Annotated in this window: 56 protein-coding genes and 1 pseudogene (1 of these 57 only partly in view); 36 read left to right on the plus strand and 21 right to left on the minus strand. The window is 55.6% G+C overall.

The genetic code is table 11. The features are described from left to right. The first annotated feature begins 21 nt into the window (after positions 1 to 21). Together E3E51_RS02415 and E3E51_RS02420 are read left to right on the plus strand one after the other, a co-directional pair. The gene (locus E3E51_RS02415; RefSeq protein ID WP_167911502.1) at positions 22 to 1,032 is read left to right on the plus strand and encodes a class I SAM-dependent methyltransferase family protein; all 1,011 of its coding nucleotides are present in this window, start codon (positions 22 to 24) and stop codon (positions 1,030 to 1,032) included. A 358-nt stretch (positions 1,033 to 1,390) separates the two neighbouring features. Continuing rightward, the gene (locus tag E3E51_RS02420; protein WP_167911503.1) at positions 1,391 to 2,026 is read left to right on the plus strand and encodes a hypothetical protein; all 636 of its coding nucleotides are present in this window, start codon (positions 1,391 to 1,393) and stop codon (positions 2,024 to 2,026) included. Between the two features lie 150 nt (positions 2,027 to 2,176). Here E3E51_RS02420 and E3E51_RS02425 read toward each other — a convergent pair whose 3' ends face one another. Next, positions 2,177 to 3,673, minus strand: a complete 1,497-nt coding sequence (locus E3E51_RS02425) for a replication factor C large subunit (protein ID WP_167911694.1) — start codon at positions 3,671 to 3,673, stop codon at positions 2,177 to 2,179. A gap of 5 nt (positions 3,674 to 3,678) precedes the next feature. Then, the gene (locus tag E3E51_RS02430; protein WP_167911695.1) at positions 3,679 to 5,967 is read right to left on the minus strand and encodes a replication factor C small subunit; all 2,289 of its coding nucleotides are present in this window, start codon (positions 5,965 to 5,967) and stop codon (positions 3,679 to 3,681) included. Between the two features lie 235 nt (positions 5,968 to 6,202). On the opposite strand from E3E51_RS02430, the gene E3E51_RS02435 reads away from it, so the two are divergent. Continuing rightward, the gene (locus E3E51_RS02435) at positions 6,203 to 7,390 is read left to right on the plus strand and encodes a glycine C-acetyltransferase (RefSeq protein ID WP_167911696.1); all 1,188 of its coding nucleotides are present in this window, start codon (positions 6,203 to 6,205) and stop codon (positions 7,388 to 7,390) included. A 67-nt stretch (positions 7,391 to 7,457) separates the two neighbouring features. Here the strand turns inward: E3E51_RS02435 and E3E51_RS02440 are convergent, their stop codons facing one another. The 3 genes from E3E51_RS02440 to rimI form a co-directional block, all read right to left on the minus strand. After that, complete coding sequence (locus tag E3E51_RS02440) at positions 7,458 to 7,742, minus strand: hypothetical protein (RefSeq protein ID WP_206204443.1); 285 nt, start codon at positions 7,740 to 7,742, stop codon at positions 7,458 to 7,460. A gap of 174 nt (positions 7,743 to 7,916) precedes the next feature. Further along, positions 7,917 to 8,432: a tRNA-intron lyase gene (endA, locus tag E3E51_RS02445; RefSeq protein WP_058938782.1), complete on the minus strand. Its 516-nt coding sequence runs from the start codon at positions 8,430 to 8,432 to the stop codon at positions 7,917 to 7,919. Further along, positions 8,429 to 8,932, minus strand: coding sequence for a ribosomal protein S18-alanine N-acetyltransferase (gene rimI / locus E3E51_RS02450; RefSeq protein ID WP_167911505.1), 504 nt, complete (start codon positions 8,930 to 8,932; stop codon positions 8,429 to 8,431). Before rimI ends, endA begins: the two co-directional genes overlap by 4 nt. Before the next feature lie 186 nt (positions 8,933 to 9,118). On the opposite strand from rimI, the gene herA reads away from it, so the two are divergent. The 12 genes from herA to thrC all read left to right on the plus strand — a co-directional run bounded on the left by herA (position 9,119) and on the right by thrC (position 23,302). Continuing rightward, positions 9,119 to 10,888, plus strand: a complete 1,770-nt coding sequence (herA, locus tag E3E51_RS02455; protein ID WP_167911697.1) for a DNA double-strand break repair helicase HerA — start codon at positions 9,119 to 9,121, stop codon at positions 10,886 to 10,888. Positions 10,889 to 10,906: 18 nt separating this feature from the next. Next, positions 10,907 to 11,110, plus strand: coding sequence for a DUF2281 domain-containing protein (locus E3E51_RS02460; RefSeq protein ID WP_167911506.1), 204 nt, complete (start codon positions 10,907 to 10,909; stop codon positions 11,108 to 11,110). Then, entirely contained in the window at positions 11,098 to 11,541 is a 444-nt protein-coding gene (locus E3E51_RS02465; RefSeq protein WP_240924217.1) for a PIN domain-containing protein, read from the plus strand. The genes E3E51_RS02460 and E3E51_RS02465 overlap by 13 nt, the downstream gene beginning before the upstream one ends. Before the next feature lie 4 nt (positions 11,542 to 11,545). Continuing rightward, a complete protein-coding gene (gene mre11 / locus E3E51_RS02470; protein ID WP_167911507.1) occupies positions 11,546 to 12,886 on the plus strand; it encodes a DNA double-strand break repair protein Mre11 in 1,341 nt (446 codons plus the stop codon). Beyond that, positions 12,876 to 15,533: a DNA double-strand break repair ATPase Rad50 gene (rad50, locus tag E3E51_RS02475; protein ID WP_167911508.1), complete on the plus strand. Its 2,658-nt coding sequence runs from the start codon at positions 12,876 to 12,878 to the stop codon at positions 15,531 to 15,533. Before mre11 ends, rad50 begins: the two co-directional genes overlap by 11 nt. Positions 15,534 to 15,535: 2 nt before the next feature. After that, positions 15,536 to 16,855 (plus strand): DNA double-strand break repair nuclease NurA, encoded by a 1,320-nt coding sequence (nurA, locus tag E3E51_RS02480; RefSeq protein ID WP_167911509.1) that lies wholly within the window; start codon positions 15,536 to 15,538, stop codon positions 16,853 to 16,855. Between the two features lie 38 nt (positions 16,856 to 16,893). Next, complete coding sequence (locus tag E3E51_RS02485) at positions 16,894 to 17,910, plus strand: iron ABC transporter permease (protein ID WP_167911510.1); 1,017 nt, start codon at positions 16,894 to 16,896, stop codon at positions 17,908 to 17,910. Beyond that, on the plus strand, positions 17,907 to 18,629 hold the full coding sequence (locus tag E3E51_RS02490) for an ABC transporter ATP-binding protein (RefSeq protein WP_167911511.1): 723 nt from the start codon (positions 17,907 to 17,909) through the stop codon (positions 18,627 to 18,629). Before E3E51_RS02485 ends, E3E51_RS02490 begins: the two co-directional genes overlap by 4 nt. Before the next feature lie 140 nt (positions 18,630 to 18,769). Next, a complete protein-coding gene (locus E3E51_RS02495; RefSeq protein ID WP_346765930.1) occupies positions 18,770 to 20,218 on the plus strand; it encodes a hypothetical protein in 1,449 nt (482 codons plus the stop codon). 194 nt (positions 20,219 to 20,412) lie between these two features. Next, positions 20,413 to 21,015: an archaeal proteasome endopeptidase complex subunit beta gene (gene psmB / locus E3E51_RS02500; RefSeq protein ID WP_167911512.1), complete on the plus strand. Its 603-nt coding sequence runs from the start codon at positions 20,413 to 20,415 to the stop codon at positions 21,013 to 21,015. 54 nt (positions 21,016 to 21,069) lie between these two features. Then, positions 21,070 to 22,161, plus strand: a complete 1,092-nt coding sequence (locus E3E51_RS02505) for a DUF4157 domain-containing protein (RefSeq protein ID WP_167911513.1) — start codon at positions 21,070 to 21,072, stop codon at positions 22,159 to 22,161. 1 nt (position 22,162) lies between these two features. Further along, a complete protein-coding gene (thrC, locus tag E3E51_RS02510) occupies positions 22,163 to 23,302 on the plus strand; it encodes a threonine synthase (protein WP_167911514.1) in 1,140 nt (379 codons plus the stop codon). On the opposite strand, the gene E3E51_RS02515 is transcribed toward thrC, so the two are convergent. After that, the gene (locus E3E51_RS02515; protein WP_167911515.1) at positions 23,286 to 23,567 is read right to left on the minus strand and encodes a hypothetical protein; all 282 of its coding nucleotides are present in this window, start codon (positions 23,565 to 23,567) and stop codon (positions 23,286 to 23,288) included. The two genes, thrC and E3E51_RS02515, sit on opposite strands and share 17 nt — an antisense overlap. Positions 23,568 to 23,692: 125 nt before the next feature. Here E3E51_RS02515 and E3E51_RS02520 point away from each other — a divergent pair, with 125 nt between their 5' ends. Beyond that, on the plus strand, positions 23,693 to 24,484 hold the full coding sequence (locus E3E51_RS02520) for an extradiol dioxygenase (RefSeq protein WP_167911516.1): 792 nt from the start codon (positions 23,693 to 23,695) through the stop codon (positions 24,482 to 24,484). Between the two features lie 70 nt (positions 24,485 to 24,554). Next, on the plus strand, positions 24,555 to 25,832 hold the full coding sequence (locus E3E51_RS02525) for an ATP-binding protein (protein ID WP_167911517.1): 1,278 nt from the start codon (positions 24,555 to 24,557) through the stop codon (positions 25,830 to 25,832). Here the strand turns inward: E3E51_RS02525 and E3E51_RS02530 are convergent. Beyond that, positions 25,786 to 26,241, minus strand: a complete 456-nt coding sequence (locus E3E51_RS02530; protein WP_167911700.1) for an alanyl-tRNA editing protein — start codon at positions 26,239 to 26,241, stop codon at positions 25,786 to 25,788. The genes E3E51_RS02525 and E3E51_RS02530 overlap by 47 nt on opposite strands. A 244-nt stretch (positions 26,242 to 26,485) precedes the next feature. On the opposite strand from E3E51_RS02530, the gene E3E51_RS02535 reads away from it, so the two are divergent. Then, positions 26,486 to 27,829 carry a cyclic 2,3-diphosphoglycerate synthase gene (locus E3E51_RS02535; RefSeq protein ID WP_167911518.1) on the plus strand — a complete coding sequence of 448 codons (1,344 nt, stop codon included), beginning with the start codon at positions 26,486 to 26,488 and terminating at the stop codon, positions 27,827 to 27,829. A gap of 10 nt (positions 27,830 to 27,839) precedes the next feature. Here E3E51_RS02535 and E3E51_RS02540 read toward each other — a convergent pair whose 3' ends face one another. Further along, positions 27,840 to 28,598 carry a GNAT family N-acetyltransferase gene (locus E3E51_RS02540; RefSeq protein ID WP_167911519.1) on the minus strand — a complete coding sequence of 253 codons (759 nt, stop codon included), beginning with the start codon at positions 28,596 to 28,598 and terminating at the stop codon, positions 27,840 to 27,842. Between the two features lie 83 nt (positions 28,599 to 28,681). Here E3E51_RS02540 and E3E51_RS02545 point away from each other — a divergent pair, with 83 nt between their 5' ends. From E3E51_RS02545 to E3E51_RS02555, 3 genes are all read left to right on the plus strand, one after another. Next, positions 28,682 to 28,930, plus strand: coding sequence for a PLDc N-terminal domain-containing protein (locus tag E3E51_RS02545; RefSeq protein WP_167911520.1), 249 nt, complete (start codon positions 28,682 to 28,684; stop codon positions 28,928 to 28,930). A 49-nt stretch (positions 28,931 to 28,979) separates the two neighbouring features. Next, positions 28,980 to 29,507 carry a hypothetical protein gene (locus E3E51_RS02550; RefSeq protein WP_167911521.1) on the plus strand — a complete coding sequence of 176 codons (528 nt, stop codon included), beginning with the start codon at positions 28,980 to 28,982 and terminating at the stop codon, positions 29,505 to 29,507. Between the two features lie 697 nt (positions 29,508 to 30,204). Beyond that, positions 30,205 to 31,383, plus strand: a complete 1,179-nt coding sequence (locus tag E3E51_RS02555; RefSeq protein WP_167911522.1) for an ATP-binding protein — start codon at positions 30,205 to 30,207, stop codon at positions 31,381 to 31,383. Here E3E51_RS02555 and E3E51_RS02560 read toward each other — a convergent pair. Genes E3E51_RS02560 through E3E51_RS02570 form a run of 3 tightly spaced genes read right to left on the minus strand, consistent with a single transcriptional unit; the run spans position 31,370 to position 32,950 of the window. Then, entirely contained in the window at positions 31,370 to 31,783 is a 414-nt protein-coding gene (locus E3E51_RS02560) for a secondary thiamine-phosphate synthase enzyme YjbQ (protein WP_167911523.1), read from the minus strand. The genes E3E51_RS02555 and E3E51_RS02560 overlap by 14 nt on opposite strands. Continuing rightward, positions 31,734 to 32,063 carry a VanZ family protein gene (locus tag E3E51_RS02565; RefSeq protein ID WP_167911524.1) on the minus strand — a complete coding sequence of 110 codons (330 nt, stop codon included), beginning with the start codon at positions 32,061 to 32,063 and terminating at the stop codon, positions 31,734 to 31,736. The genes E3E51_RS02560 and E3E51_RS02565 overlap by 50 nt, the downstream gene beginning before the upstream one ends. Next, positions 32,060 to 32,950 (minus strand): thiamine-phosphate synthase family protein, encoded by an 891-nt coding sequence (locus E3E51_RS02570; protein ID WP_167911525.1) that lies wholly within the window; start codon positions 32,948 to 32,950, stop codon positions 32,060 to 32,062. The genes E3E51_RS02565 and E3E51_RS02570 overlap by 4 nt, the downstream gene beginning before the upstream one ends. A 119-nt stretch (positions 32,951 to 33,069) precedes the next feature. Between E3E51_RS02570 and pyrB the strand changes: the two genes are divergently transcribed. Next, the gene (gene pyrB / locus E3E51_RS02575) at positions 33,070 to 34,005 is read left to right on the plus strand and encodes an aspartate carbamoyltransferase (RefSeq protein ID WP_167911526.1); all 936 of its coding nucleotides are present in this window, start codon (positions 33,070 to 33,072) and stop codon (positions 34,003 to 34,005) included. Continuing rightward, positions 34,006 to 34,461, plus strand: coding sequence for an aspartate carbamoyltransferase regulatory subunit (gene pyrI, locus E3E51_RS02580; RefSeq protein WP_167911527.1), 456 nt, complete (start codon positions 34,006 to 34,008; stop codon positions 34,459 to 34,461). Between the two features lie 19 nt (positions 34,462 to 34,480). Here the strand turns inward: pyrI and E3E51_RS02585 are convergent, their stop codons facing one another. Further along, on the minus strand, positions 34,481 to 35,077 hold the full coding sequence (locus tag E3E51_RS02585) for a hypothetical protein (protein WP_240924218.1): 597 nt from the start codon (positions 35,075 to 35,077) through the stop codon (positions 34,481 to 34,483). A 108-nt stretch (positions 35,078 to 35,185) separates the two neighbouring features. Between E3E51_RS02585 and E3E51_RS02590 the strand changes: the two genes are divergently transcribed. From E3E51_RS02590 to E3E51_RS02615, 6 genes are read left to right on the plus strand one after another with little or no spacing between them, the layout of a single operon-like run. Further along, on the plus strand, positions 35,186 to 35,983 hold the full coding sequence (locus E3E51_RS02590; protein ID WP_167911528.1) for a hypothetical protein: 798 nt from the start codon (positions 35,186 to 35,188) through the stop codon (positions 35,981 to 35,983). Beyond that, positions 35,980 to 36,558: an AAA family ATPase gene (locus tag E3E51_RS02595; protein ID WP_167911702.1), complete on the plus strand. Its 579-nt coding sequence runs from the start codon at positions 35,980 to 35,982 to the stop codon at positions 36,556 to 36,558. The genes E3E51_RS02590 and E3E51_RS02595 overlap by 4 nt, the downstream gene beginning before the upstream one ends. A gap of 34 nt (positions 36,559 to 36,592) precedes the next feature. Further along, positions 36,593 to 36,790: an antitoxin family protein gene (locus E3E51_RS02600; protein ID WP_167911529.1), complete on the plus strand. Its 198-nt coding sequence runs from the start codon at positions 36,593 to 36,595 to the stop codon at positions 36,788 to 36,790. Then, positions 36,777 to 37,238 (plus strand): type II toxin-antitoxin system VapC family toxin, encoded by a 462-nt coding sequence (locus E3E51_RS02605; RefSeq protein ID WP_167911530.1) that lies wholly within the window; start codon positions 36,777 to 36,779, stop codon positions 37,236 to 37,238. The genes E3E51_RS02600 and E3E51_RS02605 overlap by 14 nt, the downstream gene beginning before the upstream one ends. A 2-nt stretch (positions 37,239 to 37,240) precedes the next feature. Beyond that, the gene (locus tag E3E51_RS02610) at positions 37,241 to 37,828 is read left to right on the plus strand and encodes a hypothetical protein (protein WP_167911531.1); all 588 of its coding nucleotides are present in this window, start codon (positions 37,241 to 37,243) and stop codon (positions 37,826 to 37,828) included. Positions 37,829 to 37,834: 6 nt separating this feature from the next. Next, on the plus strand, positions 37,835 to 38,401 hold the full coding sequence (locus E3E51_RS02615) for a metal-dependent hydrolase (protein WP_167911532.1): 567 nt from the start codon (positions 37,835 to 37,837) through the stop codon (positions 38,399 to 38,401). A 27-nt stretch (positions 38,402 to 38,428) separates the two neighbouring features. Here E3E51_RS02615 and E3E51_RS02620 read toward each other — a convergent pair whose 3' ends face one another. Further along, positions 38,429 to 39,478, minus strand: coding sequence for a hypothetical protein (locus E3E51_RS02620; protein WP_167911533.1), 1,050 nt, complete (start codon positions 39,476 to 39,478; stop codon positions 38,429 to 38,431). Positions 39,479 to 39,532: 54 nt separating this feature from the next. Further along, positions 39,533 to 40,882 (minus strand): phosphoglucosamine mutase, encoded by a 1,350-nt coding sequence (gene glmM, locus E3E51_RS02625; RefSeq protein WP_167911534.1) that lies wholly within the window; start codon positions 40,880 to 40,882, stop codon positions 39,533 to 39,535. A gap of 55 nt (positions 40,883 to 40,937) precedes the next feature. On the opposite strand from glmM, the gene E3E51_RS02630 reads away from it, so the two are divergent. Further along, positions 40,938 to 41,354, plus strand: coding sequence for a hypothetical protein (locus E3E51_RS02630; protein ID WP_167911535.1), 417 nt, complete (start codon positions 40,938 to 40,940; stop codon positions 41,352 to 41,354). Positions 41,355 to 41,443: 89 nt separating this feature from the next. Here E3E51_RS02630 and E3E51_RS02635 read toward each other — a convergent pair. From E3E51_RS02635 to E3E51_RS02650, 4 genes and pseudogenes are all read right to left on the minus strand, one after another. Beyond that, positions 41,444 to 41,824 (minus strand): annotated as a pseudogene (locus E3E51_RS02635) (hypothetical protein); the annotation flags it as partial. 4 nt (positions 41,825 to 41,828) lie between these two features. Continuing rightward, positions 41,829 to 42,533, minus strand: coding sequence for a hypothetical protein (locus E3E51_RS02640; RefSeq protein ID WP_167911536.1), 705 nt, complete (start codon positions 42,531 to 42,533; stop codon positions 41,829 to 41,831). After that, positions 42,530 to 44,065 (minus strand): hypothetical protein, encoded by a 1,536-nt coding sequence (locus E3E51_RS02645; protein WP_167911537.1) that lies wholly within the window; start codon positions 44,063 to 44,065, stop codon positions 42,530 to 42,532. The genes E3E51_RS02640 and E3E51_RS02645 overlap by 4 nt, the downstream gene beginning before the upstream one ends. A 180-nt stretch (positions 44,066 to 44,245) precedes the next feature. Then, a complete protein-coding gene (locus E3E51_RS02650) occupies positions 44,246 to 45,022 on the minus strand; it encodes a BtpA/SgcQ family protein (protein WP_167911538.1) in 777 nt (258 codons plus the stop codon). A gap of 114 nt (positions 45,023 to 45,136) precedes the next feature. Here E3E51_RS02650 and E3E51_RS02655 point away from each other — a divergent pair, with 114 nt between their 5' ends. Genes E3E51_RS02655 through E3E51_RS02680 form a run of 6 tightly spaced genes read left to right on the plus strand, consistent with a single transcriptional unit; the run spans position 45,137 to position 53,017 of the window. Next, positions 45,137 to 48,364, plus strand: coding sequence for a transglutaminase domain-containing protein (locus tag E3E51_RS02655; RefSeq protein ID WP_167911539.1), 3,228 nt, complete (start codon positions 45,137 to 45,139; stop codon positions 48,362 to 48,364). Further along, the gene (locus tag E3E51_RS02660; RefSeq protein ID WP_206204444.1) at positions 48,348 to 49,346 is read left to right on the plus strand and encodes a hypothetical protein; all 999 of its coding nucleotides are present in this window, start codon (positions 48,348 to 48,350) and stop codon (positions 49,344 to 49,346) included. Before E3E51_RS02655 ends, E3E51_RS02660 begins: the two co-directional genes overlap by 17 nt. After that, complete coding sequence (locus E3E51_RS02665; protein ID WP_167911540.1) at positions 49,343 to 50,317, plus strand: MoxR family ATPase; 975 nt, start codon at positions 49,343 to 49,345, stop codon at positions 50,315 to 50,317. Before E3E51_RS02660 ends, E3E51_RS02665 begins: the two co-directional genes overlap by 4 nt. Beyond that, the gene (locus tag E3E51_RS02670) at positions 50,314 to 51,567 is read left to right on the plus strand and encodes a DUF58 domain-containing protein (protein WP_167911541.1); all 1,254 of its coding nucleotides are present in this window, start codon (positions 50,314 to 50,316) and stop codon (positions 51,565 to 51,567) included. Before E3E51_RS02665 ends, E3E51_RS02670 begins: the two co-directional genes overlap by 4 nt. Then, the gene (locus tag E3E51_RS02675; RefSeq protein WP_167911542.1) at positions 51,564 to 52,391 is read left to right on the plus strand and encodes a hypothetical protein; all 828 of its coding nucleotides are present in this window, start codon (positions 51,564 to 51,566) and stop codon (positions 52,389 to 52,391) included. Before E3E51_RS02670 ends, E3E51_RS02675 begins: the two co-directional genes overlap by 4 nt. 47 nt (positions 52,392 to 52,438) lie before the next feature. Then, entirely contained in the window at positions 52,439 to 53,017 is a 579-nt protein-coding gene (locus tag E3E51_RS02680; protein WP_346765934.1) for a PH domain-containing protein, read from the plus strand. 8 nt (positions 53,018 to 53,025) lie between these two features. Here E3E51_RS02680 and E3E51_RS02685 read toward each other — a convergent pair whose 3' ends face one another. The 3 genes in view from E3E51_RS02685 to E3E51_RS02695 are tightly spaced (at most 51 nt apart) and all read right to left on the minus strand, a layout consistent with a single transcriptional unit that may run on beyond the window. Next, a complete protein-coding gene (locus E3E51_RS02685) occupies positions 53,026 to 53,640 on the minus strand; it encodes a DUF257 family protein (RefSeq protein WP_240924237.1) in 615 nt (204 codons plus the stop codon). A gap of 51 nt (positions 53,641 to 53,691) precedes the next feature. Beyond that, positions 53,692 to 54,981, minus strand: a complete 1,290-nt coding sequence (locus tag E3E51_RS02690) for a TldD/PmbA family protein (RefSeq protein WP_167911545.1) — start codon at positions 54,979 to 54,981, stop codon at positions 53,692 to 53,694. Continuing rightward, positions 54,978 to 56,027: the 3' portion of a TldD/PmbA family protein gene (locus tag E3E51_RS02695; RefSeq protein ID WP_167911546.1), read on the minus strand. The gene runs 312 nt beyond the window's last position; 1,050 of the gene's 1,362 nt are visible here — the last part of the coding sequence; the start codon falls outside the window, past its right edge; its stop codon occupies positions 54,978 to 54,980. The genes E3E51_RS02690 and E3E51_RS02695 overlap by 4 nt, the downstream gene beginning before the upstream one ends.

Genomic DNA, 56,027 nt, shown 5'->3' on the forward strand with positions numbered 1-56,027 from the left:
CCAACTTTCTCCGGTGAGAGCTTGCCGGCGGTGAAGGTTCCAAGGCGGGAGGCCGAACCCGTCAAGAGAAGGCTGAAAAAGCTAAACCTCTACGACGGCAAAAGGAGGCCGAGGAGGGAAGACGAGTACGTTCTCCTGCCGGTAATTGAGGACGGGAGGGTTTACTCCCTCGGCTACGAGGTTCTTCCGGTTGAGCTTCCGCTCAGGCCGGAGAGGCAGATATACAAGAACCTTGAGAGCGTTCTGGCGGAGAGGCTGAGCAGAGAAGAGCTGAAGTATCTGAGGCGCTACGACGTGATGGGGGACATAGCGGTCATCCAGATACCGCCGGAGCTTGAGCACAGGATTGAGGATATAGTTTGGGGCCTGAGGAAGGTCCATCCGTTTCTGAAGGTCATCGCCAGGAAGGGGTTCCACGAGGGTGCCTTCAGGATAAGGGACTACTCGATAATCTGGGGGGAGGAGAGGCTCGAAACGGTCCACAGGGAGAACGGCGTTCAGATAAAGGTCGACCTCTCGAAGGCCTTCTTCAACCCGCGCATGAAGGGTGAGCGGTACCGCCTTGCCCAGCTCGTCCGCGACGGCGAGAGGGTTTTAATCCCCTTCGCCGGCGTTCTGCCGTATGCGCTCGTGGTAGCACGCTACAGGAGGGTTAAGATAACAGCCGTCGAGCTGAACAAGGAAGCTTACGAACTCGGGCTGGAGAACGTAGAGCGCAACAGGAAGAGGCTGAAAGGCGAGATAGAATTCCTTCACGGCGACGCTTTCAAGGTCCTGCCCGAGCTTCCGAGCTACGACAGGGTGGTAAGTCCGACGCCGAGGGGCGTTGACGCGTTGGCTTTGACGCTCTCAAAGGCCGAGCGCTGGCTTCACTACTACGACTTCGTCCACGAGGGGGAGATTGAGAGGTTCAGGGCGAGAATCCTTGAGGAGTGCCTGAAGCTCGGAAGGGACTGCGCCGTCAGGGTCAAAAAGGTGAGCGACTTCAAGCCGCACGTTTTCAAGGTCTGTGCGGATGTTGAAGTAAGGTGAGACCCTTAAACTTGATGTTGCATCACAATACAACTCTTTTACTCAGGCTTCTTCTGGTTAAAAATGGCGGTGAAACTAAACTCTGAAAAAATTTATCCCCCCTAAAAAAGGAAGGACACTTAATTATAATAGGCAGTAAAACCTATAAGGGCAAAGTGTGTATTGACTATTGCAGAACTATAATAGGAGTGGAACTACCATGCGATGGAAGTCTCTACTCGCAGTCCTGTTGGGACTGCTAATAGTAGGAGTAACGGCAGGAAGCGCGGCGGCAGTGGGAATCAACAATGATTCGAAGCACTTAAGCGAAACTCAAAATAACCGCTGAGCATCTAGACAGTAAAACTGCTCGAAGGTGATGAACATGCCAAGCAGGTGTTCGCTGGCAATTTTCCTCCTTCTTATTTTTTCCATCGGTGCCAGCGCCCAAATGTGCGAACACTACAAAGATGCCGCTGAGGAGGCCCAGAAAAATGGCGACATACGCACGGCCACCCTGCTCACAGGCACGTACCTCCATGAGATTCGCTTCCACTCAAAGGCCGCCCTTAACGCCCTTTCACATGGGGACTTTGACATCTTCAACTTCACGATGGGTGAGCTCTACAGCGACCTTGTGAACCTTGGGTTTGCGTTAGACCTAATCGCGGAACTTGTGTTTCCAGAAGAATATGGGAATAATATGACCGTAACCAGCATGACCGAAACGGGGTCGTGTGCTGACTTTGTGAATAAAGCGCGGGATGCTGTCTTATCCGGCCAAGGGAACCTCTCTGCCGTTAGAGAAGGCCTTATACTAATCCACGATTTTGCCAACCAATGGATAACCGGTGATGCTAATTCCCCAGCTCTCAAAAATAACTCCACGTATGTTCATCATTTCGCCAACAGGTGGGTCTTTTCTGGATCCCTTGTCAGCAGGGCATTCCTTCAGGCGAACGGGAGACTTGAAGAGGAATGTGAACTTCTCGCCCACAGAATTGATGGAGGCTAAGATTATGCAAATCATTCCAGATATGCACTCAAGAGGGCCAAAGCCCTCAATAGCGAGACGCACTTCACCGTTTTCTCACCGAATCTTATATATTCCGCAGAATACAAAAACACCAAAAATTTGTATTGCAAAGAATATAAAATCTGGCCATCACTTCTTCCCCAAAAAGTCGAACAGCGTCGCCTGCTTGCCCTTCTTCTTGGGCTTGTCTATCTTTCCGGACTCCTTCGGCTCTTCCACACTCTCCATCTCTTTCTCGGCCTTCTCAAGTTCCTCCTCGCTTATCTCTTCCTCCGCCTCTTCTCCGACCTCTTCCTCTTCCGCGGGCTCAACCTCTTCCCCGGGCTCCTTCCCAGCGGCAACCCTCACGTGCTCCTCCAGCTCCCCGCGCTCCTTGAGCCTCTTCTCGATGTTCATGCTCTTGCCCCATATCGTCCTGGCCTTCTCCTTGTCCCCGACTATGAACTCGACCTCCTTGAGGTCAAGGTCGAGGTAAACGACGAAGTGCGCCGCCATGTCCGGGTTGTACTCGAATATCGCCTTCAGGACGTTGAGTGTCTCCAGAGCCTCCAGCTTCGCCATGTGCATCTCGCTCATTATCTTCTTGAGTACCGAATCCCTCAGTCCCCTCTCAGCTTTGCTCTCCGTGAGGAGCTTTATGGTCTTGGGCGGGTAAATCCTCACGAAGCCCTTCTTTTTGACGCCCGCAACGGCAACCCCCGCGGTCATCATGTCGGTGGCGTACTTCCAGAGGCCGTAGTTTCCGGTTCTCTGCGCCCGACCTAGGTATATGTCGGCCCTGCTGAGCGCCTCATAGGCCCTCGCTATGTCCTCGGGCTTGTAGTAGACGTAGGGGAGGTTCTCGTCTATCCACTGGAGGAGTTCATGGGGGAACATGTCAACGCCGAGCGTTGCCATCCTGGCTTTCTTCGCGTTGTCCGTGGCAAAAATCTGCGCCAGAGCCTGGAAGACGCTCTTTTCCGTGTCGCGGTAGGCGAGAACGTCGGCGGCATCCTCTATCCCGCCGGACACGACCGTCTGGAGGTCGTTGATAGCGGCCCTCAGATCACCGTTGGCGCGCTTGGCTATCTCGTAGAGAACCTCTTTCGGAACCGTCAGACCCTCCGCGTGGAGGATTCTCACGAGCCCCTTTATGATGTCCCTCTGGGTCAGGCGCTTGTACTCGACTATCTGGGCCTTGTTCCTTACCTCCCTCGGAACCTCCCAGTAGCGGTTGGCGCTCATTATTATCGGATTTCTGGCCCGGCCTATCAGCTTCGCTATCTCCCTCGCCCCGCTCGGCTCCATGTTGTCTGCCTCATCGAGGAATATGAGCTTCCTCCGCTTTCCGAGGATGTCGAGGGTGTAGGCGGCCTGAACGTAGCGCTCTACCTTCTCGTATGTCCTCTCGTCGCTGGCGTTGAGTTCGATTATTTCGAAGCCGTACTCCCTGGCTATGGCGTAGACCGTCGCCGTCTTGCCTGTTCCCGGAGGACCGGCCAGAATCAGCGCCTTCTTCTTCGGTGGGCTGCCCTGGAGCCACGCCTCTATCCACGCCTTCACCTGCCCCAGGGCCTTTGTCTGGTTTATAAGCTCCCCGAGGCGTCTCGGCCGGTACTTCTCAACCCAAGGAACGTCCCGCGGCATGGTCATCACTTACCCATCAGGGTGAACTGGGCCAGCAGGGCCTCAAGCTGTATCATCTCGTTCGCCCCTTCCACGAGCCTGAAGTTGTACTCTCCAATCTTGTCAGCCAAGGCAACTTTCCTGTCCTCGGGTATCGTCAGGTTGAAGACCTCCTTGTGCATCTGGATGAGAACGTCCTCGCCGCTCAGTCCCTGCTTGAGGAGAATCTCCCTGAGCTTCTCCCTCGCCTTCAGGAAGTTGCCCTCCAGAGCCAGCTGCATCATCTGTCTGACATCCTCCGGCCTTGCCCTGCTGGCAACGAGGAAGACGTTCTCATCGGTTATCTTGGTGTCGAGGGCGGCAGCAGCCTGCAGGACGTTGATTGCCCTTCTCAAATCACCCTCCGCAACGTAGAGGAGCGCCTGAAGTCCATCCTCTGTGAGGTCAAGCCCTTCGTTCTCGGCGATGTAGAGGATGCGCTTCGCTATGTCCTCGTTGTTGAGGGGCCTGAAGCGGAAGATTGCACACCTCGACTGTATCGGCTCGATTATCTTGGAGGAGTAGTTACAGCTGAGGATAAACCTCACGTTGTTGGAGAACATCTCCATCGTTCTCCTCAAAGCCTGCTGGGCGTCCTGCGTTAGGGCGTCAGCCTCGTCGAGGAAGATTATCTTGAAGCTCGCCCCGCCTATCGGCTTCGTGCGAGCAAACTCCTTGACTTTCTCCCTAATCACGTTTATTCCGCGCTCGTCGGAGTTGTGAAGCAGAACCGGAATTTCACCGGCGAAGAACATCTCGTTGCCCGGAACGCTGACGTCGTAGACGAAGTCGTTGTATTCAACGAGCTCGACCTTCCTAACGGTTAGGGCGTGTAAATCCGTCTCGGCAAGCTTTCTAAGCGTTTCAAGTATTCTTCTGCCTTTCTCGTCGAGCTTGCCCTTGTTGACCATTCCGAGGACCTTTCTCAGTGTTGCCTTCCTAACGCGCTTCTTGCCCTCGTAGAGCTGGTGCCTGAACTCGTAACGCCAGTTGCCCTCGATGGCGTTCTCTATTGCCATAAGCATCCTAGCTATCGGCTCCGCAGGAAGGAGCTCAGCCTTGCTCCACTTCATTCCACCCTTCCAGATTAGCCTCGCCTCCCTCTCGAAGAGGCTCGCATCTATTCCAGAAACCCTCGCGAGCCAGACGGTGTCTATGAGCAAATCCTTTGAAACTGAGGAAACCCTGATTACACTACCCCATTCTCCTGTTCCGTCACCGTCGGCAATGCCTTTCAGGAAGGCTATTCTCTCCGGAACAGGAAACTCAAAGACAAATCCGGGGATTCTTTTGTTCACGGCCCTTCTGCCGTTCCCGTCGTAAAAGCTGTCTTCAAAGAACCTCGCCAGCTGGGTGTTGAGGAACCTGAGCTGGTGCGCGCTCTTCCTTGAGCGGTCGAAGGCGGAACCAACGTCGTTCTCATAGAGGCTTATCCCAAGGTTCTCGGCGAATGCCCTAACGCGGTTTATCAGCTCGTCTTCGTGATTTCCGAGGGTGTAGATGACCTGACCGGAGGTCTTACCCTTGAATCCCACCGCTCCTTCAGCGGCATAAAGGCCGAGCATGTAGGAGAGCTCCTCACCGACGGGAAGGTTCTCAAAGGCCCTCGTCCTCGCGCTCTCCTTAATCCTGTATTCGCTCAGGTCAAGAACGTCGAGGAAGCCCTCAAGGTTGGCCGTGAAGCTGAGGAGGATTGTACCTTCCGTAAGCTCACTCGCCTTCACAGTTTCGAGTCCGTTCTCGGTGAGCACCATAACGGAGTGGTTTCCGGTGAGTTCGAGCTTTCCACCGCCTTCGAGGTGAACACGGAGTATAACCGGAACGCGGTGGCGGATTATTTTGCTCACCCTGGCCCACTTGACGCGGTAGTTCTCGTCAACCGTAAGGACTTCAAGGTTTGGAGCATCTTTGTAGGCAACATCACCGTCGTTCCCGTCGAAGTAGATTTTGTCAAGCTCGGCAAACGTCGTCCTGATGATTCTTCCGTTGAGCCTCACGAGTATCGGGGTGTCCTTGGAAACGGAGGCATTCAGCTCAAGGAAATTGTGTTTCCAGTGCTCTCCAAAGAGTTCTCGCGCTAAGGCCAGCGCACTGGTCGTCTTTCCCGTACCAGGAGGCCCCGCGAATAAAAGATGGGGCATCGAACCGGTTTTAGCGTAGTGCTTGAGCCTTCTGACGATGTGAGCCTGACCAACGATGTCGTTGAGCCGTTGAGGCCTGTATTTCTCAACCCAGGGCTTCTCAAGGATTTTAACTTCCTTAACTTCCTCAGACATAGCCATCACCCTACCTAAAGGCTTATGAGCCTTATGAGGTATTAAGCCTTTTGCCATGATCCGCTTGAACACGCCTCGATACCCACGCTGGCATACCTCGCACTCTCGTCGAATCCCACGGGAGACAGCGTCGCCCTCGCCCTGCTCCTCCTGGCGGTAATGGTTCTTAGGCTGCACTAACTGGGGCACTGCAAAACTTTTATACCTCGATGTCCAAGAATCACCGGTGGTTCTCATGGCGAAGCTCGACTGGATTAGGGAAGAGCTCAAGGAGCTCAAGGAGAAAGGCCTTTACGTAACCATAAGAAAGCTTGAAAGCTCCCAGGGCCCCTGGGTCGTCGTTGACGGAAAGCGCGTTCTCAACATGTGTTCGAACAACTACCTCGGCCTGGCCGCACATCCCAAGATAAAGGAGGCCGCGATAAGGGCCATCCTCGACTACGGCGTCGGTGCCGGAGCGGTTAGGACCATCGCCGGCACCATGGAGCTCCACGTGGAGCTTGAGGAGAAGCTCGCCAAGTTCAAGAAGAGGGAGGCAGCCATACTCTTCCAGAGCGGCTACAACGCCAACCTCGGCGCTTTAAGTGCTCTGCTCACCAAGAAGGACAACGGTGTGTTCATCAGCGAGGAGCTCAACCACGCGAGCATCATAGACGGAATGCGCCTCAGCGGCGCCCCGAAGGTCATCTACAAGCACCTTGATATGGAGGACCTCAAGAAGCGCCTCGAAGAGAACAAGGACAAGGAGAAGAAGATAATCGTCAGCGACGGTGTCTTCTCGATGGACGGTGACCTCGCCCCGCTGCCGGAGATGGCGGAGCTGGCCGAGCAGTACGATGCCATGCTCTACATAGACGACGCCCACGGTGAGGGTGTCCTCGGAGACAGCGGAAGGGGTATAGTCGACCACTTCAAGCTCCACGACCGCGTTGACTTCGAGATGGGTACGCTGAGCAAGGCCTTCGGTGTCATCGGCGGCTACGTGGCCGGACCGGAGGAGGCCATCGACTACCTCCGCCAGCGCGGAAGGCCGTTCCTCTTCTCAAGCGCCCCGAACCCGCCCGACGTCGCCGCGGCCATAGCTTCCGTCGAGATACTCCAGCACAGCGACGAGTTAGTGAGAAAGCTCTGGGACAACACCCACTTCCTCCAGAACGGGCTGAGGGACCTCGGCTACGACCTCGGCAACACCAAGCACCCGATCACCCCGGTCATGCTCTATGACGAGAAGACCGCCCAGGAGTTCTCAAGGAGGCTCTACGACGAGTACAACATCTTCGCTCAGGCCATAGTCTACCCGACCGTCCCGCTCGGAACCGCAAGGATAAGGCTCGAACCTTCAGCGGCCCACAGCAAGGAGGACCTCCAGTACGTGCTGGATGCCTTCGAGGACCTCGGAAAGAAGACCGGGTTCCTGAAGTGATTTTTTTCTTTTCTCCTTCAGTCAATAAACACTAAAAAAACAGTAATCAAACCAAGATGGATACAATTTAAGTGAAATCAATCCCTTCTTTATGGTCAATCTCGATTTCCTCCAAGAATCCTGGTGGGTACTCCCAACTGTAAATTTCAAAATATAGATGATTGCCACACTTCGGACATTCACCGTCATACTCGATAATCCGTTGTACTTCCGGACCCATATCTTTAATTTCAGTAGTTTGTTCATCAGCAATCCACGCATCAACTTCAAAGGTGTTCCCACATTTTAAGCACTTAACAGGCACCTTAATGGATAATATCTTACACTCAACGAAACTACTACTCATTGTCACTGGAGAAGAGGAATCCTCTTTTTTGAATTTTATTATGTATCTCTATCATGCCGAGGACATTCCACTTCCAACTTTAACGTAATCATGCCACAATCACCCATATAACTAAAGTAAGTAGTCCTAATAAAGATTTCGAATTTCAGATATCAAGTGACTCCGCTCGGTTAAAACTGTTCAGAACTTCACCCACTCAACCTTGTAGTACACCACGTCGTTGTCCTCATCGACGACGGCCATCACCATGTTCTTCCTGACGCCGTGGGCAACCCTCACGCGGGCGGTGATGTCGTTCGGGGAAAAGCGGAGGTTCTCGGGAACCACCCATATCAGCCACTGGGAGTGTTCGTCCATTCCGCGCCTGTAAACGCGGAAGTGGGAGCCGAACTTGAGGGCGGACTTCACCGTGTACCCTCTGTCGCGCAGGTCGGTGTAGACGAGGAGCTTTATGTCGAACTGGTCGTCCCTCTTCCTCCCGAGTTCGACCAAATCCTGAAAAGAAAGTTCTTTTTCGCCGTTGAAAACCCGTATCTTGCCCTTCTCCATCAGATAAGCCGCCTCTATGAGCGAGAGGAAGAGCTTCCCGTTCACGACCTCGCCGAAATACCTCTTGTTGTAGAACTGGTTTATCGCCTTTTCGCGCTCGCTGAAGACCCTGTCCCCGCTGAGCTGGAAGATTATCGGCTCCTTCAATTCCTTCCACCCCACTCGTCGGCCGGCATCAGCATGTAGTAGGCATCCTCCCCGTCGGAGTAGTAGCCGATTATGCGTTTGATGCGCCTGAAACCGAAGCGCTCGTAGAGCTTTATGGCCTTTTCGTTGCTCACGCGAACCTCCAGACCGATGTAGCGGGCGCCCTTCTTTATGAGTCTTTCGATGACCTCACTCAGCATGGCCGAACCGATGCCGCTGCCCCTGTACTCGGGGTCAACGGCGATGCTCATTATATGTCCCTCCAGGTCGGGACGGAGGTATGCCATCACGTAGCCGATGACCCTCCCGCGGTACTCGGCCACCAGGAAAGTATCGGGGTTGTTCTCAAGGAAGACCAGAAAAACGCCACGCGGGTACTGCTCCCGGAACGAGAGCCGCTCTATCCTGACAACGTCGGGTATGTCGAACAGCTTCGCAGGCCTTATAACGACTAACGCCAGGGGAATCCTCCCGCCGGCTTCCCTCACGGACACGCTCATGTTATAGACTACGCGCCAAGGCTTTTAAGGCTTGAGGGGGAATTCATCCTGGGTGGCCACCCCGCGTGATGAGCACTCTCGAACCTGACGGCGGGATGATGACCGGATTCCTGGCTGATTCTCCCCCCTACTTTCCGGAGTAAAGTTTAAAGCCCCCGAAAACTAAGTCAACCGGTGGGTGATGTTATGCGCATAGCCGAAGACCTCAACAGCCCGGTTGGAATCGTGACCGGTGAAGCCACGGTCAACTCATTCCAGTTCTACGCTCATCCCGATAGCGACCTCAAGTTTGGAGACTTCGTCGTTGCAAGGCTGTGCAAGGAGGCGAAGGACAGGAACTGCCGCTGGGGAGACGACGTTGAGTGGGTTATAGGCACCATCAGAGGGATTAAAAACATCAACTGGCTCCTCAGTGAGGGTAAGAGCACCTTCGCGAGCCTTGACCTCGACCTGCGCGAGTACGGGGAGAGCATAGGCGAGAACGAGGCGCTGATAGTCACAGTTCATGTGCTGGGGAGGATAGAGTTCAGGGGCGAGGGGGCAGAGATAGTTCCCAACCGCGTCCCGGTTCCCAACGGAAACAAGGTTTACACAGCCAGCTCCGACCTCCTCAGGGCAATCTACTACGGTGGGGAGGGCTTCATCGAGGTTGGAACCCTGCTTCTGAGGGACGACGTGCCGATATACCTCAACGCCGACGAACTGGTTTCGAGGCACTTCGCGGTTTTAGCCGTTACCGGAGCGGGCAAGAGCAACACCGTTTCGGTCATGCTCTGGAAGATGGTGGAAGAGCTGAGGGGAACGGTCGTCGTCCTCGACCCCCACGGCGATTACATGCGCCTGAGCCTTCCCAACACGGGCACAAAGTACGTCAACCTCATCGAGGCGAGAATCCAGCCCGAGACGATGGACGGCGAGGAGCTGGCCGACCTCATGGAGATAGGGAGCAACGCAACCATACAGCGCTCCTACCTGCTGCGAGCCTGGGACACCGTTCTCCACGAGAACCCCAACCTTGGTGGGAGGGAGATAGTCAAGGCCGTCCTCGACCTGCTCCAGAACTGGGTAACCAACGCGGGGGGAAGCTACTGGGACCCCCACGCAAACAAGTACCGCGACCTCGGCGAGATAAAGGCCGCCGAGAGGGAAACGATAACGAGGCTCACGATGAAGATATCCCGCTTCCTGAGGAACTACGGCCATCTGCTCTCAAGCGAAGACATAGTGGCATCCATCAGGGCGGGAATGGTGAACGTCATAGACCTCGGCCCCCTGGACGAAGGCCAGATGAAGCTCGTCGCCGCGAAACTCCTCGAAAAGATGTTCGAAACCAGAATGGACTACGAGAAGGCCAGGAAGAGGCTAGAATACCTCAAGAGAAAGTACGGAAGCAGAATCTCGGCCGTTTCGGAAGAGGTGGAGGAGCTTGAGAAGTTCATCCGCTCAGTCGAGGCGAGCTATCCGGCCCTCTCGGAACCTATACTCATAATAGTAGAAGAGGCTCACATCTTCGCACCCCACGGCGAGAAGGGCGGAACCGTGAGGATACTCGGAAGGATAGCCAGGGAGGGCAGGAAGTTCGGCGTCGGCATGGGACTCGTATCCCAGAGGCCGAGCAGGCTCAACGAGGACGTGCTGAGCCAGACGAACACGAAAATCATAATGCGCATCGTAAACCCAAACGACCAGAACTACGTTATAAAAGCCAGCGAACAGCTGAGCGGGGAGCTGATGGGGGACATAGCCGGCCTCGGCAAGGGTGAAGCGGTGATAGTTGGCCAGGCCATAAGTCTGCCGGCGCTGGTGAAGGTCTACAACTTCAAGGCCCTCGGCGGCGACTACGGGGGCGAGGACATAGGCGTCGTGAGGCGCTGGAAGGAAAGGGCGGAGCGCGAGAAAGCCGAGGAGAAGAAGGAGGAGCTCTACGAGGAGGAGGGCATAGAGCTGGACTTCTGAGGCTGGGAGGTGAGGATTATGGAAGATGCTTACAGGCTGTTTGAAATGCTCCCTGACGACCTCAAGAGGGAGGTTCTGGATTACATAGAATTCCTCCTGGAAAGAAGGAGCTCAAGGAGGGGGAAAGGTCTCAAAATGGAGTGGAAGGGGGCCCTGAGGGAGCTGAGAAACGAGTACACATCGGTGGAACTCCAGCACAAGGCGATTGAATGGTGGGGCTGATGTTCCTGGTGGACACCAACGTATTCCTAGAAGTTCTCCTGGAACAGGCAAACTCAAAGGTTGCGGAGGAGTTCCTCAAGAAAACGCCGCCGGAGCTCGTTCACGTATCGGATTTCACCCTGTACTCAATAGGTATCATAATGACCCGGGCGGGAAAGGAGGAGGCCTTTCCAGGGTTCGTTGAAGACATAATCATGAACGGCGGTTTCACAATTCTGAGGCTGCCCCCGCTGGAATTCAGAGGACTCGTTGATGCTATGAAAAGGTTCAACCTGGATTTCGACGACGCCTACCAGTACAGGCTTGCGGAGCTGTACAACCTGAGGATAGTCAGCTTCGATGCCGACTTCGATGGGACAGAACTTGGCAGGATAACCCCGGAACAGGCCATCAAAACCGTCAATACATTCGGAGAGCCCAAAGGAGGGTAAAGCCATGAAGTTCGCCCACATGGCCGATGTCCACCTCGGCTTCGAGCAGTACCGCCTTCCCTACCGCGCCGAGGAGTTTGCCCAGGCATTCAGGGAGGCGATGGAGAGGGCCGTAGCGGAGGAAGTGGACTTCATTCTCATAGCCGGCGACCTGTTCCACTCAAGCCGGCCCAGTCCAGAGACCATAAAGACCGCGATAGAAATACTGGAAAAACCGAGGGAAGCCGGAATTCCAGTCTTTGCGATAGAGGGAAACCACGACAGAACGCAGAGGAAGGTCTCCGCGTACCATCTCCTTGAGGGGCTCGATCTGCTCCACCTCGTCGGTCTGAGGGACGAGAAGGTTGAGAACGAATACCTGACGAGCGAGCAGCTTGGGGGCAAATACCTCGTTAAGGGCGTCTTTGAGAGGGGCGGAAAGACCGTCGAGATTCACGGACTAAAGTACATGAGCGCCGCCTGGCTTGAGCGCAACCATCTTGAGAAAATCTTCAAGCCGGAGGGAGACGCCATCCTGATGCTCCACCAGGGGATAAAGGAACTCATAGAGAGGATGAGGGGGGTAATCCCCGAGAGCCAGCGCGACTACTTCGAGCTGAGGATGGAAGACCTGCCAAAGGGTTACGTCTACTACGCGCTCGGCCACATCCACAGAAGCTTTGAGACCAGCTACGACATAGGGACGCTGGTCTATCCGGGATCGCTCCAGCGCTGGGATTTCGGGGACTACGAGCTCAGGTACCGCTGGAACGGGAGGAGCTTCATCCCGGAAGCGGGCACCAGGAAGGGCTTCTACATAGTCGAGGACTTTAAGCCGAGGTTCATCGAGCTGAGGGTGAGGCCCTTCATAGACATTAAAATGAAAGCCAACGAGGAAACCGCCAAGATGGAACTGAAGCGCCTCAGGGGCAAGATACCGCGAGAGGCCTTCGTGAGGCTCGACCTGCGCTGGGAAAGGCCCTACGACGTTTCACACTTCCAGGGGATTCTGGAGGTTAGGTACCTCTACCTGAGAACGCGCTTCGAGAGGAGGCTGAAAACTACCGCCGGCGGAGAGGTGCCCAAGCCGGCGGAGTACTTCACCCCAGCGGAGCTGAGGGCGATAGAACTGACCGGCGAGAAGAAGTTCGATGCCCTAGATGCCGTCGTCGAGCTGTTCCTTGGCGGGTGGGAGAAGAAGCCGGAAGCCAAAGAGGAGAAGCGCGAAGAGCCTGTTCCAGCCAAGGAGGAAAAACCCCTGAAGAAAGAGGAGAAGCCCGAAAAGGCTCAGAAGGCGAAGAAACCCGGACCGAAGGGCAAGCCGGGGAGCATTCTCGCCTGGATCGGTGGTGGAGATGAAGATTGAAAAGCTCATAATCAAGGACTTCCGCTCCCACGGGCTGACGAAGGTTAACTTCACGAGCGGGATAAACCTCATAATCGGTCAGAACGGCTCAGGAAAGAGCTCCCTCCTCGATGCGCTCCTCGTCGGCCTCTACTGGCCGAGCAAGCCCAAAGACCTCAGAAAGGAGGACATACTCAGGGTGGACGGAAAGTCCACGGAGATAACGGTCTTCTTCGAGAAGGACGGCATCAAATACCAGCTCCACAGGAACATAACCCGGGGAATGGCCTTCGCCAAGTACCACGACGGAAGCTCCTGGAAGCACGCCACGGAGACGAGCCAAAAAGCTGTAAGGGACTGGATGGAGAAGCTCGTTCCGTACGACGTCTTCCTCAACGCGATTTACATAAGGCAGGGGGAGATCGATGCCATCCTTGAGAGCGACGAGAGCAGGGAAAAGGTCGTTCGCCAGGTTCTCGGCCTCGACAGGTACGAAAACGCCTACAAAAATCTCCTCGAAGTGAGAAAGGAAATCGAACGCAGGATAAAATCGACGGAGGACTACCTGAAGAGCACGGAAAACCTCGACGAGCTGATTGGAGAGATGGAGAGGGAGCTCTCAAACGCCCTCAAAGAGATAAGCAAGCTCTCACCCCAGATTCCAAAGCTGGAGAAGGAACTGGAGGGAGTGGAGAGAAAGCTCGGGGAGCTCGATGCCCTGGAGAAGGAGATAAACTCCCTCAGACTTGAGGTCAAGGAGAGGGAAGGGAACCGAAAGCGGCTTGAGACGAAGCTGGAGGGACTTGAGAAACGCATAGCCGAGAGCAAACAAAGATTGAGTGAGCTGGAGGAGTGGGTGAAGGAGTTCCGTAAGTTAAAGGAGAAAGCCGAGTCCTACCTGAAGCTCTCGAACTTCAGAAAGCGCTATGTGGACGAGAAGGCCAGAAACGAGAAGCTCGCCGAGAACTACAGGGCACAGATTTCGGCGATAGAGGAGCGCCTCGCCGAGCTGAGCGAACTGGAGAAGCGCCTCAAGTATCTGGAGAAAGAGAGGGACAGGCTCGAAAGGAAACTCAAAGGGCTCGAAAAGGACGCCCGGACATACGAGGATGCTAAATCCACCTTGTCGCAGCTGGAAGGCCTCAGAAAACGCCTCGAACTTTCCAGGGAGGAGATAGAAAAGCTCTCCGCAGAGATCGAGGCTGCAAAGAAGAGGAAGGAGGAGATACAAGTAGAGCTAAACGAGATAAACGAGGAGCGCGGTGGACTGAAAAACCTGGTCAAGGAGAGGAACAGGGCTATAATGGAGCTGAAGAAGGCCAAAGGCAGATGTCCGGTCTGCGGCAGAGAGCTGACCGAGGAGCACCGGAATGAGATAATCGAGAAGTACCGGGCGGAACTTAAGGAGGTCTCCCTATCCCTGAAGGAACTCGACGAGAGGGAGAGGAAGCTCAGGAGCGAGCTCGTCAAAATAGAGAAGGTTCTGAAGAGGGAGCGCGAGCTCATAAGGCAGAAGGAGCTCCTCGACCAGATAGCCGGCCTTGAAGAGAAGCTGAAGGAATACGACCTTGAGGGACTCAGGAAAAAGGCGGAGGAATACGAGGGAGTGAAGAGCGAACTGAGCAAGCTGGAAGGTGAGCTGGAGAGTGCGAAAGCCGAGCTTGAGAAGGCACAGACCCTCGAAAAGAAGAGGGCACTCGCCGAGGGGAAACTCAAGTCGATCGAGGAGAAGCTGAGAAAGCTCGATGAAGAGCTTGAGGAGATGGGCTTCTCCGAGATGGAGGAACTCGACGGAAAGCTTGCCGAGCTTGAACCGTCCTACAAGCGCTACCTCGAACTGAAGAACTCCGAGAAAGAGTTCGAGAGGGAGAAGAATAACCTAGAGAGGCTCAGGCTGGAGCTTGAGGAGGTAAAACGCAGCCTGGAGGCCGAGATCAGAGCCCTGAACGCGCTGATGGATGAGCTGACAGAGAAGGAGAGGCTTTACAGCAGGGAGGAGCACGAAAAGACCCGGGAAGCCTTCGCCTCGCTCAGAGAGGAGCTGGCCGGAAAGAAGGCCCGGCTAGATGCTTTGGAGAAGAAGCGCGACGATACCATGGAAAACCTCCGGAAGCTCAAGGAGGAGAAAGACCGGAGAAAGGAGAAGGCAAAGGAACTTGAGGAGCTCAAGAAAGCCCGCGAGAGGGTCCAGGAACTCAGGGAGAAGGTGAGGCGCTACAAGGCCATGCTCAAGGAGGGGGCACTGGCGAAGGTCGGCGAGATAGCCAGTGAGATATTCGAAGAGCTGACCGAGGAGAAGTACTCCGGGGTTACCGTGAAGGCGGAGGAGAACAGGATAAGGCTCGGGGTGCTCTACAACGGCAGGGAATACGGCCTCGGCTTCCTCAGCGGTGGGGAGAGGATAGCCCTCGGCTTGGCCTTCAGGCTGGCGCTCTCGCTCTATCTCGCGGGTGAGATAAGCCTGCTCATCCTGGACGAGCCAACGCCCTACCTCGACGACGAGAGGAGGAGAAGGCTCGTCGACATAATGCAGCGCTACCTGAGGAAGATACCGCAGGTCATAGTCGTTTCGCACGATGAAGAGCTGAAAGATGCCGCCGACAGGGTGATACGGGTGAGCCTTGAGAACGGCGTCTCGGTGGTCAAAGAGGTCGAGCTGGGGGTGTGACGATGGGGTACAGGCTCATAGACAGGGCCAGCGTTGACAGGATAAAACGGATGCTCCAGAGGGGCTACGCCGAGGCGCAGGAGAAGCTGAAAACCATAGAGTGGCGCGAGCTGCCGGAGAGGAGGGGGAGCAGGGTCTACGCCATCGATGGGAGCCAGGGGAAGCAGAGGCTCAGCGGAACGATTTTCTACGTCGTCTCAAGTTACGCCTTCGGCAACGGCCCGGCATACAGGCTGGTCTACACCAACGCCATGCTCTACAACCAGGGCATATCCGACCAGATAATCCGCCTCCAGATGGAGACCCTTGAGAACAAGCTGGGTTTTCTGGCGGCGAATATTGGCAGTGTCGACTACGTCATGATGGACGGAACGCTGACCGGCTCGCTCACTAGGCCGCCCGTTTATCCGGAGAGCGTGAGGGGGATAACGACCATAAAGAGCGCCCTCGGGGACGAGCGCCTTGAGGAGCTTATAGAGCGCTTCATTGAGGAGCTAAGGGAGCACTACGAGGAGATGGAAAGAAAACTAACGAGGGACGGCAGGATAAACGGCGACGTGATCCTGGCCGACAGGGTTCTTGAAGAGTATGCCGAGTACTACAGGGCCATGGAAGGGAAGGAGATCGTCAACTACGACGGCGCATTCAGGGAAATCAGGAAAGCCCTCAAGGAGGAAGACACCGTAAAGGCCACGGAGATACTCGAAAATCTTGAGGAGTACGCCGAGAGCAAGCGCCTCTCCCTAGACGACGCCAGAAACGCCGTCCACGTCGTTCTCGGCTACTTGGAGTACCTGTACTCGCTTGAAAAGCTCCTGGGAAGCGGCCAGTTCGATCTCGTCTACGTCGCCAAGAGCTTCTACAACAGAAAGCTGACCCAAAAGCTCGGGATAGACATCGTTGACGTGCCATACCTCGACGCATACCTCAGAAAGACCTACGGCGAGGAGAGGGCGGGCTACTACGTAATAACCCAGGGAGGGAAGGCCATAAGCCACAGGATGCCCAAGGTTCTGAGGAAACACTTCCCCAAGGTTGAGCACTTCATAGAAAACGGCGTTCCAATGACCTACATCCGCACCATGAAGGGCGGCGTCATATACCTCCTCCAGAGCAACAGGGAGATAGATGACGACCTGCTGGCGGAGATACTCTGGCACGAGAGGAACGGCTACTTCAGGCCGCTCCAGAGGGCCCACGAGGGAGTGAAAATCGAGAAGAAAGCCTTCGAGGCAGAGCTGAAGGCGCTGCTCAACATAATAAAGGCGGAAAGTCCAGAGCTGAGGGTCTTCCTGAAGTACGGAAGGTCACCCCTTGAGTAGTCGAAAGATTTAAACGCCTGGACAAATAATCCATGGCCATGAGAAAATGGCTCCCCGCCCTGCTGACCCTTTCAATCATAGCCGGCTTCCTCGGCGTCTACGTGGGCTCGGTTAACCTGAACCCCTCGGACGTAACGGCCAGCGTGGCCTACGGGATAAAATCAGTCCTATCCGGGATATTTCCGTTCATAAAACCCGGGGAGAGGCCGAAGGCCTTCATCATCGTGTGGGAGCTTCGTCTTCCAAGGGTCCTGCTGGCATATCTGGTCGGACTTTCCCTCGCCTCGGCGGGCGTTGCCAGCCAGGCACTCTTCAGGAACCCATTGGCTGACCCGTACATAATCGGAGTGAGCGCTGGGGCGGGAATAGGCGCCGCTTTTGCGGCCATCTACGCACCCGCGCACATGGGCTCCTTCGCCCTGGTCTCCGCCCTGCTCTCGGTTCTGGTGGTCTACACGGTCTCGAAGGTCGACGGCCACGTTCCAGTTGACACGCTCCTCCTGGCGGGCATAGCCTACGGCTTTCTGGCGAGCGCGGTAACGTGGTACCTCATCATAAGCCAGGGGGAAAGGGCGCACGTAACGTGGATGTGGCTCATGGGAACGTTCAACGGCGCCGGCTGGGGCGACGTTGGCGAGATGTTCATCGTTGCAGTCCTCGGTGTCGGCTTCCTGGCCTGGAAGTGGAGGGAGCTGAACCTGATACTCTTCGGGGAGGAGAGCATAGCCCTCGGTCTGGACGTTCACCTGTACCGGAAGCTCTTCATTGGAGCGATAGCGGTTCTAACCGCTTTCTCCGTCTCCACCGCAGGGATAATCGGCTTCATCGGCCTCGTCAGTCCGCACATAATGCGTCTCCTCCTGGGCCCGAACCACAGGGAGCTCACGCCGGCGAGCGCCCTGTTCGGAGGCGTTCTCCTCGTCTTCGCAGACCTGCTGGCGAGGACGCTGGCAAAGCCCACCGAACTCCCCGTCGGCATCATAACCGCCCTCATGGGGGCGCCCTTCTTCCTCTACCTCCTGATGAAGCACAAGAGGGGTGAGCTGTACTCATGAGAACTCTTGAGGTCAGGGTTTCCTTCGCCTACGGCGAGAAGGAAGTATTGAAGGGCGTTGAGTTCACCGCCGAGAAGGGTGAACTGCTAGCCATAATCGGACCGAACGGGGCCGGAAAGTCAACCCTCCTCAAGTGCATGGTGGGGATTCTGCGGCCGAAGGGCCACGTGAGGTTCAACGGGACTAACCTGCTCGAACTGAAGCCCAAGAACAGGGCGAGGCTCATAACCTACGTCCCGCAGAGCTCCTTCCCCGAGTTCGCCTTCACCATCGAGGAGTTCGTTGAGATGGGTGCCTACGCAACCAGGGGCAACGTTGAGGCGGCTTTAAAGCGCGTCGACCTCTGGGAGCGCAGGAAAGAGCCAGTTACGAACCTGAGCGGCGGCGAGTACCAGCTGGCCCTCGTGGCCAGGGCGCTTGCGCAGGGGAGCGAGGCGATACTCCTGGATGAGCCGACGAGCCACCTGGATATAAACCACTCCCTCATGGTGATGGAGCTGCTGAAGGGCCTCAAGGAGGAGAAGATAATCGTGGCCGTTCTCCACGACCTTAACCTGGCCCTCCGCTATGCGGACAGGCTTATCCTTCTGAACGAAGGAGAGAAGTACTGGGAGGGGAAGCCGGCGGAGCTGGAACCCAGGATCGTCGAGGAAGTCTACGGTGTGAGGGCAAAGATAGCCGAGGTCGATGGCCACAGGGTTCTCCTAGCGGGGATTTGAAAGCGGACAAATAAATGGCCGGAATGTGGTCGTATATTCTTTTTCTTCTCCGTTACTCAGGCTCCAAATGAACGAAAGGCCCATCAGGTTTTCCAAACTTTAAGAGTAAATCTTATAAGTTCATATTGAGCAATTAATACGTGAGATTTGCCATGGTGAGAAAGAAACCCCTGTTAGTGGTCTTACTGCTGATTCTCCTGGGAGGAACCACAGCAGGGGCCCTAGACTACACGGCAGGCAACGAAGACTCAGTAACAAGGATACTCGGCTACGACGTCTACAAAATCGAAGGCTCAGGCAACTACATCATCTACTACCCCCTACCCAACGGAAGCGTTAAAGTTCTGAAGAATGGAAAAGCCGGCGGTTTCTTCCCAACCTTCGTCAAAGTACCCAGGCACGAGTGGATAAAGGAACTCTCAACTGCCGAAAAAGCCCTCTACGCCCCACCAACTCCCCTAATACTCTACATCACGGAGGACGGAAAGCTGGGAGTGAAAAGCATAACTTCAAGCAGAATCAAGCTCGAAAGCGAAAAGACGCTGAACCTGAAGGGGGACTATCAGATTCAGGCAAAGGGCTCATGTCCAAGGGGCTGGATAGACTTTGGAGGAAGGTACTGCCTCAACCCCCAGTGGGACCTGTACTTTGACAGAAGAGCAAAGGCAAAAACCTTCGACGAATGGGTCTCAGTAATGGGATTGAAAATTGAGAACAAGGCCGCAGAGAGAGTTAACTACAACTGGCTTTTACATCTCAGTGAGAGCACCTACAGCTACTGGACAGTTGGAATTGACGTGGGACCCTTCACAGTACTCAGCACGGCAATAGGAGAACACTTCAGAGGGTGGGGACTGAAAGTTGGATACTACAGCGACGGAAATCTCCCAATCAATTCCGATGACTGGGAGAGGTATCTCAACATCAGGGTGGAGTATATAGTAGCCCACGCCAAAGTTCCGGCATACGACAAGGTTACGAGGAAGTACATCGACATTCAGATAGCGCAGACGTACCTAATGAAAATCCACAGCACAGGAGAGTATAAAATCGTGGAGTCAAACGATGGCCGCAAGCTTACCACAGAGTCCTCCGGAAGCAATCCCCCCAAAATTACCGCAACTCCAAACATATGGGCAATTCCAAAGGACTGTGAGTGGAATAGAACCCTGATACCTCCCCGCACATCAAAACTTGCCATATCCGTGTGGCAAACCCAAAGCGATAGCTTTAAATCAAGCTCCAGCTTCAGCATTCCAATTGGTTCCTTGGCGGGCAGGTACCTAGCCAATACAAATCCCCAGCTGGGAAAACTCGCCAACGCTTTGAGCATCACAATTGGATTCCACAAGTACAACAATGCCAAGTCAGAAGTGGCGTACACGTTGAGCGTGGATAGCAGGAAGAGCTGCTATGCTATGTACAGTGTTCTGGGAGTTAATGTCGGCACGAGTGGAGCAAAGACAAAGGTAAACGTCCCACTGGTGTTCGGCGTCATAACCGACGGCAAGGTACCTTCACCACCGTGCAACCCGAGAACAGGTGTATGCGTGGACTCCACGAACCCATGGGGAAGAGAAGGAGACTAAATCTCCATTCCCTACTATTTTTAGGGTGCAGAAGCACCGGTAGAGACGGCCCAAGGAGGCTAGAACCCTGGATAACTGAAGACATCTACAGGGAAAGGCCAAGATAACGGAGGTAGATGGTCACAGAGTCATTCTAGCAAGGGTCTAGCAAAGGTTTAAAACGTCGGGTGAGAAGATGGGTCAGGGGTGAGAGAATGGAAACGAAGAAAACCGGCACCACCACCGTGGGAATAAAGGCCAAGGACGGCGTGGTTCTGGCCGCTGATACGCAGGCTTCCCTCGACCACATGGTCGAGACCCTCAACATCAGGAAGATAGTCCCAATCACCGACAGGATAGCGATAACCACCGCGGGAAGCGTTGGCGACGTTCAGGCACTGGCGAGAATGCTTGAGGCTGAAGCCAGATACTACCAGTTCACCTGGAACAGGCCCATGAGCACCAAGGCCATGGCGAACCTGCTCAGCAACATCCTCAACGAGAACAAGTGGTTCCCCTACCTCGTCCAGATAATCATAGGCGGCTACGTTGACGAGCCGACCTTAGCGAACCTCGACCCTATGGGCGGCCTTATCTTCGACGACTACACCGCGACCGGCTCGGGAAGCCCCTTCGCCATAGCCGTCCTTGAGGATGGCTTCAAGAAGGACATGAGCGTCGAAGAGGCAAGGGAGCTCGCGGTTAGGGCCGTCAGGACGGCCGGAAAGAGGGACGTCTACACCGGCGACCGGAAGGTTCAGGTCGTCGTCATAACGAGGGACGGCATGAAGGAGGAGTTCGTCGAGTTCAAGGGGTGAACCGTTCAACGGTTGCACCAAAGCCCTTTTTAATTCTCTTTTCGAGTTTGTAACATGCGGAATCTCCCAGAAAAGTCCGCGGTTCTCGGGCTGGTAGTCCTGCTAATCTTGGCGCTCTACGCAGCGGAGAGGCTAACAGTCAACCCGAGCGCGGTTCTCGGAGAGGTAAACGGGATACTCGACCAGGTTCAGGAGATAAGGAACCTCACATTCAAAGAGAGGCCGAAGATAGTCGTCCTCACGAAGAGCGAGGCTCTAGCTAAATGGAAGCCCGGCAAAGCGGACATCGAGAGGATGAAAATAGAAGAGCTGATCTACAAGATGACCCTTCTCCTCCCCCCGGATTATCAGTACATCAAAAAAGAAACGGAGCGGAGCGCGGGATGGATAGCCGCGACGGTGGGGGATACCATCTACATCATCCAGGAGAACTTCATGTCCGACCAGGACACCGCCAGGAGAACGATGGCCCACGAGAGCGTCCACGTGCTCCAGAAGCAGTGGTTCGACGCGAAGTACGGCGCCGACACCTACGACGGCACCATAGCGGTCCAGTCCCTCATCGAGGGCGACGCAGACCTCGTCGCCGACCTCTACTGTGAGAGGAACGGGATACCGATTCACAAGATACGCTCGCTGAGCGGGAATCCCCTAACCGACCTCCACATCTTCCCCTATGTCTTCGGCGACAGATTTGTGAGGTACCTCTACGAGAAAGGCGGCTGGGGGCTCGTTAACGAGGCGTACAGCCGCTATCCGGTCTCGGCGCAGCAGGTCATGCACCCGGAGCTGTACCTCGAAAACGTTACCCCCCTCAACGTCACCCTGAGCGCACCGCCGAACTCACGGATTCTCAAGGAAGACAGACTCGGCGAGTACTACGTCTACCTCCTCCTCAGGGACGCTGCGAAGCTTGAGGACGAGACCGCCTGGAACGTCTCGATTGCGTGGCGCGGGGATAGGCTTCTCCTAACCCAGAACGCGACGGGTTATCTCCTCCAGTGGAAGGTCGTCTTCTCAAGCGAGAACGCCGCGAAGACCTTTGGGGAAACCGTTTCCAAGCTCGCGGAGGGCAACACCTACGCGAACTACACGATAAGGATTGAAAGGAACTCCGTTCTCCTGATCGCCGAAAGGAGGGAATAAAATGAAGCTCGTCTGCCCCATCTGCGGAAAGACCTACGACGAACCGGTTCAGAGGTGTGAATGCGGCAAGCCCTTGGAGTTCGAAAGGTTCACCGGCGAACCGTACATAGGAAAGAGCGTCTGGGAGCGGTTCTGGGACTTCTGGCCGGTGGAACCGGCACTGGAGCTCTCCCTCGGCGAGGGCGACACGCCCCTTGTGAAGTCGGGGCTCGGCAAAGAGCTTGGAGTGAAGCTCTACCTCAAGAACGAGACGGTAAACCCGACGTGGAGCTTCAAGGACAGGGGCACTTTTCTGGCGATGAGCCATGCCCTAAAGGCCGGCTACAAAACCGTTGGAACCGTCTCCACAGGAAACATGGCGGCGAGCGTTTCGGCCTACGCTTCCCGTTTCGGGTTGAAGGCGAAGATTCTCGTCTCCGAGAGCGCGAGCGACGAGAAGCTGAAGGCAGTTTCGGTTTATGGCGGCGAGGTCATCAGGGTTCACGGCGACTACGGGAGGCTCTACTTCGAGAGCCTGAAGTTGGGGGAAAGGCTCGGGGTCTACTTCATGAACTCGGACAACCCCTTCAGAATCGAGGGCTACAAGGGCATAGCCTTCGAGATAGCCGAGGAGATAAGCCCGGACTACGTTCTGATTCCGACCAGCTCGGGCGGGCTCTTCCGGGGAATAGCCAAAGGCTTCATCGAGCTCCACGAGAGCGGGCTCATCGATGACCTCCCAACCCTCATAGCGGTTCAGGCGGAGGGCTGTTCGCCGATATACAGGGCTTTTAGGGAAGGTAAAGCAAAAATCGAGCGTTTTGAGAGCCCCAAGACCATAGCTAAGGCCATAGCCAACCCGTATCCGCCGAGCGGGAACGTGGTTCTGAAACTCCTGAGGGACTTCGGCTGGAAATGTGTATCCGTTTCCGACGATGAGATACTCGAAGCTCAGAGAAAGCTCGCCGGCGAAGGCCTCTTCGTCCAGCCGGCGAGTGCTACAGGCATAGCGGCGCTGAAGAGGCTCGACCTTCCAAGCGGGGCCAAGGTCGTCTCGATACTCACCGGTTCGGGCTTGAGAACCCTCAGGCGCACCTCGAAGGGAGAAATTACGGAGTGCCCGCTCGAAGGGCTTGAAAACTGCATCAGAAACGATTCATAAAGAAACGCTTTGCCCGCTGCCTGTTCCCCTCATTTTTCTCTGACAGCAGGTCAGGATTCTCCGCGAATAGGAGCTCATAGAGGCGCTTCAAGAGGAGCATGGCCGCAGCATAAAGCCACACAAAGAACGCGGCGATACCGTTGGTGAAATAGCTCCAGAAGAGTAGCGTTCCGGCCATAATGCCAAATGATAGGGCAATCATGAGCCTAAGTAGGAGCGCATAGCCGTAACGCTCCATCAACAGCCCAAAGTCCACACCACTCACCAAACATTTACAATGGTGTAAATGTTTATAAGCCTTACTCCCGACGAAAGTTCAGAAAGAAATGGTAAGCCGTAAAACCCGGCAAAGCGTATAAATGGAAAGGATGTAGCAACACCGGTGATACCATGCTGATTGGAGCCGCGGTTATGCCCCACGGAAACCCCGTCCTGGAGCCGGAAGACAATGAGACGAGAAGACTCGCGGAGGTTCTCAGGAAGATCGGCGAGGAATTCAAGGGGGCTGAAGCCTACGTCCTCATAAGCCCGCACAACGTCCGGATGAGCGACCACCTCGGCGTGGTCATGGCGGAACATCTCGTCTCGTGGCTCGGCTTCGAGGGCAAAGAGCTTCCCGGAGAATGGGAGACCGAGAGAGACCTCGCGGGGAAAATCTACGAGTCGGCGAAGGGTGCCGGCCTGCCCGTTGCTGACCTGAACTTCGCCGCACTGAGCGGTGAGTACTCGCGCTGGCCGCTGAGCTGGGGCGAGCTCATACCCCTGCAGTTCCTCGAAAAGAAGCCGCTCGTTCTTCTGACGCCGGCCAGAAACGTGTCCAGAGAAGCCCTCGTTCGCTTCGGCGAGATTATCGCGGAGGTCATAGAGGGGAGCGGGAAGCGGGTGGCCTTCATAGCCAGCGCCGACCACGGGCACGGACACGATGAAAAGGGCCCGTACGGGAAGGTGAAGGAGAGCGAGGAGTACGACAGGCTCGTCATGGAGATTCTCTCTGAAAACAGGCTGGAGAGGCTCATGGAAATCCCCGAAGAGCTCGTGAGAAAAGCCCTGGTGGACAGCTACTGGCAGCTCCTCGTCCTCTACGGCCTCCTGAAGAAGGTTCCAATGGAGATAAGGGAAACCGCCTATGCCTGCCCGACCTACTTCGGCATGGCCGGAGCGCTGTGGGTGATGAAAGCTTGAATGCAACTTATTCATCTTTGTGTATTGGAAATACGCAAACTTTTTAAATTATTGTGTATTGGAGATACACATGATTTCGCTGATAGAGATTACCGAGGAATACCTCGGCTCCCTCAGGTTTGTCGAGGAAATACCCAGAGAAGTTGAGTTGCCCGTGGGAAGGGACATAAAGGCCATAATCGGACCCAGAAGGGTAGGGAAAACGTTCCTGCTTCTCAAGAAGGCCGAATCCATCAAAGACCGCCAAAACGTTCTCTACCTTCCCTTCGATGAACCGGAGCTGAGAAGACTAACTGCCCGGAAGCTGGCGGAAAGAGTCAGGCGAGAATTCCCCGAAGGCGAGGTGGTTCTTTTCCTCGACGAAGTTCAGGAATGGGCGGAATGGGACGTCAAGCTTAGGTGGCTTCACGACGTTGGAGATTTCGATGTATACATCTCGGGCTCCTCCTCCACCCTTATGTCCTCCGAGATACCCTCACGCCTGAGGGGAAGGCACGTCTCAAGGCTGATCCTCCCGCTATCATTCAGGGAAATCGCGGGGGAGTCAGGAAAAACCTTCCGGGAAAGGGGGAAACTCCAGGCGGTTCTGAAAGATTACATAAAGTGGGGAGGTTTCCCAGAGGTATGGACGACCAGATCAAGGGAGAAGATTATTTCAATACTCGAAACCATGTTCTACAGGGACATGGTGAAGCGCTTTGCCTTCAGGGATGTCAAAGAATTTCAGGAGGCCTTCTACCACATACTTTCCCTCTACGGCGGCTACTTCACGTACCGCTCCCTCCAGAGGGCCCTGAAGGGCCTCGGCGTCGATGCAAACCTGAAGACAGTCATGAACTACCTCAGGGCAATGGAGGAATCCTTCCTCGTTTTCCAGCTCCCAATATTCTCACCCTCAACGAGGGAGATGATGATAAAACCCAGAAAGCTGTATCTCGTTGACACTGCCTTTGCCTCCCTCTTTTTCAAAGGACATGATGAAGGGAGAAAACTGGAGAACCTGGTGTTCATAGAGCTGTTGAGGGAGAAGAGCTACTGGAACCAGTCGCTCGATATCTCCTACTACTCTGACGGAAAGAACGAGGTCGACTTTGTTGTGCGGGAGGGTCCTCACATAAGGGAGCTCATCCAGGTGACCTACGAACTGAACGCCGCCAACTACGAGAGGGAGGTTAAAGGGCTAATTAGAACTGCCAAGAGACTCGAAGTGAGTAAACTCACTATAGTCACGATGGAGGATGAAGAACTGCTTAAAGAAGGAAACCTAACGGTGGAGGTTCTTCCAATTTGGAAGTTCCTCCTCAGAGGACATCGAAGCTTACCTCAAGCAGCCCCTTGCTCCTCCTAAAGCGGACCTTTCTGATTTTTATCTCACCGATTTCTCCTGTCGTCGCGGTGTGCTCCTTGTTGCACGCGTTGACGTTCCAGCCCTCTATGACGACGACCCGGAGGGTTCTCACCTCCGGCGGAATCGGGAAGAGGTCGTACATATCCCCTCCGAAGCGCTCCTCGGCTTCCTCTCGCGGAAGCTCGTAAACCTGAACCGGTGCGTTTTCCTTTACCTTCTCGTTGGTGAGGCGCTCTATCTCGGCGACTTCCTCCGGCGTTGGCTTCCTGTCGAACTTGACGGTTAATCTCCCGTGGTTCCCATCAACGTAAACACTCGCAGTCCACTTGGCGTTTTCGCCCAGAACCTTGACGACGGCGCCCTTAACCACGTGCAGGGCAGTGTGGGTTCTAACCTCAACCGACGGCATAGGCATCGTTTCATCTTCTCGGAGGGATTATTAACTGTTGCGGGACGTTGGGATAGTCCGGAAGGTTATTAATCCCACAGGTAAATTCAAACGGAGATTATTCAGCGGCGCTTGAAGGTTTTTCAGTTCACTGGTGTCCCAACCGAATAATTCACGCGTTGAGCTTGCACCATTAAACAAAAACCGTTATAAATGCCAAAAACGATACACCAGTGCCGAATTAACAACTTTTGAGGTGGTCAACATGGCCGAAAAGAAGAGAAAGAGGGTTCTGATTTTGGGCGCCGCCGGAAGGGACTTCCACAACTTCAACACATTCTTCAGGGACAACCCCGACTACGAGGTCGTTGCCTTCACCGCCACTCAGATTCCGGACATCGAGGGAAGGGTCTACCCGCCCGAGCTCGCCGGTGAGCTCTACCCGAACGGAATTCCGATCTGGAGCGAGGACGACCTTGAGAAGATCATCAAGGAGCACGACATCGACGTTGTCGTCTTCGCCTACTCCGACGTTCCGCACGAGCACGTCATGCACCTCGCGAGCAGGGCCCACTCAGCTGGTGCCGACTTCTGGCTCCTCGGCCCGAAGAGCACCATGCTCAAGTCCAGCAAGCCGGTCATAGCGGTCACCGCCGTCAGAACCGGTTGCGGAAAGAGCCAGACCAGCAGGAAGGTCGCCCAGATCCTCCAGGAGATGGGCTACAAGGTCGTCGCGATAAGGCACCCAATGCCCTACGGCGACCTCAGGAAGCAGATCGTCCAGCGCTTCGCCAGCTACGAGGACCTCGACAAGCACGAGTGCACCATCGAGGAGCGCGAGGAGTACGAGCCCTACATCGACAGGGGCATGGTCGTCTACGCGGGCGTTGACTACGAGAAGATTCTCCGCGAGGCCGAGAAGGAGGCCGACATCATCCTCTGGGACGGCGGAAACAACGACTTCCCGTTCTACGAGCCCGACCTCTGGATAGTCGTCACCGACCCGCACAGGCCCGGCCACGAGCTCAAGTACCACCCCGGTGAGACCAACTTCCGCGCTGCAGACGTCATAATCATCAACAAGATCGACACCGCCAACCGTGATGACATCCAGAAGGTCCGCGAGAGCATCGAGAAGGTCAACCCGAACGCCGTCATCATCGACGGTGCCTCACCGCTCTACGTCGACCAGCCGGAGCTCATCAAGGGCAAGCGCGTTCTCGTCGTTGAGGACGGTCCGACCCTCACCCACGGCGGCATGAAGTACGGAGCCGGTTACATCGCCGCCAAGAAGTACGGAGCTAAGGAAATAATCGACCCGAGGCCCTACGCCGTCGGCTCGATCATCGACACCTACAAGAAGTACAGCCACCTCGACGTCATCCTGCCGGCAATGGGCTACGGCGAGAAGCAGATCAGGGAGCTTGAGGAGACTATCAACCGCGCAGATGCCGACGTCGTCATCATGGGTACCCCCATCGACCTCCGCCGCGTCATGAAGCTCAACAAGCCGGCCGTCAGGGTCAGGTACGAGCTTGAGGAGATCGGCGAGCCGAAGCTCAGGGACGTCCTCAAGGAGTTCGTCGAGAAGCACGTCAAGAAGGAGTGATCCTTCTTTTTCATTCTCTTCTTCTCAGAACCAGCCAGACGTCGTTTCCCTCGAACCCACAGCGCCGGTAAAGCGCCTCCGGGTTCGTTCTGTTGTCAAGCTCGCCCGAAACCGTCGTGAAGACCGCCAGACTCTGCAACCTGCGAAGGAGTTCGAACACCACGGCCTTTCCAAGGCCCATCCCGCGGTAAGAGGGGTGAACCTGTATCCATTCCAGCGAGCCCTCGCCGATGGAGCGGTCAAGGTCGGCTATTCCAAGGGCAACGGGCTCATCGCCCTCAAGAATCCAGAGCCAGAGCGACCGGTCGAAAGCGGGACTTAACGTCCACGATCTGACTTCACTGGAACTCACGTTGATGTCCTCGTAGCAGAGGTTTATGAAATCCGCCACTTTACTGGCCTCAGCAGGTACGTCCACATCACCGAATGAAAAGCCTGCCGACAGGAACGGTTCTTCAAGAGCCGCACCTCGGTGGACGAGCCTGAAGTATCTCTCAACATAAAATTCCTCCAGGTCGAGAGTCCTGGCAAGTCCCGCGTGCAGGAGCGCGAAATCCAGCCCATCAATATCCGGGGGAACGCCGTTCAAGTCCCAGTAGACGTAGAGGCCTCTGCCCTTCCTGGCTTCTAGATGGACGACTTCCCCTCCGCGAACGTCTATGGAGGTCTCCATTCCGTCAAGCATCGCCAGGGTCTTCCAGAGGGCGTTTGGAAGCGTTCCAGCCGGGTCCCTGAGGTACAGTTCGGTTAGTGCAGTTTTAAAGTCCATGGGAGCAATACTCCCGAAGAAATTTAAACTTTGGGTTACGGAAAGCTTTTTTATCGCGGGACGTCACATAGGTAGGTGGTCGTATGGGAGATGCAGTCATCTTTGGGACAGTATGGGCGCTCGGCATGTTCCTAATGGCACTCCAGTTGCTCGCCCTTGTGTGGGTCATCTACGACGTCCTCACAAAGCAGAAGAGAATGTCGGACGTTGAAAAGGTCATCTGGATAGTCCTAGCGTTCCTCTTCACGATACTGGGAGCGCTGGTGTACTACCTGCTCGTCAAGAGAAATGGCAAATACGAGGAGAACCGCGAGGAGCCGCCCGTCTACTGATCAGGGACCAAATGCAATGCAGGAAATCCTTATATAGACCGGAAATGAGATGGAACCACTGAAGGCGGGAGGGGCCGTAATGAACGAAACCGTCAGCAAAACGGACGCTTTTTTGAAAAACAATGGTGTCTGGGAAGGGGAGTTTTCAAACTACGTTAACCAGATGGAAGGAATCACACAGCGCGGGAAGATGATAATCGAGGTTGAAGCCACTCCGGGGGGCACTATAATCCAGAGGAACTTCTTTGTGAGACCAGACGGAACAAAGAGCGATTACGTAGGGATTGCACGGATGAGACTCGATGGGAACCGGCTGTTATGGGTAGGGGAAGAGGCCGAAGACCCGAACACTGCCGAGGAAATCAGGAACCATTCCTTTGAGGGTATCGTTACCGAAGATCAGATATACATAGTGGAACTCTACGAGGCAGTTGGAAAGGACGGAACCATCGAACGCAGGCGCAACACCACCCACTACTACTTCCTGAGCGATAAAGAAGCCGTGATGACCGGCAGCGTCTACGTAAACGATGAGCTACTCGTGTTCGCGAGTACAAGGCTGAGGAGAGTGAGGTAACCAGAGCGGATACCCGTCCACACCCGCCGCTGACAACCACCGGAAGCCTTTTAGGGATAACGTCCAAGTTATTCTGCCCGGGGAGTGCCGCCGAAGGCGGAGCCGATGAACTTGGGCGGGTTATTACCCCCTTTTCACGGCGTTTCTGAGAAGTTGTGACGCAACTACGTCCGCCTTCCAGTATTATATCCTCCGGGAGGAGGGAAATGGACCTTCATGAATACCTAATGCTGGGAGAATATGTTATAATCGCGTAAAAGTTGATGGGATCTACGACCATTTAGCCATTACAAACAAAAGAATTATCCTGTTCAGAACATCCAAATCAGGCCTTTTACGGAGAAAATCTACTGAAATTAATTCCCTAAAGTCATACCCCCTAAAAGGTGTTAAAGAGATCTCCATTCAGATAACACATAACACCTTTTCACTGTATTATATCGAATGCGTGCGATGAATGAGAATCGTGATTTGGTCTTCAGCCTCAGAATAGACCCAAAAATTGGTAGAACTGACTTACGCACTGTTTATGCCATACTCTGGACGACGTTTGAAAGCATCTTCACACAGTACGAGACAGAGCCAACGATCGAACTAACAACATTCCATCTCGTGGATATTTAGTTTATAAATTCTGAGAACTCACACTTCTCAACCTTTATAAATCCTTGAGAACTAACAGTTCTCGGGTGTTAGTATGAAGCTTGGGGATTTGAGCTACATGAACCCCTGGTGGGAAGGAAAAGAAGACTACCACGCGAGACGCTGGAGAGAGCAGAGAATCCATTGGTGGCCTAAATGGGCTGATGAGCTCTCACTCGAACCGTTCTCGCTCAACTTCGTCCTCGGCCCGAGGCAGGTGGGAAAGACGACGGGGATAAAACTCCTCATCCAGGAACTCCTGAAAGAAAATCCACCGGAGTCGGTTCTATACATCAACGTTGAGATTCTTCCAGACTACAGAACCCTCTCAGCCTTGATAAGGGAGTTCCAGGAACTAAAGGAGAATGAGGGCATCAAAAGGGGATACATCTTCCTGGATGAAGCCTCATCACTTGAAGGCTGGTGGAGAGGGGTTAAGCCGCTCATCGATGCGGGTCTCTTGGAGAACGACGTGGTCACGGTTACGGGATCAAGTTCTCTGAGGGTGAAGAGAGACATAGAGATGTTCCCGGGAAGAAGGGGAAAAGGGATAACTCTTGAAGTCATGCCACTATCTTTCAGGGAATACGTTGGGGTTATGGATCTGAAAAGACCGGAACTTCACAGGGAAAAGACGCTGAGACTATTTGAAGAGTACCTGAAAACCGGTGGTTTCCCGGGATCAATCAACGGCCTTCCCATGGACGATCTTCTTGGGGCTTACATAGGGGAACTCGTCCGTTTCGGAAAGAGCCTTGAGATAGCCAGAGAAACCATGGCGGCAGTAATCCGAAGCGCCCCTTCGGCAACGAGCTTTAGGGCATTAGCTAAAGCCACCTCGGGCTACTCCTACAAGGTGGTGCAGGACTACATCGAGTTCTTTAGGGAGCTGTATGTGCTCGGGATAGCGTACCTCAGACAGGGAGAGCAGGTGCTCTACAAGCGGGAGAAGAAGTTCTTCTTTAGGGATCCGCTTTTGGCGAGGCTCTTCTCCGCCTGGAGCGGTACCCAATTAAGAGAGGAGGCCCTCTACGAATGGCTCGTCCAAGAGCACCTATACCGGAGGTTCGGTGAAGTTTACTATTATAGAAACTCCTATGAGGTTGATGCGATAGTAGGTGACTTGAAAGTTGAGGTAAAGGCAGGGAAAGCCCACAGGAAGTATCCAAAAAACGTTAATGTGCTCGAAAAGGAAGATGTGCCCTTTTTCCTCCTTGACGCTACTCCCCCATAACCTGCACTATAACGCGCCTGTGCCTCGGTATCACGTCCAGCTCGACGAAGAAAATCTGCTGCCAGGTTCCGCGAACGAGCCTGCCGTCAACGACGGGGAAGCACTTGCTCGCCCCGAGGAGCGTAGCGCGGAGGTGGCTGTGGGCGTTGTCGTCTATCCTGTCGTGGAGGTAGCCTTTGCCTTTGGGAACAAACTCCTCCAGTGCTCGCTTGAAGTCCTCCAGAAGACCGGATTCATGCTCTATCGTGACTATCGCACCCGTTGCCCCTGGAACGAAGACCAGAACCTGTCCGTTTTCTATTCCAGACTCCTCAACGATTCCCTCAACCTCGCGGGTTATGTCGACCAGGTCAATCTCCCCCTTCGTTTGAAACCTCAGTTCCCTCGTGAGAACCTTCATACAACCACCCCGCGATGAGTCCGAGGGTGAAGCCTATTAGGTTTGCGGCCATGTCGGCGAAGGAAAAGGTTCTCCCGGGGACGAAGAGCTGGAGGAACTCCATGAGGAAGGGCAGGGGCAGCAGGTAGGGCCACAAGCGCCATCCAAGAAAACCCAGAGCGGCAAATTCCACCAAATGCGCCAGTTTATCCCCGTTGGCCACGGGCGACGACGGAACCCTCGGGGTCAGGTTCAGAAACAGAAGGAGGAGCACGTAGAGGAGAAGAAGCCTTCGCCTCAAAGGTTCCCCACCAGCCTCTTGAGCTTCTCAACGACGTCGAAGGGGGTCTCACCGAATATATAGACCAGCGGTTCGACCCCAAGACCGCCCACGTCAACGACCGCGTCGTAAGAGTCGCGCCTGAAGACATCGGCTATAGCCCTCACGGCCTCCTCTTCGCTCAGCCCACCGGTTTTAACCCTTCCAACCTTGAACCCCGCCGCAGTCAGGGCGGATTCTATGTCCGGGCCGTGCCTGATGTTGAGAACGCTCCGTACCTCCGGTCTAATCTCTGCCAGCATAACGAGGATTCTCGCGGTGAACTCACTGGCCCCGAACTCGGGCGGCAGCGCAAAGGCCTTTCCCTTGACGGCGGTTATCCTTCCCGGAATCGCCGCAACGTCCTCGATGTCGCGCGGGGACGGGAGGGCATAGGCAAAGTTGCTCCGCACCTCTGGGATGAGCTCCGGGAACTTCTCATTTCTGATCAGCTCGTTGAGCGCCATGTTTAGAACCTCAAGAATCTCCCCCCTAACTGGACGCACGGCAAAGAGCGACCTGCAGGAGTCCTCGCTCACACCAGCGTACTCGGCGTAGAAGGGGCACAGGAAGCCGCTCTGGAAAAGCTCAAAAATCCTTCTCGCCACGAGAAGAACGGCGTCCTCACGGCGTCCCCCAAAGAGGATGAAGTTGGACACTTCGCTGGCGATATCCTCCAGCTTCCGGGCCACCTCCTCCGGGGGAACCTTGTACCTGCCGGATAGGTACTTGCTGACCATCGCCTGGGTTATGCCGAGGTGCCCAGCGATCTGGGACTGCTTCATGCCCTCACGGTAGAGCCTCTCCGCTATCTTGGCCCTCAGAAAAGGCATCAGCTCCTCGGCTATGTAAACGCTGGGAGTCCTCATGCTACCACCCTAAAACCAAGTTATTGAAACTCCGAACCGAGGTTTAAAGCGTTACCGTCAACAATTTCATGTCAAAAAACGTTTAAAAACCCATCGATTTTTACATCGGAAGGGCTTTTATGGAGTGGAAAGGACGAGACGTGATAAGCGTTAGGGACTTCTCGAAGGAGGACATCGAATTCGTTTTAAAGGTCGCCGAAAGGCTTGAGGAAGAACTCAAGGAGAAGGGCTCTCTCGACTACGCGAAGGGAAAGATACTCGCGACGCTCTTTTTCGAGCCGTCGACGAGAACCCGCTTAAGCTTCGAGAGCGCCATGCACCGCCTCGGCGGTTCGGTCATCGGGTTCTCATCAGCGTCAAGCACGAGCGTCAAGAAGGGCGAAAGTTTAGCGGACACCATAAAGACGGTCGAGCAGTACAGCGACGTGATAGTCATACGCCATTCGATGGAGGGAGCGGCGAGGCTAGCCGCGGAGGTGGCGGAGATACCGGTCATCAACGCCGGCGACGGCAGCAATCAGCACCCGACGCAAACTCTGCTCGACCTCTACACGATAAAACGTGCCTTCGGAAGGATAGACGGCCTGACCATAGGTCTGCTCGGCGACCTCAAGTACGGGAGAACCGTCCACAGCCTGGCGGAGGCTTTGGCCTTCTACGACGTCGAGCTCTACCTAATTTCGCCGGGTCTCCTGAGGATGCCGAAGCACATCGTTGAAGAGCTCCGCGAGAAGGGGGTTAGAATCCACGAGACAACTGACCTGGAGGGAACGATTCCGGAGCTGGACGTTCTCTACGTCACCAGAATCCAGCGCGAACGCTTCCCGGACGAACAGGAGTACCTCAAGGTCAAGGGCAGCTACCAGGTCAACTGCGCGGTTCTGAAGAACGCGAAGGAAAGCCTCAGGATAATGCACCCGCTCCCGAGGGTCGACGAGATACACCCAGAGGTCGACAGGACGGAGCACGCGCTCTACTTCAGGCAGGTCTTCTCCGGAGTTCCCGTGAGAATGGCCCTCTTAGGGCTCACACTTGGCGTTCTGGAGGGGGTTTGAATGGCCGAGCTTAAGGTTACCGCCATCAGAGAGGGAACCGTCATAGACCACATCCCGGCCGGAAAGGGGCTGAAGGTCATCGAGATACTCCGCCTCAACAGGCCGAACGGAGGCGTTCTCCTTCTCGCCTCGAACGTCCACAGCGGGAAGCTCGGGAGGAAGGACATCGTCAAGATAGAGGGCAAGTTCCTGAGCGAGGAGGAGGTCAACAAGATAGCCCTCATCGCCCCAACCGCTACCGTCAACATAGTGCGGGACTACAGGGTGGCCGAGAAGTTCAAGGTCGAGATTCCGGACGAGATAACCGGAATTCTCCGCTGTGCCAATCCAAACTGCGTCAGCAACCACGAGTACACCGTTTCAAAGTTCTACGTCGTCTCAAGGGAGCCCCTCAAGGTGCGCTGCCACTACTGCGAAAGGACGATGGAAGAAGAGGACATACTGGGCAACCTCTAACCCTCTTTCCAATTTTCCATCATTCCAGCAGGTGGGGAACCCTTCTAAGCACCGGGATCGTGGCGGCCAGGCCCATGAAGACGTCAATGGCGCTCTGAATGGCGTTCGGGAGCCCAATGGCGACCCAGAAAGGAACACCAGTCCAACTCTCGACAGCCTGGATCACCTGCTCCCTTGGAAGGCCGAGCCATATCTCAAGGGCAACGTAGTAGTTGAGGGCCAGCATGAGGGGTATCCTTATCGCGATTCCGGCGAGGTAGGCAACCACCGCAAACAGAAGGAGCCTCTGCCTCGCCCCATCGCCAAGCTCAAAGCGCGTGAGTCTCCTGGCCGCTTCAAAGCCCACGATGACAGAGAGGGTGGCGAGGGACTTCATCATGGCCCCGAGCCAGCTGGCCGATGATATCACGCTGAGGCCAGCAAAGAGCAGCAGAACTGCGGTTAATCCCCCGGCGAACCCAGTGAGGAGGTAGACCATCACTATCGGAACCGCCACGAGGTCTATCTTCATTCCCCACACGGTGGGCATCTCTATAGGCATCACATCAAAGAGCAGCGAGAGTCCCAGCATCATGCCGATTAGAGCTATCTCCCTCGAACTCATCCTCACCCTCATCACCGGAGGGAGTTTGTTCCACATTTTATAAATTTTTGTTCGTATTTTGGAATAAACCTCCCGCCGAGAACCTTAAAAGTCCGCCCCTTGAGGTAGAAAGGAGGAACCATGTTCACGGTCGGGGAGATATCGGAGCTGGTGGGGGAGATAAGGCGTGAGAATGGCTTTCCTGAGAGCCCGTTCAGGATAGACGAGGTTCGCTACGACCCCGAGGGCGATAAGCTCTTCATAATCGCCCACGACAGAACGGACAAGAGCGTCATCATAGGCAACAGCTTCGTCATCGGAAAGCTCCGCGAGAGGCTTGGAGTTAGGCAGGTCACCGTCTACTCAAACCTCGACCTGGAGATAAAGCGGAGGAAGCTTGAGGAGGCCGAAAAACTTCTCTCCAAAGAGCTTGAGTTCCTTCTCCCGATAATCGAGGCGGAGAGGAGGTTCCCCCCAAGGAGGTGGCCGGAAGTCCGAGGAAACCTCAAAACGCTCGTCTTCATGAGCTTCAACGCGAAAGCCCTGCTCGGCTTTGCTGAAAGGCTGAACCTTCCCCACGAGGCCGTTGGAATCCGGTACGCGTTCCCAAGGCTGAAGTACGAGCCGATAGAAGCCGGGCCGGAGGAACTGTTCTTCCCGGACGAGAGGAAACTTATCGGGATTGCGGAGGATCGTGGGGCAAAGCTCGTTCTGGCGGATTTTCCCTTCGGTCTGAGATTCGAGAGGGAAATCGCCCTTCTCAACCCATTCCGGCTGCTGCACATAGGCTTCTTCGAGCTGAAGTACCTCTTTGGCTTTGAGAGGCCCGTGGTGTACGACAAAAAAGCCTTAATTCGGTTCATCACAGACTTAACCTACGAGGGGCTTATGGAATCGACTGACGGGGCCAATCTAATCTGGAGGATGTGGAGAAGATGATAGTCGGTGTCGTTGGAAAGATAGCCGCCGGAAAGACGACGATTGCAAAGTTCTTCGAAGAGAGGGGATTCTGCAGGGTTTCCTGCAGCGACCCGCTGATAGACCTGCTCACCCACAACGTCTCGGACTACTCGTGGATTCCCGAGCTGCCCGAGAAGGCCGAGCCAACGCGCGAGAGGCTGATAGAATTCGGGAAGTACCTAAAGGATAAGTACGGCGAAGAGGTACTCATAAGGCTCGCCGTCGACAAGATGAGGCACTGTAAGAACATCGTCATAGACGGCGTCCGCTCGCGGGAGGAAATCGAGGCGATAAAAAGGCTCAGTGGAAAGGTCATCTACGTCGAGGCAAGGCCGGAGATAAGGTTCGAGCGCTTGATGAAGAGGAAGGCCAGCAAGGACAAGGGCATCAAGAGCTTCAAGGACTTCAAGGCCATGGACGACGCCGAGGAGCGGTTATATCACACGAGCGAGCTGAAGGGTTTAGCTGACTACGTGATAACCAACGAGGGAACGCTGGAGGGGCTGAGGGAGAAGGTGGAGGCGATAATTGAAGAGGTCACGGGGAATGTTTAATAGGGAGTTACACCAAGGAATATTGGGTGGAAGTATGGAGGAGATTATAGAGGCCGTGTATGAGAACGGCGTCCTGAAGCCCCTGAAAAAGCCCCACTTGCGCGAGCATGAGAGGGTGAAGATAAAGATTATCTGGAGAGGCATAGACGAACTCCTCGACTCCATGGTCATCAGGAAGGTTGAAAAGATCGACCACAAGCGCCTGAAGGAGGCGTATTATGAGTCGCTCTGAGGTCTTTGTGGATTCATCAGTTTTCGTTGGTCTGCACCTTGGGGATCCAAGGGCAAAGGCGCTCGTCAAGAAAGCCATAGATGAAGGACATACTCTGGTCACGAACCCTGTAGTGTTTTCAGAGACAGTTTACAAGGTCATGTTTACCCTTGCCATTCAAGACGGCCTTAAAGGGGCCTATGACCTCAAAAAGCATTTGAAAGACTACACTTTCGTGTATGGAAGGGTCAAGACAGCCCTTGAGGAACTCAGCGAGGCAGGGTTTTTAAAAATCGTCCCCCTAAGCGAAAACACAATAAAACTCGCGCCTCAAATTGGAAAGGACCACGAACTCTTACCAAACGATTCTCTCATCGCCGCAACGTGCAAGGAGCATGGAATCGAGCTGATCCTGACGTTTGATTCTGACTTCGAGAGGGTTCCATTCCTGAAAACCTTTGAGGGATGACCATGAAGCTCCTCATCATCGCCCCCTGCCTGTTGAGTCCGTTCTACGTCTACCGCGGGGCAAAGGGGAAGGAGTACGAGACGGCGAGGCTCCTGAGGGAACTGATTGGAGAGCTCGACGAGGACTGGCAGGTGTTGGCCTATCCGTGCCCCGAATACGAGCTGATTGGCTGGCCGAGGGCGCCAGCGAGCAGGGAGGTTTTTGAGAGGCTCGGCATGCGCGAGAGGGCAGAGACAATAGCGGACTTCATCGGAAGGATTTTAACAGAAGAAAAGCCGGAAAGGGTCGTTTTCATAGGCGTTAAAGGTTCACCGACCTGCGGAGTCTTCCACACGAGCTCAAGCGACCCGAAGAGCTATCCCTACTCGGCCATGCAGGAGTTCTTCTACCTGAGCAAGGAGGAGAGACTGGGCCGATCAAAGGAAATCGTTGACGGACAAGACTTCAGGCTGGTGAACCTGCCCGGAATACTCTTCGAGATACTCATGGCGCGGTTTCCGGAGGGAACCTACATCGAGTTCGACAAGGATGCCATCGAGGGGAGCATGAAAAGGGTTAAAGCGATTCTCGCCGAATTAGGGGCCAGATGATGCACCATGATGTGGTACACGCACGTGGTTTTTGGAGTTCTCTTCTACCTGATAGCGGTTCTCTTCGGCGCGCCGATGAGCTTTCTGGACATCGGTATGGCCGCCTTCGGCGCCCTGATGCCCGACATAGATCACCCCAAGTCGTACATCTCGACCAAGCTGCCCGGCGGAACGGTCATGCCTCGGTTCGTGGAGCACAGGGGCGCTACCCATACGATAGAGGCCGCCCTGCTAATAACCGCCCTCGTTGGCGGCCTGGCGTACTGGATAACGAAGGGCTACTGGCCTGCGGTGGCGTTCTTCATCGGCTACATCTCGCACCTCTTCGCAGATACGCTGACGGTTTCAGGCATCAAGTGGAGCCGCTTCTCAAAATTCCACCCGCGGGGGAAGATAAGAACCGGAACCAAGGGCGAGGGGCTGGTCTTAATCCTCGCCACCTTCACCACGGTGATGCTCTTCGCCTACATCCTCATGCCGGAGGAAACGAGCAAGAACCTCGGCTGGGCCATGCTGATAGCCCTGATGGCGACCTTCACGATAATAGGGAAGAAACTGAAGAGGTTGAAATAATAGTAGAATCCCCTGAGGGAGACTGGATTAAGAATTCCTGTACAAAATGTCCCCACAAACGGTAATCTCTTTTGTATTTATTTCCTTCCAAGAAATTGCATGATAACAATACCCGTTTTTTAGTATTAGATAATCTTCATCTAAAAAGTCAAGCAAAACGCCATCTATAACTGTCCCATCTCTTGTGAAGACTTTTATCCACGGGGTAGATATGTCATTTTCTTTCACTTTCAATTTCCAAAGAAGAGAAGTTAAATTTGATTCAATCTTGCTGGTTATATATCCAATTACAAAAAATTCCACAGCAAACACAATAAATATCCAAATTTTGACGGTATCTGAGACACTGCTCAAGCTAATGTCGAACTGAGAGAGAAGAGAAAGCATCATAGCAATTAACATTAAAGAAGTTTTGAGTTTGTCATTCCACGTATTCACCAATAAAGATCTCCGGAAAAGAATAATTGTTAGTGCGGTAATTCCACAAGAAACTAAAAAGAGTAACTCCCCACTCCATTGAACAACTTGAAGCTTGGCAACATAATAAGCAAAAAACGTTCCGACAAATCCAAATGCTGAAAAAACATAGATTAAATATGAAGAGCCTCCAGCAATTTTAAGACCATCAAAATTAAGGTTTTGGGGTATTTTCTTCTTTATGATACTAAACTGTGAGAAAACAAACCCCCAGAACAAAAAAATCAACCAGGAAAAGTATACTACAACCACTAAAAGTCCATAATAAAAATCGAGTACTCTTTTCTCAATACTAACAAAGCTTATCCATAGAAGGTACAAGAGAAACAATTTAGAGACCGACCACAAGCTGTATGCCTTTAAAACATTAGTTGGAACAATTAACGTCATTATATTCCTCACCTGTTTTTTGGTTTCGGCAAAAAGAGAATAGATGTTACAATAAGAAAGCAAGTGTCTTTGAAGTCGGGACCTCTTTGATAAGTTGAATAACTCAATTCTATTTTTTATGCTATCCCATACCACCAAGACAAAAGATAATACAGCACCAATCGCTCCAAGGAGTTGAGAGAGCGAATTGAGATTCACCATGGCCCCCAATACTAATTTTTGTCCCATTGAAATCTTAAATTTTGTGCAAGAGATTATCCAGTATTAAATCCTCTCAATCGCCTCCCTCACCAGCCTCTCCGCCTTCTCCATGAGCTCCTTAGCCCTCTCTTCGGTGTGGGCTTCCAGAGTTATGCGCATTATCGGCTCGGTTCCACTCGGGCGGAAGAGAATCCACCAGTCCCCATTTTCAATCCTGACCCCGTCTATGTCTATGAGCCTCTCGTAGTCGAAGCTCTGGAGTGCTTCCCTCGCTATAATCTCCATCGCCTTCCCCTTCTTCTCGTTGGGGCAGGGTATCTTCGCCCTCAGCGTGACGTAGCGCGGAACTTCCTTTGCCAGCTCGCTCAGCGGACCGAGTTTATCAATCATCTCAAGGACGAGAGCACCGGCGAAGATTCCGTCGGGGGTGAGGTTCCACTCGGGCATTATCCACGTTCCGCTCGGCTCGCCGCCGAAGACCCCGCCGTGCTTAGCTAATTCGTCAGCGACGGCAACGTCCCCGACGCGCGTCCTTATCACCTCGCCGCCGAGGGGTCTGACGTAGTCATCGAGGGCGAAGCCCGCATCGACCGTCGTCACGATTTTGCCCCTTCCGAACTTCCTGAGCATGTAGCCGGCTATGAGGCTGAGCATGACCTCGTACTCGATGAAGTTGCCCTCATCATCCACAACTCCAATCCTGTCGGCGTCGCCGTCGTGGGCTATGCCGACGTCGGCCTTCATGACCCTAACAGTCCTCGCCAGCCCAGAAAGGCTCTCCGCGTTCGGCTCAAGCTCCCTGACGAAGAAACCGCTGGGGTGAGAGTTAAGGCTTATCACGCGGTTGCCCATCTCCCTCTGGAGGTAGGGGCTTAGAATGGAGCCGGCCCCGTTGCCCGAATCGATAACGACCGTGTAAGAACCGTCCAAGTGAACCATCCCAAGGGCTTTCCTTATGTACTCCTCCCTTGGGTCAGCCTTTCTGAGCGTTCCAATTTCATTCCATGGGGCTTTTTTGAAGTTCCCGGATTCCAGAACAGCCTCAAGCCTGTTCTCCATCTCGGGGGTGTAGGCCATTCCGTTGTTCTGCCAGACTTTTATGCCGTTGTACTCGGGCGGGTTGTGGCTTGCCGTGATAGTGACGCCGGCATCGGCACCGTAGAGCTTGATGGCGAAGCCGGTCAGGGGCGTGGGCGCGAGGCCGATGTCTATTACGTCTATTCCAGCCGACAGGAGTCCGCTCACCAGGGCCCTCTTCAGCATCTCGCCGCTCGTCCTCGTGTCCATGCCGACGACGACCGTTCCCCCGCCGAGGCAAGTCCCCAGTGCCCTGCCGACGCTTAAGGCTAGCTCCGGGGTTAGCTTGTCATTGACGATCTCTCGAATCCCGCTGGTTCCAAAGTACCTTCCCATGGGCACCACCTGGCTAAAGACGTATATATGATGGGCGAATATAATCCTTTGGGTGATGGCCATGGATGAGAACCTCCCCTACGCCAAGGGAGCACTCATGTTTTCTCTCATAGCCGTCGCGGTACTAACCTTCGCGGGCCTCTACTTCGACGTGAGGATTACACTGATTTCCCTGCCCCTGCTCGTCTTCCTCGCGGTTATCTTCATAGGCTGGAGCGCCAACCGGTGCCTGAACAAGGGGGAGATGAGAAGGGCCATAGCTGCGACCCTCGTAGCGACGTTCATCGTCCTCGTCCTGGGAAGCGACTACATTACGGTGCCCTCCGAGCTGAGAAACTACCTCCTCGGCGTTCTCTCAACGATAATAGGCTTCTACTTCGGCTACCGTGGCAGGGAGACGGAAGAGGAGAGGATGGAGCGCATAATCCGCGGCCTCGGGGTCAACATCCCAGGAAACGAAAAAGAGGGCTGAGGCCCTCCGGGGCCCCAGCATTTTGAGCGTCCACAGGCGGAACAGGCAGAAAAGGAAAGGTCAGAAAGACCAGACAAAGGTCCGGACTGCTTCTTCTCCAGCCGGTATATCCCAACCGAGACCGTATAGCTCTCAACGTTCACGGGAGCCTTGTAGTCAATCCTGACCTGGAACGGTTGCGTTGAACCGTAGATTAGCTCGTCGGTCTCGGACTCGGTCAGGACGTTGCCCTTCTCGTCGAGGATGGTTATCTTCTCCACGGTTCCCTCGCTCCGGGCGGTTATCTTGTACTTGCCAGGCTCAAGGACGTGGCTGAGGTAAAAGACGTCCCCGCTGACGGTCTCATTCTTGACCTCGACCGGAACCTTCGTGTAGGCGGTATCGTAGTAGTACTGCATCCCGAAGATTGCCGCGACTCCGATGAAGAGGAGCAGGAAGAAGCCAACCAAGAGTTTCTTGAGCAGTCCCATTTTCTCACCTCCCTCCAGTTTTAGAAACCGTCACCAGTCCCGGGAGTTCTCCAGAGGTAACCTCCCCGCTCTGGAGCCGTATTATATCCTCGGAGGACATCGAGAGAGTCACCGTCCCGTTCTCGGTTAGGTAGGTTATCGAAACGGTCTCCACCCAGGGGGCGTCCTCCAGGACGACGAAGGCCATCGCGAAGTAGTCCTTCCAGAAGCCCTCCCCGTCGGCGAGGTACTCCAGGGTTACCGAAGCCGTCTCGTTGGTCAGTTCAACGCTTTGAACCCTCGCATCGAACAGGGTGAGGTCGCTCTCGATCCTGAATTCGGGCCTCCTGATGTCTTCAAACTCGGCGTTCTCAAAGTCCCCATTCATCACTGTCAGTGCCAGCAGTGGTTCGCCTAGATAGTACGCCTCCACGCGGACCCTCCTGGCGTGGCTTGAGGAGTAGGTCAACTCGGCAACGTCGTAGAGCATCGCGGTGAGGTTGTCATCGACGGCGGGGATGCTCATCCTGACCAAAGCGTCCTCCCCGGAGAGGGAGACCCGAACCTCCGTGGCGCCGAGGGCCTTAACCTCGTCCTGCAGCGATGAAACCTCTCCCGAAGAACTTCCGCCATCAAGGCCCGGAATGCCCTCCGGAACCTCGACCTCTCCGCTGATGTAGAGGTAAGCCCCCACGAGCAGGAGAATCAGGAGAACGGCCCAGCCCTTCATATCCTTCCCTCCTCGAAGAGCTTGTTCAGGTAGAGCCTTATCCTGGCCTCCTGGTCCTTGTAGGGGCCCTTGGACTGGGCGTTGAGGGTCTGAATCTTCCGGTCCTGGCTCGTCTCCTCCATGACGTCGTCTATCGTTCTCCTGATGATGTCCCTGTACTTCATGCCGAGCTTTTTGTAGTACTCTGCCCTCTCCACCGTCTTCCGGAACTCCCAGCCGTAGTCCTGGGCGACCGACTTCTTGACGGCTATTCCCAGGGACTGGATGATGAACTCCACGGGCCTCGTTTCCGGACCCGTGGGAATCGAGTTCTTCGCCGGCGAGAGCTTGAGCTCCCTCTCCTCGATGCCGCTCATGTCATTGTACAGCGACGCGCTCCTACCGTCAACGTGAAGGTCGAGGGCGGTCTTCCTCACCGCGTCCTCTCCCTGGAAGAGCTCGCTGTCCTTGTAGGCCTTGACGTAGTCCTTGAAGAGTCCGAGGGGAGAAACGCCGTACTTCTCCAGCAGGCCGTCGAGAGCCTCTAGGCTTGAGTCAACGGTCTTGTCGAGGATGTATTTGTTGCCGTAGTACTTCAGCTTGAAGCTCAGGGCGGTGCCCTTGGCACTTCCGCCCTTGTTGATGACCCTGACCAGCTCGCCCTCAGGGGTCTTGACCCGCACCACCTCTATGTTCCCGCCGCTCAGTCCCTCAAGCTTCCCCAGCGTTTCCTCCATCCTGGCCTTAGCCTCGGGGCTGAGCACCACGTTAGGCCTCTCAAGGCCGGAACCGCCCTTTTTGGTCCCGCCCGTTCCAGTCGTGGTTGTCGTGGTCACGTTTTCCGAGCCCCCCGAGGGAGCACCGGGGCCGCTGGTTAGAGGTATCGAAACCATGTTTCCGGGAATCGTGTCGAGGTAGTGGTTGATTAGGGTCGGAAGGGCCACTTCAATGTCGCAGGCGGAATCGTCGTAGTACCACCCCTTGGCGAGGATAAGGTACGGACCCTCCATGACGATGTACCTAACCGTGACCTGGAGCCTAGGCGACTCATCTGGATGGGCCTCAACCCAGCTCTCGCAGCTCGCCGAGATGCACTCGTGGGTTATGACCTCCCTGAAGAGGGCCCACTTGGAGTCGGACGAACCTCCGGCCTCGTCGACCGTGTAGCGGTAATGAGTCGCCACGTAGGGATTCCCGTCGAGGTCATTCCCAACCTCGTCCCTGTCCTCGTGGGAGCGCCAATCCGCCAGGGTCTCCTCGTAATAACTCCTTTCAGCGCTCGCATCCGTGAAGTAGCCCATCCAGAGGTCAACCTCGTAGGTGGCGTTGAGCTTGCCCCTATCCCTGCAGACGAAGGCGAAGTCGGCCAGGCTCGGCACATCAGCGCTCCCCATCATCGTGCCCCAGCCTTTTAACTTCAGGTTGAGCGAGAGCAGTTCGGAATCGCTCGGGGGCGAGCGCACGTACGGTTCCACGGCCTCACCGTAGACCAGCATCGAACCGAAGAGAATGCCCACCACCATGAGCGCTGTGAAAAGCCTAAGTACACTCATGCCATCATCTCCAAAACCGCCCGGAACGCGGGCTTTTCCTTTCCAACCATAGTTCCACTTCCAGTACCACCCATCTCGCGGAAAAGAAACGCGGGAGGGGGTCGTATTTTAACAAGTTACACGTTTTTAGGTAATAAGCCTTTCGGAGAAAAAGATTCGGAAAAAGGAGGAATAACTGCATCAGAGGCGAAGGTTATTCGCCAGTTCGACCAGCTTCCTCGCCCTTTCGAGGGAGACCTCGTTTTCAACTTTTCCATCGCGCTTGATCCACGTGCCCACTATGAAGGCATCGGCGTGCTCCCAGAGTTCCGGGAGGTTGTCGTGGGAGGTGCCCGAACCCACCACCACTGGCACCGGCGAGGTTCTCTTAGCCAGGGCGAGCTTTTCCACATCGACTGGCTTGCCGGTTGCCCTGCCGCTGACGACTATCGCATCAGCCAATCCGCGCTCGACGGTGTCCAGTATCGCGTCCTCGAAGTCGAAGAAATGAACCGCATGCTTGACGTGGACGTCGGCGAAGACCTTTATTTTGCTCGGGAGGAGCTTCCTTAGCTTAGCGAGCTCGTGGGCGATGCCCTCTATGAGGCCCTGGTCTGTGTAGGCTATACCGCTCAGCACGTTCACCCTTATGAAGTCCGCCTTCACCGCGTAGGCTATGGAATAGGCGGCGATTCCATCGTTGCGGAGGACGTTTATCCCGAGGGGAAGGCTCACTTCGTCGCGGATTGCCTTGGCGACCGCTGTGAAAGCCGCGACGGTCGTCTTGTCCACGTACTTCGGGAAGGGAACGTCGCCGAAGTTCTCCACCATTATCGCATCGAAACCCGCCTCTTCAAGGGTTCGCGCATCCCTGATGGCGAACTCGATCACGGCATCGAAGTTCCCGTCGTAAAGGTAGGAGCCTGGAAGGGGCTTCAGGTGAACCATGCCTATGAGGGGTTTCCTCTCAAATTCCATAACACCACCAATCCAGGGAAGGCCCGCCGGTAGTTAAGGGTTTTGGATAGAAATGTCCAAAGTAGTGCATTGATGCAAAGCCTTATATAACCCGCGGTTGAAGTAAGGAACATCATGGTGAGGCGGAAATACATCGCCTTTCTCACGCTAACACTGCTCTCCCTCCTCCTTACCTCCGTCGTCCTTGGACCAGCCCTCATTGAGGCTCCCCCCGAAACCAAAAGCATCGAGGAGATACTCTCTCCGAAGCTTCCGCCCGGGAACGGGACCAACGAAACCGGGCCACCGGCGGAGGTTCCCGCTTCGCTTCACTTCGTTCTCCTCGTGACGGGGGCGGCCCACACCCACTACCTCAGGCTCAACGTGTACACCGACTACACCGACGGAAGGTGGAGAACGGGAAACGCCACGAGGGTTCCGAGCAACGCCCTCGCCCCACCGGAGATAAAAGTCCCCCACCACACCGAGAGGGACAGGGTAACCGTCGTCTCATTCCTCCCCCTCAGCGGAAACCTCTTCACCTCCCTTTACACGACCCGCGTTGACGGCGCCGGGGCGGAGGCGATTCCGGAGTACAACCTCTTCAGAACAGGCATGAACGTGACGGCCTACTCATTCTCGGCGGTGAGCTACACCTTCGACCTGCCCCACCTGCTCAACCTTACAGCGGGGAACCAAACGGAGTATCTCTCGGCCCCCAACGACACTCAGCTCGCGGCCCTGGCGAGGGGCATCACCCTGGGAGCAGGTTCGGACTACGAGAGGGCACTGAGGATAGCGAGGTACCTGGCCAACAACTGCAGGCACGTGAAGAACGTCACGCCCCCGGCCAACACGGATAGGCTGAAGTGGTTCCTGTTCGAGTCCAAAGCGGGCAGCTCCTACGATTTCGCCTCGGCCTTCGTCGTGCTGGCGAGGCTGAGCGGCCTCCCCGCGAGGCTCGTCGAGGGGGTTTACATCGATGCGGTTCCCCAGACCCAGGTCGTGACCGAAAGGAACAGACACTTTTGGGCAGAGGTTTACTTCAAGAATGGGGGCTGGCTGGTCTTCGACCCGCTGCACCCCGACCCAAACGTTTACACCCCGTTCGAGCTCGATGTCTCGCCTCCGAAGATGACCCTCGACCCGGGCTCCCAGGGAACGGTTACGGTGAAGTTCGAGAGGGTCGCGAGCGGGACGAACTCAAGCGTTGTCGTGGAGGTTCCATCCATTGGAAGGATAGCGCTCATCAACGGGTCGGGGATATACAACCTGACGGTGGGCCCATTTAAGGAACCCGGCCACTACCCGGTCATTGTCAGGGCGTTTACTGGGGCCGGAACACCGCTGTCCGTGCTCCGTCTCACGGCGGTCACGGTTCCGGGGGCGATAACGGTTATCCCCGAACAGGCGGCGGTTGGCCTCCTCAAGGGCGGCCAGGCTGTCCTCGGCCTTTCGGTTCGGGGTGCGGCCCGGGATGTAAGACTCGAAACAACCTCCCCGCTGGTCGAGACGTGGTTCTGGTGGGGGATGCCGGGAGGTGAGAGAGGGATATACCTCAGGCTGGCTTCGCCCCCCAGGTATCCCCCCGGCTGGCACGTCGTGAACATGACCGTTGCGGGCGGGGCGGAGAGATACCGCCTGTACATCCCCGTTTTCGTCATGGAATCCACGTCCCTCGGCGTGAAGGTCCCTGAAACGCTCACCGCCGGCGATTCGCTCACCGTAAACGGCACGGTAAGTGGAACGGTCACCGGGGAGACTCCGTCCCTGGGGAACGTCGCGGTCTTCCTGAACGGCGGGAAGAGGGAGGTCCTGATAGGGTACGGAAACGTCTCGAAAGGGGCCTTCTCCATTCCCGTTAAAATCCCGGAGTACATCAGGCCCGGAACCAAGAGGGTCGCGGTGTACTACACGGCACCCCCAGGATACCCCTACCTCTCAACGGGAACCACTCTCGTAGTCAAGGTAAAGGGGCTGGCGAGGTTCTCGCTCCCGGCGCTGATTCTGACCAGACCGGGAAACGTAACCATAGTGGGGACGCTCCTGGACGGGGTGGGTGAACCGATAGCCAACGCCAGCGTTGCCTGCTACCTGGACGGGAGATACCTCGGAAACGCAACGACCCGCACCGGCGGAGGGTTTTCCATAAGGCTTGGGATTCCGGGAATAGAGCAACACGTGCTGACCCTGAGGTATCCCGGAAGTGAGGACTACTCCCCGACGACGGTGAACATCAGGGTCGCAACCGTTGAGCTCGACGTTCCCGAGAGATTGAGGGGCGAACTCGGAAAGCCCGTTAGAATAAGGGGGAAGGTCATCGGGATTGAAAACGCGACCCTGAAAGCATACGTGTTCCCGGGCAAGACGTACACCTTCAACGTCGTCAACGGAAGCTTCGATTTCACCATTGAGCCATTCCAGACCGTCGGAGAGAGGTCGGTGGAGTTCAGGCACGGCGCCAGCATTCTGAAACGGGCAACCATTGCGGTGGTATCCCCGGTGAAGATAGAACTGCTGACGTCGGAGGCGAGGGGCGAAAAAACCGCCCGGCTGAAGTTCCGGGTCGTGGATTCCCTCAACGACCCCGTAAGCGGGGTATACCTCAACGTCAGCGTGGATGGCTTCGCGATGCGCACAATGACCAACGGCTCCGGAATAGCCACACTCGACGTCCCCGTGTCCGAGGAGAAAATCAACGCAACGGTGGTCGTTGCCTTCGACGGCTCCCCCTACTACCTGCCGGCCAGCGGGAGGTTCCACGTTATAATAGCCAAAAAGCGGAAAATCCCCTGGTTCTACATCGGCGTGATCGTGGTAATCGGCGCCCTGGTAGCCAGATACAGGCTCGTGAAGAGGAAACCCAAGGAGAGAAGGCGGGAGAAAATTCTGAAGATAATATTCAACAACGGCATACCCCTGTTCCAGGAGGGCGAGGCCATGGAGATAAGCATAGAGTGCGACGGTGAGCCGGAACTCTACGTCGATGGAAAACCCTTCGGGAGGGGACGGGACTTCAGGCTGACCCTGTCCCTTGGAGACCACACGATAGAGGCCAGGTGCGGCGACCTCGCCGAGACCGCGAGGGCGAGAATAGTGCCCAGCTACAACGATGCCGTCGTGGAGTACTACGAGAGGTGCTTCCTCCCCTGGGCAGAGGGTGTTGGGGTGGACGTGGACGAACTGACGCCCAGGGAGATAGCGGAGACCCTCACGGACATGATGTACCCCTGGGAGCCGATAGACACCCTCACCTGGATATTCGAGAAGGCCAAGTACAGCGGAAGGAGGGTCTCAAGGGACGAGTTCATACGGTTCTACCGCTCGGTGCTTGAGGTGATAGGGGGTGGCTGCGGTGTTTAAAGCCAACTGGGGAAGAATCACGGTATACATCGGTGCCCTAGCGCTCATATACGCCCTATCCATCCAGAGGGGAGTGCTAAAGGCCCTCCTCACGCCAGCAGTAGCACTGGTCCTGTTTTTAATTGCCGGAGACGTTGTCGGGGCGATAAAGGGGAGAAACGAGGCCTTCGCCCTCAGGCTTCTCGGAGTAACCCTCGCGGCGCTCCTCACCCCGACCGAATGGAACGTTCCCGCGGCCATGATCGCCCTCGGCGGTGGAATAGCTACAATGGCACCAAAACTGGAGAGCCATTCCCGGTTTATCAGGGGAGCGGGGCTTTTGATTGGCCTCTACGGCGTTTCAAAGCTTCCCCCCCTGGGAGCAATAGGGAGCGTCTTCAGCTACGCCGGCCTTTTCCTGTTCCTCGGATACTCGATAGCCGAGCTCGGCGAGAGGTATCCCTGGACCGAGCCCGTTGAGAGGAACCTGCTCGGGCTCGGCGCCCTCGGTGCAATCCTCGGCCTCTACGCTTCTCTCAGAGGAAGCCTGAGCGAGAGCCATCCGGGGCTTGTGTTCTATGGGGAATGGCTGGTTCTTCTCCTGGGCCTCATCGCGGCGGGAAGCATGGTCTACTCGTACATCAGCGAAAAAGACCCCGAAGAGTACCTCCTCTCCCAGTGGAGGAAACACGAGGCGAAGACCGTGAAAAAGCTCGGTCCCGAGCTCGCGGAGGCCAGCAGGGCCGTGGAGGACTTCGTAGTACGGGGGAAGAAAGGGCCGCTGGTGGCGTTCATAGCCTACTACGGCTCGCGGCTCTTCGAGGACAGGAAGCGCTTCGAGGCGCTCGTGGAAAAGATAGCCGACTACAGGGCCAAACAAACATCCCGGCTGACGCCGCCATGGATAAGGCACGCCTACGAGCGGAGGGAACTTGAGAGGAGGACTAGAATCGTTGAGGAAGTTTTTGAGGAGCTGAGAACGCTCATGGGGTGGGAGTCGTGACAGAGATTAAAGAGGCGTTTGAAACCCTCGAAGAAATCGTTGAGGGTATTTCCAGGGTGTACATTGGAAATGAAGTCGTGGTTAGGAAGACTCTGGCAGCCGCCCTCGTGAACGGGAACGTTCTCTTCGAGGATTACCCGGGGCTGGGAAAAACCCTCCTGGCAAAAGCCTTTGGAAGGGTTTTAGGCCTAAAGTACACCCGCGTCCAATTCACGCCGGATTTACTCCCGGCGGACATCCTCGGCACCAAAGTCTGGCGCCAGAACCTGGGAACCTTCGAGCTGATCAAAGGCCCGGTTTTCACCCACGTCCTCCTTGCGGACGAGATAAACCGCGCCCCACCGAAGACCCAATCGGCGCTGCTTGAAGCAATGGAGGAGAAGCAGGTAACCATTGAGGGCGAAACCTTCACGCTGGAGAGGCCCTTCTTCGTCATTGCCACACAGAACCCGATTGAGTTCGAGGGGACTTACCCTCTCCCAGAGGCCCAGCTCGACCGTTTCCTGCTGAGGCTTCGCGTTGGCTATCCGAAATCGCTTGAGGATGAGATTGCCATTCTTGAGGCGCGGTTATCCTGGGGGAAGGACGACCCAACGGTCGACATGAAGGCATTGATCGACCGTGAGACCTTCGTTGAAATGCAGGAGCTCGTAGAGAGGAGAATCTTCATCAGCAGGGACCTGTTGAGGTACATTGCAGAGCTTATTAGAAACGCCCGCTCTGACGAGCGCGTCGAGGCCGGTCCGAGTCCGCGCGGCGGTATCGCCCTGATGAAGGTCGCAAAGGCCAACGCTCTGCTTGAGGGCAGAGATTTCGTCCTGCCGGATGATGTGAAGGCCTACGCGGTTGACGCGTTAGCGCACAGGATTGTCATTAAGCCGGAGTACGCCTTTGAGAGCATAAGTGGAGAAGAAATCATCAAAGAAGCCCTGGAAAAAACACCCGTACCGAAAGAGGCGGGGGAGAGATGAGGAAACGCCTGATGGGATACATACTCTGGGCACTGCTCCTTGGAACGGCCTTCCTCTCGCCGGGGATGATAGGCCTGGCTATAGTGCCGCTCTCCCTGCTCGCCCTGGCGATGCTCGTTGACCCCCCCAGGGAGGTGAGGGTGAGGAGAAGGCTCTCAAGGCGCGAGATAAGGCTTGGGGAAGAGGTTGAAATCCGGGTTGAGGTTGCCGTGGAGAAGGGACTCGGACTGGTCGTCGTCAGGGACCCGCTTCCAAAGAACGCCGCCCTCACTGGGGGAAACAACGTGGGAGTGTTCTTCAAGGGGCTGAGGCCGCTCAAGGCGGGTTACGCCTACAGGATAAGGCCGATGCTCCGGGGAGTCTACACGCTTCCGAGGAGCGAGGTGACGACCAGGAACCCGCTGGGCACGAGGTACATCTGGGGACTTTACGGAGAGGAGCTCAGGCTCAGGGCAGTCCCAAGGGTCATCAGGGCGGTTCCGGTTGCCGAGATGAGGCGGAAGGCGAAGATAAGCGTCCCGGAAACGAGCTTCTCGATAAGGGGGCCGCTCTCCACAGACTTCAAGGAGATAAGGGACTACCGGACCGGGGACCCGGTGAAGCTAATAAACTGGAAGGCCACCGCGAGGATGGGGCGGGTTCTCGTCAACGAGTTCGAGAGGGAGGGCAAGAAAACCGTCCTCTTCATAGTCGACGCGAGGGACGGCATGAAGATTGGCCACGAGAGCGAAAGTCCGTACGAACACGCCATGAACCTCGTTGCCTCGATGGCGCACCGCTTTCTGAGGAAGGACTACCACGTCGGGCTCTACCTCCTCGGGGCAAAGAAGTTCCTCCCGCCGGCCACGGGGCCAAGGCAGCTCCACACCATTGTGAAAACGATGATGGACTTCGAGAGGGTCCAGACGGAAGAGGAGAGCTTCTCCGACGCGGTGGAAAGGCTGAAGAGGATACTGGTTCAGTACAGTCCGCTCGTCATCTACGTCTCCAACGTCCTTGAGAGGACGAGCGGCGAAACCAAGAGGGGAGTGCTCACGGTAATGGCCGTCCACAGGGGAAAATCCCGGCCGGTGGTGGTGGACATCTCGGTCTATCCTACCCTCGACCCCAAAACGGGCACGCTGATTGAGATGGAGAAGAGAGCAATAATGGCGGAGCTTGAGGGCACCGGGGCCTACGTCGTCAGATGGCTCCCCGGGAGGGAGGAGATTGGAGAGGTGCTGAGCAGGCTGCTGGGGGAGATAGGATGAGCTTCCGGGCTGTAAAGCTGACGGTCGTACTTCCGGCGATAATCCTGACGTCCCTGGCGTACTCCAACCTGCTCCGCCCAGGGGACTATTTACTGGCGGCGGCCTTCGGGATAATTCTCCTGGGGACGTTCCTCTCCCGGGACTCAGCCGGCGGAACGGTCTTTCTCTCGACGGCCCTCTACTCGGTTCCCTACGCCATAGCGTTTTCGCAGTTCCTGCCCCTGGCTTTCCCGGAGGCGTACAGAAACCTGAGCGGGGCGATACTGGCGAGCCCCTACTTCTCCAGCCCCATCCCAATCTTCACCCTGATGGGCCTGAGCATACTCGCGGACTACGTTGAAACCGCCGAGGCCTTGGAGAGGACATTGGAGAAGATTGGATGGAAGGGCACCGGCGGAAAAACCCTCCTCTACGGCCTTCCCGTCCTCCTGATGGCCTTTGCACTCTCCTTGGGACTCCTGTGGCTCGGGAGGAGTCTGGGGCTCTCAACGGCGGGGGTTCTGCTGCCGGTCATCCTCCTCTTTCTCGGCCTGGCGGTGGCGTACTCGTCAATCGAGGGCGGGAGCTACAAGAGGGTCGTCGTTGCCGTCGAACTCCCCCCTCTGAACGGAGAGGTGGTCATAGAGAGCCCCGAAGGGAGGGAAGTCATGCCGCTGAGCCGCTCCGCTGCCTTCGAGTGGGACACCATACGATTGGAGGCCGAGCTGAGAAGAAGGCCGAGCCGGGTTGTTCTGCGGAGCGGTGGCGGCGAGGAGGTTCTGACACCGCTCATAGAGAGCGTCGACGGTGAAACCCTGTTCCTCCTCTACCGGAAGGGGCGGTGAGGGAAGGTTAATATATGCCGCCGCTCATATCTATTCAGGTGAGAAAGGTGACCGAGAAACTACCGAAGGCTGCCGGAAAAATTCTTGAGTCAGGGGAGGAGGTCCTCTTCACGGTCAGGAAGAAGGTGAGCCTGGAGAAGCCGAAGTGGCTCCTCATAACCGACAGGAGAATCATCTACCTGGACGAGAAGGTCCTTGGAAGGTACGAGGTGAAGGCCATACCCTATCAGAAGCTTGAGGAGGTCAGAGTCGAACTCGGTGTGGTCTCCTCTGAGTTCCTCATAAAGGGCGAGGAGAACGTAAGGCTCAAGCTCGGCTGGATGAACAAGGAGCAGGCCAGAAAGACGATAAACGCCATAAAGGACGCCCTGAACGCAATAGCCATCGAGCCGGTAACGATAGAGGTCAAGAAGGGCCTAACCCATGAGACGTGGGTGCTGAAAAAGCCCAGGGAGCTTGTCAGCAGGGTCGTTCCTGCTGGAGCCACCGTCCAGCACGCGCCGGCGGTGGAGAAGAGGGAAGACCCCATCGAGAAGCTCAAGAAGCTGAAGGAGCTCTACGACATGGGCGTGATAAGCCAGGAGGAGTACGAGGAAAAGAGGAAGAAGCTGCTCGATCAAATCTAGAGGCCCGTTTATTCAGGACTTTCCATGGTCCGGACGACGGTAAGGGTCATCTTTTCGTTTTCCTGCCCGAGCTTCAGGAAAGTTGTGGAAACCTCCCGGAGGAGGGCGAGGTGTGCGGGATAGGTGCAGGAGGCTATGTCTGAGTTGACGAGGTAAATGGCTATCCTGTCGCTTCTGCCCACAAATCCCGCAACATTCCTAACCAATCGAAGCAGTTCCCTCGAACTGAGCGTGATGAAAAACTTGTGAAACCCAAGAACGGGATTGATGACGAGATTTTCCCCCTTGGAGTCGCGGTATATCTTTTCGTAGTACCTAAAGTCGAGGGAGTGATGGTCAACATCCACGATACCCCGTACATCCCCCAGATTAACGGTTCCACCAATTTTTATGACGGGAACCTCAAGCAGAGTGGAAACGTCGAAGCCCCTGAGTTTCAGCTTTGTTATGTACTCAGGAAACGTATCAACGATATCATCAACAACGAGCGAGAAACCCCTCCCGGAGGCATAATCATGAAGGAACTTAAGGATCATCTCAGGGGCCGCTTCAGAACCGTACTCAAGGAGCACAGTCTCACCGGGAACGAGCTTGGAAAAGATATCCCCCAAAGTATCCATCATCGACACCACCTGATTGGAAATGTTCACTGGAGTATAAAAATATAGCGAGGGCTACACAAGTTTGACCTCGGCAACGACGCGCGGGGAGATGAAGGAACCCCTGCGGAGTGTCTTTTTTCCAACGGATGAAATAGACCTGAGGAGCCGGAAGGCGTTTCCAACGAGCATGTTGTCCCTGAACGGAACCACCTCACCACCCTTAACGGCGTAGCCCAGTTCAACGGTCAGCGAGAAGTCTCCGCTCACGGGGTTGGCGGTGTGCTCACCGAAGACCTTCCTCACGACGATGCCCTCGAAGTCCCCAAGGTTCTCGTCTCCGGGAACAACCATCACGTTGCTCGTCCCTATGTGCGGGGTCGTTCTGAAGTCCCGGACAGCGTTCCCGGTGCTCCTTAACTTCAGGAAGCGGGCGTAGGTTTCATCGAGGAGGAAGGAGCGTATGACGCCATCTTCAACTAGAAGGGTTCTCTCCCCTGGGCTGCCCTCTCCGTCGAAGGGGAAGCTACCAACGCCGCCCGGAACCGTTGCATCGTCGATGAGCGTGAACCCCTCGGGGGCGACATCCTCGCCGAGCCTTGAAAAGCGGCTCCTGCCGTGATAGACACCGTCCCCAAAGAGGTTTTCGAGGAATATCCCCAGAACGGCGCGGAAGGCCTCGGGTTCAAGGAGAACCTCACCGGAGTGGGGTTTCATCTTCCGGGCGCGATAGCTGAGCCTGGCCTCCTCTATGGCTGAGAGGAGGGCGTTCTCAAGCTCTTCAAAGGGCTGGAGGGAGCGATAGGTCTGGTAATACGAGCCCGAACCCGTTTTTCCATCCTTTTTCACGGCGTAGGCCGAGACGCTCATTCCCGTACCCCTGGCCTCAAGCCGAACCCCGTTGGAGTTCGCCACTCCATAGGTGGTGACGGCAAGGGCCATCGATCCCGAGAGCGTAAGGGAATCGTCCTTCAGCTCGCGCATCCTGGCGGCGAATTCCCCCGCTAGGGAGTGGGCCTCCTCGAAGGGTATCTCGTCTATCCTCCCATCGTAGAGTCCCTCAACACGGGGCACTTTCGCCGGGGAGGGGAAGCCAACGAAGGGTACCTCGCTAACCCTCGCCAGCTTTATCGTCCGCTTTACAAACTCCTCAAGCGTTTTTCTGTCGTGGTTCAGGCCGGTTACATAGGAAAAGCCGAGTCGGCCCTTATAGCCGATGCGCAGACCGATGCCGGAGTGGAACTTCCTCTGGGAGCGTTCTAGTCTCTCACGTTCTATCCTGAAGGAGCCTCCCCGACCGGTCTCCCAGTAAATCTCCCACTCAACGTTCTCGCGTTCGAGTATGCCGATGAGTTCCTCTATCACCTCAATCCCCCCACGAGCGCCCTCGTGAGCACGTGAGGCCCGCCGTCATCGACCGGCACCCACTGCCCCTTTCCGCAGTAGCCGGGGAACTCGATCCTTAGGTCGTCCCCTATGGCGTGGATGTTCCGCAGGACGTCGAGGATTCTGCCAGAGAGAGCTACGTCTCTGACCTGCGCCGTGATTTCACCGTTCTCGATGATGTAGCCCTCCTTGGCGCCGAAGGTAAAGGTTCCGTTGGCGGTGTCAACCTCGCCCCCCTTGTCCCCAATCATGTAGAGGCCGTTCCTGACCTCCTCGACCATCTCCTCGAAGGACCAGTCGCGGGGCTCGACGTAGGTGTTGCTCATCCTCACGAGGGGCTGGTAGTTGTAGCCCTGGGCACGGCCGTGGCCGTTGGGCTCAAGGCCGAGCAGGGCGCTCGTCTCGCGGTCGTTGAGGTAGCTCAGGAGAACGCCGTTCTTTATTATCTCAACCCTTTTGCCTTCCATTCCCTCGTCGTCGTAAACGTACGAGCCGAACTTGCCGGGCAGGGTCGGGTCGTCAACGACGGTGAGCTCCTCCACCGCTATCCTCTCTCCGAGCCTCCCGGCGAGTATGCTGTCGCCGTTCTTAACCGAATCGGCCTCGACGGCATGACCGAGGGCCTCGTGGATGAAGACGCCGGTGAGTTCGGGATCCATTATCACCGGAAACTCCCCTGAAGGGGGTGACTGGGCGTGGAGAAGCGAAACCGCCTTTTCCTTTACGAAGTCGGTCCAGTGGCTCAGGTCTATTCCCTCGACCAGCTCCCAGCCCGCGGTGCCGCCGAAGCTCTTCCAGTAGCTCTGCATCTCGCCGTTCTCCCTGGCGGTAACAGAGAAGCTCAGCCTCAGCCTCGGGACGACCGTCTCAATCTCGCTCCCGAGGGAGTTGAAGTAGAACCCCTCCTTGAGGCCGTCACCGTAGTGGACGCTCCGGTTGGAGGCCCTCTCGTCCCTGAGGAGGGAATCGATCTCCTTCACGAGGGCGAGCTTATCCTCGACGTCCACATCGAGAAAGCTCCTCTT

Origin of the sequence: Thermococcus sp. 21S7, from assembly GCF_012027615.1 — an archaeon.
In the GTDB taxonomy this organism is placed as follows: domain Archaea; phylum Methanobacteriota_B; class Thermococci; order Thermococcales; family Thermococcaceae; genus Thermococcus.

Coding starts and splice junctions, on each gene's coding strand:
- E3E51_RS02420 (WP_167911503.1), top strand. CDS start 1,391: ATGAACATGCCAAGCAGGTGTTCGCTGGCAATTTTCCTCCTTCTTATT.
- E3E51_RS02425 (WP_167911694.1), bottom strand. CDS start 3,673: ATGCCGCGGGACGTTCCTTGGGTTGAGAAGTACCGGCCGAGACGCCTC.
- E3E51_RS02430 (WP_167911695.1), bottom strand. CDS start 5,967: ATGTCTGAGGAAGTTAAGGAAGTTAAAATCCTTGAGAAGCCCTGGGTT.
- E3E51_RS02435 (WP_167911696.1), top strand. CDS start 6,203: ATGGCGAAGCTCGACTGGATTAGGGAAGAGCTCAAGGAGCTCAAGGAG.
- rimI (WP_167911505.1), bottom strand. CDS start 8,932: ATGAGCGTGTCCGTGAGGGAAGCCGGCGGGAGGATTCCCCTGGCGTTA.
- herA (WP_167911697.1), top strand. CDS start 9,119: ATGCGCATAGCCGAAGACCTCAACAGCCCGGTTGGAATCGTGACCGGT.
- E3E51_RS02460 (WP_167911506.1), top strand. CDS start 10,907: ATGGAAGATGCTTACAGGCTGTTTGAAATGCTCCCTGACGACCTCAAG.
- E3E51_RS02465 (WP_240924217.1), top strand. CDS start 11,098: ATGGTGGGGCTGATGTTCCTGGTGGACACCAACGTATTCCTAGAAGTT.
- mre11 (WP_167911507.1), top strand. CDS start 11,546: ATGAAGTTCGCCCACATGGCCGATGTCCACCTCGGCTTCGAGCAGTAC.
- rad50 (WP_167911508.1), top strand. CDS start 12,876: ATGAAGATTGAAAAGCTCATAATCAAGGACTTCCGCTCCCACGGGCTG.
- nurA (WP_167911509.1), top strand. CDS start 15,536: ATGGGGTACAGGCTCATAGACAGGGCCAGCGTTGACAGGATAAAACGG.
- E3E51_RS02485 (WP_167911510.1), top strand. CDS start 16,894: ATGAGAAAATGGCTCCCCGCCCTGCTGACCCTTTCAATCATAGCCGGC.
- E3E51_RS02490 (WP_167911511.1), top strand. CDS start 17,907: ATGAGAACTCTTGAGGTCAGGGTTTCCTTCGCCTACGGCGAGAAGGAA.
- psmB (WP_167911512.1), top strand. CDS start 20,413: ATGGAAACGAAGAAAACCGGCACCACCACCGTGGGAATAAAGGCCAAG.
- E3E51_RS02505 (WP_167911513.1), top strand. CDS start 21,070: ATGCGGAATCTCCCAGAAAAGTCCGCGGTTCTCGGGCTGGTAGTCCTG.
- thrC (WP_167911514.1), top strand. CDS start 22,163: ATGAAGCTCGTCTGCCCCATCTGCGGAAAGACCTACGACGAACCGGTT.
- E3E51_RS02520 (WP_167911516.1), top strand. CDS start 23,693: ATGCTGATTGGAGCCGCGGTTATGCCCCACGGAAACCCCGTCCTGGAG.
- E3E51_RS02525 (WP_167911517.1), top strand. CDS start 24,555: ATGATTTCGCTGATAGAGATTACCGAGGAATACCTCGGCTCCCTCAGG.
- E3E51_RS02530 (WP_167911700.1), bottom strand. CDS start 26,241: ATGCCGTCGGTTGAGGTTAGAACCCACACTGCCCTGCACGTGGTTAAG.
- E3E51_RS02535 (WP_167911518.1), top strand. CDS start 26,486: ATGGCCGAAAAGAAGAGAAAGAGGGTTCTGATTTTGGGCGCCGCCGGA.
- E3E51_RS02540 (WP_167911519.1), bottom strand. CDS start 28,598: ATGGACTTTAAAACTGCACTAACCGAACTGTACCTCAGGGACCCGGCT.
- E3E51_RS02545 (WP_167911520.1), top strand. CDS start 28,682: ATGGGAGATGCAGTCATCTTTGGGACAGTATGGGCGCTCGGCATGTTC.
- E3E51_RS02550 (WP_167911521.1), top strand. CDS start 28,980: ATGGAACCACTGAAGGCGGGAGGGGCCGTAATGAACGAAACCGTCAGC.
- E3E51_RS02555 (WP_167911522.1), top strand. CDS start 30,205: ATGAAGCTTGGGGATTTGAGCTACATGAACCCCTGGTGGGAAGGAAAA.
- E3E51_RS02560 (WP_167911523.1), bottom strand. CDS start 31,783: ATGAAGGTTCTCACGAGGGAACTGAGGTTTCAAACGAAGGGGGAGATT.
- E3E51_RS02570 (WP_167911525.1), bottom strand. CDS start 32,950: ATGAGGACTCCCAGCGTTTACATAGCCGAGGAGCTGATGCCTTTTCTG.
- pyrB (WP_167911526.1), top strand. CDS start 33,070: ATGGAGTGGAAAGGACGAGACGTGATAAGCGTTAGGGACTTCTCGAAG.
- pyrI (WP_167911527.1), top strand. CDS start 34,006: ATGGCCGAGCTTAAGGTTACCGCCATCAGAGAGGGAACCGTCATAGAC.
- E3E51_RS02585 (WP_240924218.1), bottom strand. CDS start 35,077: ATGAGGGTGAGGATGAGTTCGAGGGAGATAGCTCTAATCGGCATGATG.
- E3E51_RS02590 (WP_167911528.1), top strand. CDS start 35,186: ATGTTCACGGTCGGGGAGATATCGGAGCTGGTGGGGGAGATAAGGCGT.
- E3E51_RS02595 (WP_167911702.1), top strand. CDS start 35,980: ATGATAGTCGGTGTCGTTGGAAAGATAGCCGCCGGAAAGACGACGATT.
- E3E51_RS02600 (WP_167911529.1), top strand. CDS start 36,593: ATGGAGGAGATTATAGAGGCCGTGTATGAGAACGGCGTCCTGAAGCCC.
- E3E51_RS02605 (WP_167911530.1), top strand. CDS start 36,777: ATGAGTCGCTCTGAGGTCTTTGTGGATTCATCAGTTTTCGTTGGTCTG.
- E3E51_RS02610 (WP_167911531.1), top strand. CDS start 37,241: ATGAAGCTCCTCATCATCGCCCCCTGCCTGTTGAGTCCGTTCTACGTC.
- E3E51_RS02615 (WP_167911532.1), top strand. CDS start 37,835: ATGATGTGGTACACGCACGTGGTTTTTGGAGTTCTCTTCTACCTGATA.
- glmM (WP_167911534.1), bottom strand. CDS start 40,882: ATGGGAAGGTACTTTGGAACCAGCGGGATTCGAGAGATCGTCAATGAC.
- E3E51_RS02630 (WP_167911535.1), top strand. CDS start 40,938: ATGGCCATGGATGAGAACCTCCCCTACGCCAAGGGAGCACTCATGTTT.
- E3E51_RS02640 (WP_167911536.1), bottom strand. CDS start 42,533: ATGAAGGGCTGGGCCGTTCTCCTGATTCTCCTGCTCGTGGGGGCTTAC.
- E3E51_RS02645 (WP_167911537.1), bottom strand. CDS start 44,065: ATGAGTGTACTTAGGCTTTTCACAGCGCTCATGGTGGTGGGCATTCTC.
- E3E51_RS02650 (WP_167911538.1), bottom strand. CDS start 45,022: ATGGAATTTGAGAGGAAACCCCTCATAGGCATGGTTCACCTGAAGCCC.
- E3E51_RS02655 (WP_167911539.1), top strand. CDS start 45,137: ATGGTGAGGCGGAAATACATCGCCTTTCTCACGCTAACACTGCTCTCC.
- E3E51_RS02670 (WP_167911541.1), top strand. CDS start 50,314: ATGAGGAAACGCCTGATGGGATACATACTCTGGGCACTGCTCCTTGGA.
- E3E51_RS02675 (WP_167911542.1), top strand. CDS start 51,564: ATGAGCTTCCGGGCTGTAAAGCTGACGGTCGTACTTCCGGCGATAATC.
- E3E51_RS02685 (WP_240924237.1), bottom strand. CDS start 53,640: ATGATGGATACTTTGGGGGATATCTTTTCCAAGCTCGTTCCCGGTGAG.